At 70.3% G+C, this 56,089-nt stretch carries 49 protein-coding genes, 1 other RNA gene, 3 pseudogenes and 1 riboswitch (2 of these 54 cut by a window edge); of the genes and pseudogenes, 27 read left to right on the top strand and 26 right to left on the bottom strand.

The window, feature by feature from the left end; translation table 11 throughout:
- The 4 genes from ACFYO0_RS08870 to ACFYO0_RS08855 form a co-directional block, all read left to right on the top strand.
- A protein-coding gene (locus ACFYO0_RS08870; RefSeq protein WP_388672671.1) for an alpha/beta fold hydrolase crosses the window boundary here: on the top strand, window positions 1-231 show its 3' end. 615 nt of this gene lie to the left of the window's left edge; 231 of the gene's 846 nt are visible here — the last part of the coding sequence; its start codon lies beyond the left edge, outside the window; its stop codon occupies window positions 229-231.
- Between the two features lie 5 nt (window positions 232-236).
- Window positions 237-1,376 (top strand): beta-ketoacyl synthase N-terminal-like domain-containing protein, encoded by a 1,140-nt coding sequence (locus ACFYO0_RS08865; protein WP_388672669.1) that lies wholly within the window; start codon window positions 237-239, stop codon window positions 1,374-1,376.
- A gap of 74 nt (window positions 1,377-1,450) precedes the next feature.
- Entirely contained in the window at window positions 1,451-2,131 is a 681-nt protein-coding gene (locus ACFYO0_RS08860) for a 2-hydroxychromene-2-carboxylate isomerase (RefSeq protein WP_388672667.1), read from the top strand.
- Complete coding sequence (locus tag ACFYO0_RS08855) at window positions 2,131-3,117, top strand: oxidoreductase (RefSeq protein ID WP_388672665.1); 987 nt, start codon at window positions 2,131-2,133, stop codon at window positions 3,115-3,117. Before ACFYO0_RS08860 ends, ACFYO0_RS08855 begins: the two co-directional genes overlap by 1 nt.
- Window positions 3,118-3,387: 270 nt before the next feature.
- Here the strand turns inward: ACFYO0_RS08855 and ACFYO0_RS08850 are convergent, their stop codons facing one another.
- The 5 genes and pseudogenes from ACFYO0_RS08850 to ACFYO0_RS08830 form a co-directional block, all read right to left on the bottom strand.
- The gene (locus ACFYO0_RS08850; RefSeq protein ID WP_388672663.1) at window positions 3,388-3,831 is read right to left on the bottom strand and encodes a hypothetical protein; all 444 of its coding nucleotides are present in this window, start codon (window positions 3,829-3,831) and stop codon (window positions 3,388-3,390) included.
- A gap of 353 nt (window positions 3,832-4,184) precedes the next feature.
- Window positions 4,185-4,592: RNase P RNA component class A (gene rnpB, locus ACFYO0_RS08845), an RNA gene on the bottom strand.
- Window positions 4,593-4,776: 184 nt separating this feature from the next.
- A pseudogene (locus ACFYO0_RS08840) lies at window positions 4,777-5,496 on the bottom strand (DMT family transporter); the annotation flags it as partial.
- An 82-nt stretch (window positions 5,497-5,578) separates the two neighbouring features.
- Window positions 5,579-6,442 carry an AraC family ligand binding domain-containing protein gene (locus tag ACFYO0_RS08835; RefSeq protein ID WP_388672661.1) on the bottom strand — a complete coding sequence of 288 codons (864 nt, stop codon included), beginning with the start codon at window positions 6,440-6,442 and terminating at the stop codon, window positions 5,579-5,581.
- 55 nt (window positions 6,443-6,497) lie between these two features.
- Complete coding sequence (locus tag ACFYO0_RS08830; protein WP_388672659.1) at window positions 6,498-7,076, bottom strand: Uma2 family endonuclease; 579 nt, start codon at window positions 7,074-7,076, stop codon at window positions 6,498-6,500.
- Window positions 7,077-7,243: 167 nt separating this feature from the next.
- On the opposite strand from ACFYO0_RS08830, the gene ACFYO0_RS08825 reads away from it, so the two are divergent.
- The 4 genes from ACFYO0_RS08825 to ACFYO0_RS08810 all read left to right on the top strand — a co-directional run bounded on the left by ACFYO0_RS08825 (window position 7,244) and on the right by ACFYO0_RS08810 (window position 10,190).
- Window positions 7,244-8,035 (top strand): MerR family transcriptional regulator, encoded by a 792-nt coding sequence (locus tag ACFYO0_RS08825; RefSeq protein WP_388672657.1) that lies wholly within the window; start codon window positions 7,244-7,246, stop codon window positions 8,033-8,035.
- Entirely contained in the window at window positions 8,032-8,637 is a 606-nt protein-coding gene (locus ACFYO0_RS08820) for a hypothetical protein (protein WP_388672655.1), read from the top strand. The genes ACFYO0_RS08825 and ACFYO0_RS08820 overlap by 4 nt, the downstream gene beginning before the upstream one ends.
- Window positions 8,638-8,649: 12 nt before the next feature.
- Window positions 8,650-9,432, top strand: coding sequence for a peroxide stress protein YaaA (yaaA, locus tag ACFYO0_RS08815; RefSeq protein ID WP_388672653.1), 783 nt, complete (start codon window positions 8,650-8,652; stop codon window positions 9,430-9,432).
- Window positions 9,433-9,509: 77 nt separating this feature from the next.
- Complete coding sequence (locus ACFYO0_RS08810; RefSeq protein WP_388672788.1) at window positions 9,510-10,190, top strand: bifunctional 4-hydroxy-2-oxoglutarate aldolase/2-dehydro-3-deoxy-phosphogluconate aldolase; 681 nt, start codon at window positions 9,510-9,512, stop codon at window positions 10,188-10,190.
- Here ACFYO0_RS08810 and ACFYO0_RS08805 read toward each other — a convergent pair.
- From ACFYO0_RS08805 to ACFYO0_RS08790, 4 genes and pseudogenes are all read right to left on the bottom strand, one after another.
- A pseudogene (locus tag ACFYO0_RS08805) lies at window positions 10,165-10,833 on the bottom strand (histidine phosphatase family protein); the annotation flags it as partial. The gene ACFYO0_RS08810 and the pseudogene ACFYO0_RS08805 sit on opposite strands and share 26 nt — an antisense overlap.
- Before the next feature lie 22 nt (window positions 10,834-10,855).
- Entirely contained in the window at window positions 10,856-11,599 is a 744-nt protein-coding gene (locus tag ACFYO0_RS08800; RefSeq protein ID WP_388672786.1) for a zinc ribbon domain-containing protein, read from the bottom strand.
- Entirely contained in the window at window positions 11,596-12,519 is a 924-nt protein-coding gene (locus ACFYO0_RS08795) for a Nif3-like dinuclear metal center hexameric protein (protein ID WP_388672651.1), read from the bottom strand. The genes ACFYO0_RS08800 and ACFYO0_RS08795 overlap by 4 nt, the downstream gene beginning before the upstream one ends.
- 189 nt (window positions 12,520-12,708) lie before the next feature.
- A complete protein-coding gene (locus ACFYO0_RS08790) occupies window positions 12,709-13,746 on the bottom strand; it encodes an ABC transporter substrate-binding protein (RefSeq protein WP_388672649.1) in 1,038 nt (345 codons plus the stop codon).
- A 245-nt stretch (window positions 13,747-13,991) separates the two neighbouring features.
- Between ACFYO0_RS08790 and ACFYO0_RS08785 the strand changes: the two genes are divergently transcribed.
- Entirely contained in the window at window positions 13,992-15,284 is a 1,293-nt protein-coding gene (locus ACFYO0_RS08785; RefSeq protein ID WP_388672647.1) for a hypothetical protein, read from the top strand.
- A gap of 685 nt (window positions 15,285-15,969) precedes the next feature.
- Here ACFYO0_RS08785 and ACFYO0_RS08780 read toward each other — a convergent pair.
- From ACFYO0_RS08780 to ACFYO0_RS08770, 3 genes are all read right to left on the bottom strand, one after another.
- On the bottom strand, window positions 15,970-16,917 hold the full coding sequence (locus tag ACFYO0_RS08780) for a 3-oxoacyl-ACP reductase (RefSeq protein ID WP_388672645.1): 948 nt from the start codon (window positions 16,915-16,917) through the stop codon (window positions 15,970-15,972).
- 90 nt (window positions 16,918-17,007) lie between these two features.
- On the bottom strand, window positions 17,008-18,084 hold the full coding sequence (locus ACFYO0_RS08775; RefSeq protein WP_388672643.1) for a Zn-dependent alcohol dehydrogenase: 1,077 nt from the start codon (window positions 18,082-18,084) through the stop codon (window positions 17,008-17,010).
- Between the two features lie 21 nt (window positions 18,085-18,105).
- Entirely contained in the window at window positions 18,106-18,963 is an 858-nt protein-coding gene (locus tag ACFYO0_RS08770; RefSeq protein ID WP_388672641.1) for a MaoC/PaaZ C-terminal domain-containing protein, read from the bottom strand.
- A gap of 289 nt (window positions 18,964-19,252) precedes the next feature.
- Between ACFYO0_RS08770 and ACFYO0_RS08765 the strand changes: the two genes are divergently transcribed.
- The 4 genes from ACFYO0_RS08765 to ACFYO0_RS08750 are packed head-to-tail and all read left to right on the top strand — an operon-like array spanning window position 19,253 to window position 22,930.
- Complete coding sequence (locus ACFYO0_RS08765; RefSeq protein ID WP_388672639.1) at window positions 19,253-20,191, top strand: ATP-binding cassette domain-containing protein; 939 nt, start codon at window positions 19,253-19,255, stop codon at window positions 20,189-20,191.
- Window positions 20,191-20,928 carry an ABC transporter permease gene (locus tag ACFYO0_RS08760; protein WP_388672637.1) on the top strand — a complete coding sequence of 246 codons (738 nt, stop codon included), beginning with the start codon at window positions 20,191-20,193 and terminating at the stop codon, window positions 20,926-20,928. The genes ACFYO0_RS08765 and ACFYO0_RS08760 overlap by 1 nt, the downstream gene beginning before the upstream one ends.
- A 33-nt stretch (window positions 20,929-20,961) precedes the next feature.
- Window positions 20,962-22,245 carry a sensor histidine kinase gene (locus tag ACFYO0_RS08755; RefSeq protein WP_388672635.1) on the top strand — a complete coding sequence of 428 codons (1,284 nt, stop codon included), beginning with the start codon at window positions 20,962-20,964 and terminating at the stop codon, window positions 22,243-22,245.
- 52 nt (window positions 22,246-22,297) lie between these two features.
- Entirely contained in the window at window positions 22,298-22,930 is a 633-nt protein-coding gene (locus tag ACFYO0_RS08750; RefSeq protein ID WP_388672784.1) for a response regulator, read from the top strand.
- 87 nt (window positions 22,931-23,017) lie between these two features.
- Here the strand turns inward: ACFYO0_RS08750 and ACFYO0_RS08745 are convergent.
- The 7 genes and pseudogenes from ACFYO0_RS08745 to ACFYO0_RS08715 form a co-directional block, all read right to left on the bottom strand.
- Window positions 23,018-23,263: pseudogene (locus tag ACFYO0_RS08745) on the bottom strand (sigma factor); the annotation flags it as partial.
- A 95-nt stretch (window positions 23,264-23,358) separates the two neighbouring features.
- Window positions 23,359-24,798: an MFS transporter gene (locus tag ACFYO0_RS08740; protein ID WP_388672633.1), complete on the bottom strand. Its 1,440-nt coding sequence runs from the start codon at window positions 24,796-24,798 to the stop codon at window positions 23,359-23,361.
- A 153-nt stretch (window positions 24,799-24,951) separates the two neighbouring features.
- Complete coding sequence (locus ACFYO0_RS08735) at window positions 24,952-27,003, bottom strand: RICIN domain-containing protein (protein ID WP_388672631.1); 2,052 nt, start codon at window positions 27,001-27,003, stop codon at window positions 24,952-24,954.
- A gap of 110 nt (window positions 27,004-27,113) precedes the next feature.
- Window positions 27,114-29,156 carry a beta-galactosidase gene (locus ACFYO0_RS08730; protein ID WP_388672629.1) on the bottom strand — a complete coding sequence of 681 codons (2,043 nt, stop codon included), beginning with the start codon at window positions 29,154-29,156 and terminating at the stop codon, window positions 27,114-27,116.
- Window positions 29,157-29,215: 59 nt separating this feature from the next.
- Window positions 29,216-30,550, bottom strand: coding sequence for an ABC transporter substrate-binding protein (locus tag ACFYO0_RS08725; RefSeq protein WP_388672627.1), 1,335 nt, complete (start codon window positions 30,548-30,550; stop codon window positions 29,216-29,218).
- Window positions 30,551-30,630: 80 nt separating this feature from the next.
- Window positions 30,631-31,581 (bottom strand): carbohydrate ABC transporter permease, encoded by a 951-nt coding sequence (locus ACFYO0_RS08720; protein ID WP_388672625.1) that lies wholly within the window; start codon window positions 31,579-31,581, stop codon window positions 30,631-30,633.
- Window positions 31,582-31,585: 4 nt separating this feature from the next.
- Window positions 31,586-32,515 carry a carbohydrate ABC transporter permease gene (locus ACFYO0_RS08715; RefSeq protein WP_388672623.1) on the bottom strand — a complete coding sequence of 310 codons (930 nt, stop codon included), beginning with the start codon at window positions 32,513-32,515 and terminating at the stop codon, window positions 31,586-31,588.
- Window positions 32,516-32,792: 277 nt separating this feature from the next.
- On the opposite strand from ACFYO0_RS08715, the gene ACFYO0_RS08710 reads away from it, so the two are divergent.
- Window positions 32,793-33,791 carry a LacI family DNA-binding transcriptional regulator gene (locus ACFYO0_RS08710; protein WP_388672621.1) on the top strand — a complete coding sequence of 333 codons (999 nt, stop codon included), beginning with the start codon at window positions 32,793-32,795 and terminating at the stop codon, window positions 33,789-33,791.
- Between the two features lie 98 nt (window positions 33,792-33,889).
- On the opposite strand, the gene ACFYO0_RS08705 is transcribed toward ACFYO0_RS08710, so the two are convergent.
- Window positions 33,890-36,073, bottom strand: a complete 2,184-nt coding sequence (locus tag ACFYO0_RS08705; protein WP_388672619.1) for an acyl-CoA dehydrogenase — start codon at window positions 36,071-36,073, stop codon at window positions 33,890-33,892.
- A gap of 196 nt (window positions 36,074-36,269) precedes the next feature.
- Between ACFYO0_RS08705 and ACFYO0_RS08700 the strand changes: the two genes are divergently transcribed.
- From ACFYO0_RS08700 to ACFYO0_RS08675, 6 genes are all read left to right on the top strand, one after another.
- Window positions 36,270-37,781, top strand: coding sequence for an MFS transporter (locus ACFYO0_RS08700; RefSeq protein WP_388672617.1), 1,512 nt, complete (start codon window positions 36,270-36,272; stop codon window positions 37,779-37,781).
- Between the two features lie 117 nt (window positions 37,782-37,898).
- Entirely contained in the window at window positions 37,899-38,549 is a 651-nt protein-coding gene (locus ACFYO0_RS08695; protein ID WP_388672615.1) for a class I SAM-dependent methyltransferase, read from the top strand.
- A 34-nt stretch (window positions 38,550-38,583) separates the two neighbouring features.
- Window positions 38,584-39,564 (top strand): N-acetylmuramoyl-L-alanine amidase, encoded by a 981-nt coding sequence (locus ACFYO0_RS08690; protein ID WP_388672613.1) that lies wholly within the window; start codon window positions 38,584-38,586, stop codon window positions 39,562-39,564.
- A 161-nt stretch (window positions 39,565-39,725) separates the two neighbouring features.
- Window positions 39,726-40,619, top strand: a complete 894-nt coding sequence (locus ACFYO0_RS08685) for a hypothetical protein (RefSeq protein ID WP_388672611.1) — start codon at window positions 39,726-39,728, stop codon at window positions 40,617-40,619.
- 133 nt (window positions 40,620-40,752) lie between these two features.
- Window positions 40,753-41,772, top strand: coding sequence for an LLM class F420-dependent oxidoreductase (locus tag ACFYO0_RS08680; protein WP_388672609.1), 1,020 nt, complete (start codon window positions 40,753-40,755; stop codon window positions 41,770-41,772).
- 75 nt (window positions 41,773-41,847) lie between these two features.
- A complete protein-coding gene (locus ACFYO0_RS08675; protein ID WP_388672607.1) occupies window positions 41,848-42,138 on the top strand; it encodes a hypothetical protein in 291 nt (96 codons plus the stop codon).
- A gap of 46 nt (window positions 42,139-42,184) precedes the next feature.
- Here ACFYO0_RS08675 and ACFYO0_RS08670 read toward each other — a convergent pair whose 3' ends face one another.
- Genes ACFYO0_RS08670 through ACFYO0_RS08660 form a run of 3 tightly spaced genes read right to left on the bottom strand, consistent with a single transcriptional unit; the run spans window position 42,185 to window position 45,431 of the window.
- Window positions 42,185-43,255, bottom strand: coding sequence for a prenyltransferase (locus ACFYO0_RS08670; RefSeq protein WP_388672605.1), 1,071 nt, complete (start codon window positions 43,253-43,255; stop codon window positions 42,185-42,187).
- A complete protein-coding gene (locus ACFYO0_RS08665) occupies window positions 43,252-44,010 on the bottom strand; it encodes a methyltransferase domain-containing protein (protein ID WP_388672603.1) in 759 nt (252 codons plus the stop codon). Before ACFYO0_RS08665 ends, ACFYO0_RS08670 begins: the two co-directional genes overlap by 4 nt.
- Entirely contained in the window at window positions 44,004-45,431 is a 1,428-nt protein-coding gene (locus tag ACFYO0_RS08660) for a glycosyltransferase family 4 protein (RefSeq protein ID WP_388672601.1), read from the bottom strand. The genes ACFYO0_RS08665 and ACFYO0_RS08660 overlap by 7 nt, the downstream gene beginning before the upstream one ends.
- Window positions 45,432-45,827: 396 nt before the next feature.
- Here ACFYO0_RS08660 and ACFYO0_RS08655 point away from each other — a divergent pair, with 396 nt between their 5' ends.
- Complete coding sequence (locus ACFYO0_RS08655; RefSeq protein WP_388672782.1) at window positions 45,828-46,439, top strand: TetR family transcriptional regulator; 612 nt, start codon at window positions 45,828-45,830, stop codon at window positions 46,437-46,439.
- A 61-nt stretch (window positions 46,440-46,500) separates the two neighbouring features.
- Here ACFYO0_RS08655 and ACFYO0_RS08650 read toward each other — a convergent pair whose 3' ends face one another.
- On the bottom strand, window positions 46,501-46,734 hold the full coding sequence (locus tag ACFYO0_RS08650; protein ID WP_388672599.1) for a ferredoxin: 234 nt from the start codon (window positions 46,732-46,734) through the stop codon (window positions 46,501-46,503).
- Between the two features lie 3 nt (window positions 46,735-46,737).
- A complete protein-coding gene (locus tag ACFYO0_RS08645) occupies window positions 46,738-48,201 on the bottom strand; it encodes an aldehyde dehydrogenase (RefSeq protein WP_388672597.1) in 1,464 nt (487 codons plus the stop codon).
- A gap of 195 nt (window positions 48,202-48,396) precedes the next feature.
- Here ACFYO0_RS08645 and ACFYO0_RS08640 point away from each other — a divergent pair, with 195 nt between their 5' ends.
- Window positions 48,397-49,422, top strand: a complete 1,026-nt coding sequence (locus tag ACFYO0_RS08640) for an MBL fold metallo-hydrolase (RefSeq protein ID WP_388672595.1) — start codon at window positions 48,397-48,399, stop codon at window positions 49,420-49,422.
- An 8-nt stretch (window positions 49,423-49,430) separates the two neighbouring features.
- Here ACFYO0_RS08640 and ACFYO0_RS08635 read toward each other — a convergent pair whose 3' ends face one another.
- Window positions 49,431-50,123: a phosphotransferase gene (locus tag ACFYO0_RS08635; RefSeq protein WP_388672593.1), complete on the bottom strand. Its 693-nt coding sequence runs from the start codon at window positions 50,121-50,123 to the stop codon at window positions 49,431-49,433.
- Between the two features lie 88 nt (window positions 50,124-50,211).
- Window positions 50,212-50,294, top strand: a riboswitch (cobalamin riboswitch).
- Window positions 50,295-50,418: 124 nt separating this feature from the next.
- On the opposite strand from ACFYO0_RS08635, the gene ACFYO0_RS08630 reads away from it, so the two are divergent.
- From ACFYO0_RS08630 to ACFYO0_RS08610, 5 genes are all read left to right on the top strand, one after another.
- Window positions 50,419-51,666 (top strand): prenyltransferase/squalene oxidase repeat-containing protein, encoded by a 1,248-nt coding sequence (locus ACFYO0_RS08630; protein WP_388672591.1) that lies wholly within the window; start codon window positions 50,419-50,421, stop codon window positions 51,664-51,666.
- A complete protein-coding gene (locus ACFYO0_RS08625; protein WP_388672589.1) occupies window positions 51,663-52,370 on the top strand; it encodes an SCO2322 family protein in 708 nt (235 codons plus the stop codon). The genes ACFYO0_RS08630 and ACFYO0_RS08625 overlap by 4 nt, the downstream gene beginning before the upstream one ends.
- 287 nt (window positions 52,371-52,657) lie before the next feature.
- Window positions 52,658-53,842, top strand: coding sequence for an energy-coupling factor transporter transmembrane component T (locus tag ACFYO0_RS08620; protein WP_388672780.1), 1,185 nt, complete (start codon window positions 52,658-52,660; stop codon window positions 53,840-53,842).
- Window positions 53,839-55,581 carry an ABC transporter ATP-binding protein gene (locus ACFYO0_RS08615; protein ID WP_388672587.1) on the top strand — a complete coding sequence of 581 codons (1,743 nt, stop codon included), beginning with the start codon at window positions 53,839-53,841 and terminating at the stop codon, window positions 55,579-55,581. Before ACFYO0_RS08620 ends, ACFYO0_RS08615 begins: the two co-directional genes overlap by 4 nt.
- Window positions 55,578-56,089 carry the 5' portion of an ECF transporter S component gene (locus ACFYO0_RS08610; RefSeq protein WP_388672585.1) on the top strand. 325 nt of this gene lie beyond the right edge of the window, so 512 of the gene's 837 nt are visible here — the first part of the coding sequence; it begins with the start codon at window positions 55,578-55,580; the stop codon falls past the right edge of the window. The genes ACFYO0_RS08615 and ACFYO0_RS08610 overlap by 4 nt, the downstream gene beginning before the upstream one ends.

Raw genomic sequence — 56,089 nt, 5'->3', positions numbered from 1 at the left:
GCCGTCCCCTGCCTGGTCATCGGCGGTACGCACGACATCGCCACGCCAGCCGAACACGCCATCGCGCTGGCCGACGCGCTGCCCGACGCACGGCTGCGGGTGCTCGGGCGCAGCGGGCACTTCCCGATGGTGGACGAGCCGGCTGTCTTCGGCACCGAGCTGAGGGCCTTCCTCGGTTCCGTACTGACGCGTGCGCCCGTTCTGCAAGCAACCCTCACCACAGAAACGTGACGATCATGAGTGCTACCGCAACGGTCGGCCGCCGCCCGGTCATCACCGCCTGGTCCGCTGTCTCGCCATTCGGCGTCGGCCGCGCCGCGTTCACCGAGGGCATCCGGGAGCGCCGCGACACCACGGCGCCGCTCGGCCCTTCATACGACAAGACCCCGGAGCCGACCGCCTGTCTGGTACCCGGCTTCGACATCCGCACGGCACTCGGCCGCAAGGGCACCCGTTCCATGGACCGGGTCACTGGACTCACGGTCACCGCGGTCGGTGCGCTGCTCGGCGAGAGCGAGCGCAATCAGCGGGTGGGCACCGGAGAGGGCGCGGCCTTCGCACTGGGCACCACCACCGGCAGCGCGCAGAGCATGATGGATTTCACCCGCGACTCGCTCACCGGTGAGCAGCCGTTCTTCGTCGACCCCGCGCAGTTCCCGAACACGGTGATGAACTGCGCCAGTGGCCAGAGCGCGATCTGGTACCAGCTCAAGGGCCCGAACACCACGATTGCGGGCGGCCGGGCGGCGGGCCTGCACGCCCTCAACTACGCGCGCAGGCTGCTGGCATCGGGCCATGCGGAGAGTGTGCTGTGCGGCACGGCCGAGGAGTTCTCGCCGGCCCGCGCCTGGCTGGAGCACCACACCGCCTCGGCCGATTCCTCTGCCTCCCCCGATTCCGCCGGTTCCACCCCCCTCGGCGAAGGCAGCTCCATGCTGCTCATCGAACCCGCCGGGCCCGGCGACCAACCCGTGCTCGCCGAGATCCTCGCTGTCGAACTGGGCGTGACTCTGGGCGAGGACGTGCGCGCCGCCCTCTCCTCCTGTCTGCGCCGCGCCCTCGCCCAGGCCTCGATGGACCCGGGGCAGATCATGGCGATCGCCCGCTCCTCCAGCACCGGCCGGGCAAGGGCCGAGGAACTCCTCGCCATCGCGGACGTCCTGGGCGAGACCGGGGCCGTCGACCTCGCCCCCCACGAACTGATCGGCGACACCGGAGCGGCCGCCGCCGGCTTCCAGACGGCGTCCCTGCTCGCGTACGCCGAGACGCACCCGTCCGAGGAGCAGCACCGGTCCGAGGCCACCGGCCGGATCGGCCTGATCACCTCCGTGGACCGCACGGGCTCGGTCGGCTGCGCCCTGCTTCGCCTGCGCTGAAACCAACTCCGCGCCGAACCGGCTGCCCTGAACCGACTCTGTGCCGAACCACCTCTTCAAGGAGCCCGTGAACCATGGCCCGACGCCGCGCCCCGCGCTGGTACTTCTCCTTCCGCAGCCCATACTCCTGGATGGCCTACCGCGACCTGACGGACCGTTACCCCGACGTCGCCGACGCCATCGACTGGCTCCCCTTCTGGGAGCCCGACGAGCCCACGGCCCAGGACCTGACCGAGCGGGGCATACGTCTCCCCTACGTACCGATGTCGCGCGAGAAGCACCTCTACATCCTCCAGGACGTACGCAGGCTGGCCAGGGAACGCGATCTCGACATGGTCTGGCCGCAGGACCCCGCTCCGAACTGGGAGGTCTCGCACCTCGCCTACCTCGTCGCGAACCGCCTCGGCCACGGCCGCCCCTTCATCGACGCGGTCTACCGCGCCCGCTGGGAACAGGGCAAGGACATCTCCGACCCCGCCGTCATGGCCACCCTCGCCACCGGCCTCGGCCTCGACCCCGAACCCTTCTCGAGTGCGGCCACCGACCCGGCCGTACGGGCGGAAGGCCTCGCCTCCATCGAACTCCTGCACCGCGACGGCGTCTTCGGCGTCCCCTATTTCATCGACGGTTTCGACAAGTACTGGGGCGTCGACCGCCTCCCCGCCTTCGTCTCCCGCATCCGCGCCCAGCACCTGCCACCCGAACTCCTCACGACCGCCACCGTCGACCAGGGGCACGCGGGGGGCTGCGGCTGATGGGCGGCCACGGGACGGCAACCCGGCGGTGGACTTCGGCCGACGTTCCCGACCAGCGAGGACGAATCGTCGTGATCACCGGCGCCAACTCCGGCCTCGGCTTCGAGACCGCCCAGGTGTTCGCTCAGCGCGGCGCCACCGTCGTACTGGCCTGCCGGAATCCGGACCGGGCAGCGGACGCCGCGACCCGCATCACCGCCACGGCGCCGACCGCGAAGGTCAGCACCCTGCAACTGGACCTCGCCTCGCTCGCCTCGGTCCGCCGGGCCGCCGAGAGCCTGCGCGCCGACCATCCCCGTATCGACCTGCTCATCAACAACGCAGGAGGGATACGTCTGAGTCACAGCCTCACCGAGGACGGCTTCGAACTGACGCTGGCCACCAACCACCTGGGCCCGTTCGCGTTCACCGGACTGCTGCTGGACCGGCTGCTGAAGACTCCCGGCTCACGGATCGTGACCGTCAGCAGCATCGGCCACCGACACGGCACCATCAACTTCGACGATCTCACCTGCGAGCGCGGGTACCGCTCCTTCACCGCCTACTTCCAGGCGAAGCTCGCCAACCTGATGTTCACCTATGAACTGCAACGCCGGCTGGGGAGAGCCGGAGCGCCGGCCATCGCGGTCGCCGCCCACCCGGGCAACGCCCGCACCGAGTTCGGCCGGGACATGCCCGCGCCCGTCAGATTCCTCATGGGCCCGCAGTTGAGCCCGGTGAACTCGTGGATCGTGCAGTCCCCCCGGATGGGCGCCTTGTCGACGCTGCGCGCGGCCACCGACCCGGACGCACACGGCGGCGACTACTACGGACCTCCCGGCCTGGCCCAGTTCACCGGACATCCGACCCGCGTCGAGTCCAGCGCACGCTCCCACGACACCTGGGCGCAGCACCGCCTGTGGCAGGAGTCCGAACGACTGACCGGCGTCGCGTACCTCCTCCACCCCTTCGCAGACGGCCCCGTCAGCGGTCACCCCGACGCCTGACAACTCGCGTGCGCGCCCCCGCCGTCGTCCGTCGCCGACTTCCCGGCATGTACGGACCGGGTGCTTCAGCGCGCGGTCCAGGCGCGGGACACGGGCGGCCGGCAGGCCGACGACCTCCCGCACCCAGCGGGTGACGGTGGTGCGGTGTACCCCGTTTCCGCCGGCCAGATCGCCGGGCCACTGGTCACAGCGCAGCACCGCCAGCACGATCCCCGAGATCTTCCCCGCCGGCAGCGCCCGCCACCGAGAGTCCGCCGTGCGGATACGCCATCAGATCGCGGGGAGGGAGCGGGGGTGTCCGAGCTGGGGCGGATCACGGCTCGCCGGAGCGAGCTGGACGCGCTCGCCGAGGAGCTGGGCAAGCGGCTTCGGGAGGTCGAGGCGGAGCGGGAGGAGTTGGTGATTGCCGAGCGGGTGCTGCACCGTCTGGCCGAGCAGGACCGCCTGGAGGCGGAGGCTGCCGTTGCGGTGGCTCCGGTGAAGGCGCAGGTGGCGGGGCGTGCGGTGCTGCTGGTCCCGCACCGCGGCGATGATCCCGACGAGATGGCGCTGCCCGCCGACTACGGCCGGATCCTTCAGATCGTTCGGGCCACCGATGGTCCGGTGCAGGTCAGGGCGGTGGGCGAGGAGCTGGGACTTGAGGTGGCGGTGCGCGGGAAGCTGGAGCCGCTGCGGGCAAAGATGACCAAGCTCGCCGATCGTGGCTGGCTGCACAAACGCCGGCCTGACAGCGCGGCCGAAGCCGGGCGCCGCTCTGATCGCCGCGTGACGCCTCCCAGGCCTCCCGCATCGAACCTCTGGCACCCTCCACCAGCCTTCCGCTGGTGGAGGGTGCCTTGCGTTCGGGCAAGCCGGGCTGTAATGCGCGGAGAATCACCACAGCCCGGTGATCAGGACGAGTGCCCACAGTGGCCACGTGGGTGGCTACCTTCGTGGCTACCTTGGTGGCTACGTTCGTAGCCGTGAGGTCCGGTTTGAACCGGTACGGACCGGGGTCAGACTAGGCCCGCCAATCCTCGAAAAATGGCCCTTGACCTGCAATTACGCTGGTCATGAGCCCTTGGCGGCAGACGAGTCGGGCTGTACGCCGGGTTCTGTTCCGGGGGGTCCTCGCGAACCCCCCGGCGACGGCCATCCATCTAGGGCCGGCGTTGCCGCCGACCTCGTGCGGTCTACCCGCGGACTCGGGCGGGCAGCCCTCGGACGTCCGCGCAGAGCCGCCTGTCGCCAAGCGGCTCCTCTTGACCTTGCTCCGGGTGGGGTTTACCTAGCCGCCTGAGTCACCTCAGGCGCTGGTGGTCTCTTACACCACCGTTTCACCCTTACCCAGCACCAGAGTGCTGGGCGGTTTGCTTTCTGTGGCACTGTCCCGCGGGTCACCCCGGGTGGCCGTTAGCCACCACCCTGCCCTGTGGAGCCCGGACGTTCCTCGGGGAGGTCCACAGGGACCTCCACGCGACCGTCCGCCCGGCTCGTCTGCCGTGTCGACCATGGTACCGGGCGGGCGGCCCGCCCCGGACCGGATGCCGGTGCGGATGCGGGTCCGGAAGCCGATCCCGATCCCGATACCGGTCCCGGTCCCGCCTGTCCCGAAACCGTGGCCAGGACGGAGCCCAGCAGGATCAGGGTGAAGGACACCGCGACCCCGGCTGTCAGGTGTTCGTCCAGGAACAGCACGCCCGCCGCCACCGCCACCGCCGGATTGACGTATGTGAAGACCACTGCCCGTGTCGGGCCCGCCTCGCGGATCAGCTCCACGAAGACGACGAAGGCGAGTGCCGTGCAGATGACGCCGAGGCCGGTAAGCGAGGCCAGGACCGAGGGCGAGGGGAGCTCGGACGGCCGCGTCACCGCCGCCGCGGGGGCGTACACGACTGCCGCGAGCAGCAGGCACGGGGCGATCAGCTGGAGCGTGGGGACCTGCTTGAGGTGGCGGGCCATGATCAGCGGCGCGGTCGCGTAGCCGACGACCGTGACCCCCATTTCCGCGAGAGAGCGGGCGTTGCCGCCCGTCAAGTGCGGGGCCGTGAGCACCGCCACTCCGCCCAGGCCCAGCGCGAGGCCCGTCATCCGGCGGGCACCCAGCCTCTCCGTGTCGCCGAAGAAGCGTGCCAGTACGACGCCCACGATGGGTACACCCGCGATCAGCAGGCCTGCCGTCGAGCTGGACAGATGGCGTTCGGCGTCCGTCAGCGTCCACCAGGGGCCGATGATCTCGATGCACGCGAAGGCCAGCATGGGGCGCCAGTGGGCCCGGACGACGGTGGTCAGTCCGCCCTGCCGTACAGCGAAAGGCAGCAGGAGCGCGGCGCCCAGCGCACAGCGCGCGAACACCACCATGGACGGGGACATACCGCCGTCCACGGCCACTTTGATCATCAGGTAGGGGATGCCCCAGAACACTCCCATCAGGGAGAAGAGAAGCCAGCCGCGTGCAGTCATGCGCGCAGTCTCGGCCGGGTCAACGGCGTACGTCTTGAACGCTGTTGCGCTGAACGTTGTTGCGCTGAACGCTGTTGCGGTACGCCGCCGGGGTCACCCCCAGCACACGCCGGAACCAGCGCGTCAGATGCGCCTGGTCCGCGAAGCCGACGAGTGCGGCGGCCTCGGCGGGGCGGTGGCCCGACTCCAGCAGGCCCCGGGCCCGGGTCACCCGGTGCTGGGCGAGCCAGGCATACGGGGGCAGACCCATGGTCGTACGGAAGGCGCGGAGGAGTTGGTAGCGGGACAGGCCCAGGTCGGTGGCCAGGTCGGCGAGGGAGGGTGGGGCCAGGAGTTCGTCGGCGAGACGGTCGCGTACGGCGTGGGCTATGCGGCTCGCGCCAGGGATCCTGTCGCACACCGGGCGGGCCGTGGAGTGGCGGCGGGCGAGGGCGGTGAGCAGCCACGGGATGCGGGACTCGGCCTCCAACTGGTCGGGGCAGGCGCTGAGTTCTGTGTGCGCGAGGCGCAGGGCCGTGGCCAGTTCGGGGTCGTCGAGGAGAGGCTCGCGGAAGTGCGGGACGCTTCGCGTGCCTTCGGTGAGGAGGGTGGGGTCGGCGTACAGGGCCCGGTAGGCGTAGCCGTCGGACGCGGCGGGGCCGCCGGTGTGGGTCTCGCCGGGCGCGAGGACGACGATCGAGCCTGGGCCGGTCCGGATCCGGCCGCCTCGGTAGTCGATGACCTCCTCGCCGCCGACGCAGACGGTGAACTCCTCGTGGGCGTGGGGCGCGTAGCGGTGGCGGTCGAAGCGGGCGGTGAGGAGATCGAGTGGACGGCCGGTCCGGCCCAGGGTCGCCCTGGTCCAGACTGCCTGTTCACGGCTGATCGCTCTCTCGCCTCGCACACTCGGTGCAACACCCGTGCGGGCTGCCTCTATGCCCCGGTGCGCACTCGATGGCTCAGAGGAAGTCTGTGGTGTCCAGGTCGAAGGCGAAGGGCTCGGGGAGGGTGAGCGGTTTCCCGAAGGGGCGAGTGCAGTGTTCTCGGTAGTCGTCTTGCCTCGGATCGCTGAAGAGTGTGACCTGTGAGGTTTCGCGGTCGGCCAGCAGATAGAGCGGGATGCCACCGCGGGCGTAGCAGCGACGTTTGGCCTCGCGGTCTGCCTGCGGTTTCGTGGAGGTCACCTCCAGCACCATCGCGATGCCCTCGCAAGGCATCCAGGGTTCAGCGCCCCCGAAGAGGTCGGATTCGATGGGCGCGAAGGTGACGTCCGGGATCACGTGGTTCGTCGGGCAGGCTCCCCCGCTTTGCAGCCTCAATCCCTTGTTCCCGGATAGATCCATGTCGGTCCGGGACCGCTTGATCACTTGCCGCACGATCCGGCTGATGTACTTCTCGTGCTCCCCGTCCGGCGGCGGCGTCACGACGATCTCCCCCTCGATCAGCTCTGCCCGGAACCCCTCCGGGGTGTCGAGGGACAAAAAGATCTCCAGCAGTCCCTCAGCCGGCGTGGTGGGCTCATGAGCCACGGCAGTCATGTCACGCCCCTCCTTCGGTCGCTCGCCAGACTGGGACATCCGAAGATCACCTGTCCATGAGATCGGGAACTGTTCCCTCGATCGTGGCACACGCTCACCGACCTCGTCAGGCACCGCCGGAGCCCAACGCTTGACCCCGCCGCAACGTCAACGTTTCTACTGACCGCATGCGAATCGGAGAGCTGGCCGCGGCCGTCGGTGTCACCACGCGGACCCTGCGGCACTACCACCACCTCGGGCTGCTGCCCGAACCCGAGCGGCGGCCCAACGGGTACCGCGACTACGGGCTGCGGCACGCCGTCGTGCTGGCCCGGATCCGGCGGCTGACGGAGTTGGGGCTCGGGCTCGCCGAGGTGCGGGACGTGCTCGCGGACGATGCGGGGCGCGACCTCGTCGAGGTGCTTGCCGAGCTCGATGCCGACCTGGCGCGGCAGGAGGCGGCCATCCGGGAGCGGCGAGCTCGGCTGCGGGCGTTGCTGGCCGATGCCGAGGCGGGGCGGTTGCCCGTAGAGGGGCCAGTGTCCCCCGAACTGGCCGCGCTCTTCGGTGACTTGGACCAGGGCTCCAAGGGGCGGCCCGAGTCCCCGATGGCCGCCAAGGACCGCGAGATCATCGCCCTGCTGGACACCGCCGCGCCCCCGGAGGAGCGGGAGCGGCTGCTGTCCGCGCTGGGCAGCTTTGCCGGCGAGCCGGGTGCGGTGGACCGGGCGCACGAAGCGTACGCGTTGCTCGACGCACTCGTGGACGCCGACCCGGGCGACCCCCGCGTGGACGAGGCCGCCGAGCTGCTCGCCTCCTGCCTGCCGGACTCCGCCCTGGAAGGGTTCGACATTGGGGACGTGAGCGAGGACCACAGCTTCCTCCGCGCCCTCCTCGACGACTTCGCGCCCGCGCAGGCGGAGGCGATCCGGCGCACGATGCGGCTCCTGGTGCAGCGCCACGCAGGCGGTGCCCAGTGAAGGCCGTCGGGCTCGTGCGGCGTCTGACCGCGCACGAGCTGCGGCTCCTCGTGAGCATCGCCCTCTGGATGGCCCGGCGTTCGCACGGCACCCGGCACGGGCGGGCCTTCGGATACGCGCAGGGCCAGGGCGGGGTCATGTTCGCGTTCGGCTTCGTGTGCGTGCTCGAGACGATCGCCATGGCGGTGCTTCTGCGGCCCTGGCCCGCCATCGAGCGGCCCGTACTCGTCCTCGACCTCTACGGCGTGCTCCAAGTCGTCGGCATGCACGCGGCCTCCGTGAGCCGCCCGCACGTCCTGGACGACACGGCGCTGCGCATCCGGCGAGCCGCCCACATCGACCTCCGCGTCCCTCTGGACGTCATCGCGTCCGTACGCCGCGAGACGCGCTACACGCACGAGAAGCGCCCCGGCGAACTCGACCTGGCCATCGGCGCCCAGACCACGATCACCCTCGAACTTGCCGAGCCCATAGGGCACTTGACCTTCCTCGGCCGCCCCACGGACGTACGCCTGATCCGCTTCCATGCCGACGAACCGGACGTACTCGTTCAGGCGATACGCGAGATGCGTACGCTGGCGCCTGCCCCTCGTACGTACTGAAGGAGAACCACCGTGCTCGTGCTGTTGCCGCCGTCCGAAGGAAAGGCTCCCTCCGGGCGGGGTGCGCCGCTGAAGCCGGAGTCGTTGTCGCTGCCGGGGCTTGCCGAGGCGCGGCGGGCGGTCCTCGACGAGTTGGTCGAGCTGTGTGCGGGCGACGAGGAGAAGGCGCGTGAGGTGCTCGGGCTGAGCGAGGGGCTGCGTGGCGAGGTCGCCAAGAACGCGGCGTTGCGGACCGCGGGGGCGCGGCCCGCCGGGGAGATCTACACGGGGGTGCTGTACGACGCCCTTGACCTGGCCTCGCTCGACGCGGCGGCCAAGCGGCGGGCGGCGCGTTCGCTGCTCGTCTTCTCGGGGTTGTGGGGCGCGGTCCGCGTGACGGACCGGATTCCCTCGTACCGCTGCTCGATGGGCGTGAAGCTGCCGGGGCTCGGGGCGTTGGGCGCGCACTGGCGTACGCCGATGGCCGCCGTCCTTCCCGAGGCCGCCAGGAACGGGCTCGTGCTCGATCTGCGCTCCTCCGCGTACGCGGCCGCGTGGAAGCCGAAGGGGGAGGTGGCAGGGCGTACGGCGAGTGTGCGGGTGCTGCACGCGCCGACCCGGAAGGTGGTCAGCCACTTCAACAAGGCGACGAAGGGCCGGATCGTACGGAGCCTGCTGCTGGCCGGGGCCGCGCCGAAGGGGCCTGCGGAGCTGGTGGAGGCGCTGCGGGACCTCGGGTATGTGGTGGAGGCTCAGGCGCCGGGGCGGTCGGGGACGGCCTGGGCGCTGGATGTGCTGGTGGACGAGGTTCACTGACACCGTTGCGCCATTTCCCATTGCAGCATGCGCAACACCCTTTGCGCATGCTGCCTTCCGCGGGCAGCATGGAGAGCATGACCCCGCATGCGCCCTCGCACTCGGCATCGCCTTCCCTCCCCATGCCGTCGTCCCTGCTGGACCTCGCGCCCGTCATCCCCGTGGTCGTCGTCAGCGACGCCGCCGACGCCGTCCCCCTCGCGAGGGCGCTCGTCGCAGGCGGCCTGCCCGCGATCGAGGTGACACTGCGGACCCCGGCCGCGTTGGACGCGATCCGGGCGATCGCCGGTGAGGTGCCGGACGCGGTGGTCGGGGCGGGGACGATGCTCACGCCGGAGCAGGTGAAGGATTCGGTGGCGGCCGGAGCGCGGTTTCTGGTGAGCCCGGGCTGGACGGACGTACTGCTGGAGGCGATGCGGGGGTCGGGGGTGCCGTTCCTGCCGGGGGTGTCGACCACGTCGGAGGTGGTGGCGCTCCTTGAGCGCGGGGTGCGGGAGATGAAGTTCTTCCCGGCTCAGGCGGCGGGCGGAACGGCCTATCTGAAGTCCCTTGCCGGGCCGTTGCCGCAGGCACGGTTCTGCCCGACGGGCGGGATCGGGCTCGCGTCGGCTCCCGACTATCTGGCACTGCCCAACGTCGGTTGTGTGGGCGGGACTTGGATGCTCCCGGAGGATGCCATCGCCGCGAAGGACTGGGCGCGGATCGAAGCGCTGGCCGGCGAGGCCGCGGCGCTCAGCGCAGATGGGACGCCTCGTTGAGCAGGCGCAGGCTCGCGTTGCCGTCCGCGTAGTACGCCACCTCCGAGAGGGAGGCGGCCGACAGCTCCATGCGAAACAGGGACTCGGGCGGGGCGCCGAGGGCCAGCCGTACCAGGGTCTTGATGGGCGTGACGTGGGAGACGACGAGCACCTGACGGCCCGGGTGGGCGGCGAGCAGCTTGTCCCGGGCGGCGGCCACGCGTTCGGCCACTGCCGCGAAGCTCTCGCCGCCGCCGGTGGGTTCGGCGTCCGGCGAGCCCAGCCACGCGTTCAGGTCCTCCGGATAGCGCTCCCGCGCCTCCCCGAAGGTCAGTCCTTCCCACGCCCCGAAGTCGGTCTCACGGAGCCCGTCCTCGATACGCACGTCAAGGCCGAGCCGCGCTCCCACGATCCCCGCGGTCTCCCGACACCGAGCAAGGGGCGACGAAACGATCTCCCGTACGCTCCCCCGCCCGGCGAGCGCCTCCGCCACCCGCTCAGCCTGCCTCCGCCCCACATCCGACAGCCCCGGATCGCTCCCCCCGCTCCCGGAGAACCGCTTCTGAGGCGTCAGCGGCGTCTCCCCGTGCCGCAGCAGTACGAGGCTCATGGGCGCCCCGAAGTCAGGCGGCGCGGCGGAGGCGACGCTCTGCGCCGCCCGCACCGGCTCACTCAACGCGCAGCCCCTACAGCCCCGACTCGGACGTACGGACCAGAATGCGCCGGCAGTTCTCGCAGCGCAGTACCGCGTCCGGAGCAGCCGCCTTCACCTCGTTCACCTCGGTGATGTTGAGCTCCAGGCGGCAGCCCTCGCAGCGGCGCTGGTAGAGGCGGGCGGCGCCGATGCCGCCCTGCTGCTCGCGGAGCTTGTCGTAGAGCTTCAGCAGGTCGGCGGGGACCGAGCCCGCGATGACCTCGCGCTCCTTCGTCGCCGTGGCGATCTCGCTGTCCAGGGACTCCTGGGCCGCGCCCCGCCTGCTCATCGCGTCGTCGATCTTCGACTGGACGGAGGCCTCCCGCCCGGTCAGCTCGGTCACCCGCTCCTGCGCGGACTCGCGGCGCTCCATGACCTCCAGGACCACGTCCTCCAGGTCACCCTGCCGCTTGGCGAGGGAGGCGATCTCGTGCTGGAGGTTCTCCAGGTCCTTGGGGGACGTGACGGCGCCGGAGTCCAGGCGCTGCTGGTCGCGGGCGGCGCGCTGGCGCACCTGGTCGACGTCCTGCTCGGCCTTCGTCTGCTCGCGGGCGCAGTCGCTCTCCTCGGTCTGCGCGGCGACGAGCAGGTCACGCAGCTGGGTGAGGTCCTTGTTCAGCGACTCGATCTCGGCGTGCTCGGGCAGCGACTTCCGCTTGTGCGCCAGCTGCTGAAGGCGTACGTCGAGGGCCTGGACGTCGAGAAGTCGGATCTGGTCGGCGGGCGCGGCGTTCAGTTGGGGGCTCCAGGGGTGTTCGAATCGGAGGGGGCGCGCGAAGCGCTCCTTGGAAGGGCGGTGGTGGGCGACGGGTGGGCGGACGCCGCGTGGGCCGTCCAGGGGTCGGTGACCGTCTTCGAGACGTGGACGCGAAGTCCCCATCCGTTCCGGTCGGAAATCTCGTCGAGCTGGGAGGCGGCCAGCTCGCACCAGGGCCACTCGGTGGCCCAGTGCGCCGCGTCGAGCAGCGCGAGAGGACTGTGGGCGCGGGCCGCCATGAATTCTGCCGCCGGATGGTGGCGCAGGTCCGCGGTGAGGAAGGCGTCGACACCGGCGGCGCGTACATCGTCGAAGAGGCTGTCGCCGGATCCGCCGCTCACCGCCACGGTCCGTACGAGTGCATCCGCGTCGCCCGCGACCCGGATGCCCTGCGCCGTGGCGGGCAGCCGCTCGGCGGCGCGCGCGGCGAGTTCGCGGACGGTCAGCGGATGGTCCAGCTCGCAGACCCTGCCGAGGCCCCTTCGGCCCTCGGGGTCGGTCGGGTCCGGCACGAGGGGCCGTACGACCCGGACGTCCAGCGCCCCGGCGAGGGCGTCGCTGACTCCCGGATCCGCCCGGTCGGCGTTCGTGTGGGCGACGTGCAGCGCGATGTCGTTCTTGATGAGGGTGTGGACCACGCGGCCCTTGAAGTTCGAGGCGGCCACCGTCGTCGTACCGCGCAGGTAGAGCGGATGGTGGGTGACCAGCAGGTCGGCGTCCAGCTTCACCGCCTCGTCCACGATCTCCTGGACCGGGTCGACGGCGAACAGTACGCGCGTGACCTCGGCGGCCGGATTGTCGACGTCGCCGCAGACCGTGCCGACCGCGTCCCAGTCCTCTGCCCTCTCGGGGGGCCAGAGGGATTCGAGCGCGGCGATGACTTCAGACAGACGGGGCACGTAAGAAAGGCTACCCGCCTCTCCCGCGTGCCCCATCGGCGCCGGCACCCCTCCTTGCGCCTGAACCGGCGCCGCTCTCGCGGACCGGGTACTCGCCATCGTGGTTCTCAATTGATGACTGAGGGGCTCGTCGGCGGAAAAGAGAGTCTTCGCGCCGGTCGACACCGAGCGGGCTCCCGCACGACGGGCCTACTTGGCCAGGTAGCCCCGCAGGTCGTCCAGTACTTCGTCCGCGGCGGTGACCCCGAGCCCGAGGTACCAGGTCTCGTCCGGTACGTCCTTCGCCCGGCCGTTCTCGACCGCGCCGAGCTTCTTCCAGAGCGGGTTGTCCTCGGCGCTCGCGCGGTCGGTCTTCTTCGCGTCGCCGTAGACGCCGGTGAAGACCCAGTCGGCGTCCGCCTCGTCGATCTTCTCCGGGCTGATCTCCACGGCGAGGTCGTTGATCTGCTGGTTCTTGGGCCGCGGGATGCCGGTGTCGTCGAGGATCGTGCCGATGAAGGACGCCTTCGCGTAGAGGCGGATCATGCCCGGCATGTAACGCAGCATGGTGACGGTCGGCTTCTCGGCGCCCAGCTCGTCACCGAGGGCCTTCGCCTTCTTCTCGTACGCGTCGAGCTTGGCCTTCGCCTCGGCGGTCTTGTCGAGGGCGGCGGCGTTGAGGAGGTAGTTCTCCTTCCAGGTGAAGCCGGGACGGATGGAGAAGACGGTGGGCGCGATCTGGGAGAGCTGCGGGTAGAGCTTGGCGGCACGCAGCTCGCTGCCGAGGATCAGGTCCGGCTTGAGGTTCGCGATCGCTTCCAGGTTCAGGGAGTTGATCGTGCCGACGTCCTTGGGGCTGCCCGCGTCCTTCTTCAGGTACGAGGGGATGGCGACCGAGCCCTCGGTGGGCGCGTAGCCGACGGGCTTGACGCCCAGCGACACAACGTTGTCGAGCTCACCGACGTCCAGGACGACGACCCGCTTCGGCTCCGCCTTCAGCTCCGTCTCGCCCCTCGCGTGCTTGATCGTGCGCGGGAACTCGCCGGCCTTCGCCGTCGTGCCCATCTTCGCCGTGTCCTCGGCCGCCTTCGCGAAGTCCTCGCCGCCCTGGGCGACGGACTTGCTGCCACTGCCGTTGTCGGACTTTCCGGAGCCTGAACCGCCGTCACCGGAGCCGCAGGCCGCGAGGGAGAGCGCGGCGGCCATGGTCAGGGCGACGGCGGCAACACCGCGTCGTCGAAGGGACATCAGGCACACTCCACAGTTTCTGGCCCAAGGAGTCAGTCTCAGGACTCAGGGGATCGGTCTTTGGGCGACACACAGGCCGCACTTAGGTGAGCCTCACCTTAAACCGTCGAGTCCCGGCCAGCACACACGCCCTGATTTCCTCAGGCGAATCGCCAGTTGGCCACCCATTTGTGTGAAGCACCTGCCCGTCGATGCCCCGTCTGTGCGTACGAAAACTACCTTCGTGGCCGGAGGTGACCCAGACGATGACGGCCTGTGCCATCGAATCCGCCGCTGAGAACGGCACTCGGGCAGGATGCGTGATCACCGCCGACGGGTCCTACGCGGCCCGTCTCGCCCCGCACGGCGACTCCTGGTTCCCGGAGCGCTGGACCCTGGACGGCCCCGAACCGTACGCCGTGCCGCTGCCGGGCAAGCAGCCCGAGGAGCCCGGCACGGAGGTGCAGCCGATGGCGGACGGGCGGGTGCTCATCCACCGTGTGCCGGACGGGCGGCACACGTTCTCGCTGCTGTATCCCACGGGGCCGGGGACGGGTGAGGTACCGCTCGGCGCGGTGGAATGCCGGGACGGGACAACGGAGTTGCGGCTGTTGCCACCCGCGCCGGGCGGCCTTCGGGCGTACGCCGTGGCCGTGGGCCGGAGCTCCACCACCGTGTGGCTGGTGGCGGGCGGCCCCTTCGGGCCCGAGCGGCTCGCCGAGGTGCCGGGGCGCTGCTCGGGCGGGGTGTGGCTGTCCGGCGGGGACCGGCTGCTCGCCCTGGACCGGGAGTTGGGCGGCCGGACCAAGACGGTGGTGGTCGACCTGGAGCGCGACGGCGAGGTGTCGCCGCTCCTCCAGATCGCCGAGGGGAGCAACGACCGGCTGCTGCTCGCGGACGCCGACAGCGGGCTGCTGCTGATCCGCTCGGACGCGCCGTCACCGGGCCAGGACCGGCTCGGCTGGGGCGTGTTGGGGAGCACGCTGCCGGTGCGCTTTCCTGACTCGCTGCGGCTGGCGGACCACACGGTGACGCCGTTCGCGATCCAGCCGGGGCAGATGCTGACGCCGGAGTACTGCTTGGTGGCGCTGCGGATCGCCGGTGCGGGCGGGGGCAGCTGGCTGGGGATGTGGCGGCCCGTTGAGCGATGGATCCACCAACTGACCGCTCCAGAAGGCTGGTTGACGGACTCCGGACTGTGGACCAAGGACGGGGTTCTCCGACTGCCGTACGCGACGGAGACGTTGCCGTGTGGGGTTTCGCGGGTGGCGGCTCCCGTGGAGGCTGTGGAGGCTGTGGACGGAGCGTCGTTGATCAAGTATTCCGCGGAGTACGCCGAGTCCCCCGAGCCCTCGGATTTCCCGGACTCCTCAGATCCCGTGGCCTCCATGGAGGAACTCGCGGAACCTTACGACGAGCTTGCCTCGTCGTCCCGTCCCGTGCCCCTGCAACAGGCGCCGTTCACCGTGCGGAAGCTGTCGAGCGCCTTCGCCGGGCGGCGGTTGGCGCAGGCCGCGCGTGCCGGTCGGGCGACCGCCGAAGAAGTGACTGTCGAGTAGCCCCTACCACCCCTCACCGGCCAAAAGAGCGCCCACTAGACTCGCCCGCGCTACAAAGAAGGATCTTGTTGACGGGGTGAATTTCTACATGAGCGACGTAAGCAGCACGGCTACCGACCCGCGGCAGGCGGGCAGCGATCCGCATGACCCGCGGATGGCGATGTCCCAGCCGGACGATGGTGGCCGCGGGCGGCACCGGGGGCCCGTTTCCGCGTCGGACGACGAGGCTGCGCCTCGCGGCCGACACCGTAAGCCAGCCGGGCAGAGCGAGGCCTGAGCGCTCCGCTGGGGGGCGCGGTTCGTAAGCTGCGGGTTCGTTGTGGCTTGTCGCGCAGTTCCCCGCGCCCCTGGGTGGTCTGTGGGTCGGGGCCGTGGGCCGGTGCGTCAGCCCGTCGCAGGGTGGGCATACGGCCCTCCGGCTCACACAGGGCGCAGGTGACCTGAGACAGAACCTACGCGACGGGCATACGACGCACCGGCCCACGTCCCCTCCCGCCGGTGGGAGAGTGCGGGTAGTCGGGGGTGCGGGCTCTTTCTGGGCGCGAATCCTCTTGGGGCGCGGGGAGTCGCAGGCTTTGCTTTTCAGGGGCGCGGGGCTGTGACATCAGCGGCTCCGCCGCAGGGCGCGACCAGCCACGACGCGCCCGCAGCCGCTCGCGAACCGAACCCACCGCCCCGGTAGGCGTCAGGTGAGCGTTTCGCGCTTGAGGCCGAGCACCTCCACCGCTGCGAACGTCTCGCTCGGTGGGCGTTCCGCGTAGTGCGGGGTGAGGAGCGTGTCCAGTTCGTCGTAGCTGAAAGCGTCCTGCTTGGTGTCGAACTTGGCTGCCACCCTTGGGCGTTCGACGATGGCGACCATGCCCCCGTGGACGACCAGGAGTTGGCCGTTGATGCGTGAGGCGGCGGGTGAGGCCAAGTAACCGACGAGTGGGGCTACATGCTCGGGGGCCAGCGGGTCGAGACCGTCGGCTGAGTCCCCGGAACCGGCGAAGACGTCCGCGGTCATCCGGGTGCGGGCGCGCGGGCAGATCACGTTCGCTGTGACGCCGTACTTGGCGAGGGCCAGGGCCGTGGAGGTGGTGAGCCCGACGATTCCGCCTTTGGCCGCCGCGTAGTTGGGCTGGCCGGCGGAGCCCGCCAGGAAGGCCTCTGAGGAGGTGTTGACGATGCGCCCGTACACCGGGGCGCCCGTCGCCTTGGAGCGGTTGCGCCAGTGTGCGGCGGCGAAGTGGGTTGTGTTGAAGTGGCCCTTCAGGTGGACGCGGATGACGGAGTCCCACTCGTCCTCGGACATCGAGAAGACCATCTTGTCGCGCAGAATGCCCGCGTTGTTGACGAGGATGTCCAGCTGCCCGAACGTGGTCACCGCCAACTCGACGAGTTCCTGGGCCTGTTGGTGGTCGGCCACGTCACCGGTGTGGGCGACCGCGCGACCGCCGGCCTGACGGATCTCGTCCGCGACCTCCTCGGCGGGTCCGGCCGACGCGTCGCCGGAACCGTCCCGGCCCGGCCGGCCGAAGTCGTTGACGACGACGGCGGCGCCAAGGCGGGCGAGTTCCAGCGCCTCCGCCCGGCCGAGCCCGCGGCCCGCACCGGTGACGATCGCGGCCCGCCCTTCAAGTGGCAGTGACATCAAGGCCCCTTCAGTCATCGGTATCGGTGATCGGTTGGCGGAATGTGACACCTTGAATCCGATGTGTCACATTCCGCACATACACCTGAGTCAGATCTCGATGCACGTACGCAGCGCCACACCCGTACGCATCTGGTCCAGCGCCTCGTTGATCTCGCTCAGCGGCACCCGGTGGGTGATCAGCCCCTCCAGGTCGATGCGCCCGGCACGCCACAGCGCGATGGTCCGCTCGTACGAACGCATGACGTCCCCGCCGCCGTACATGCTCGGCAGGATCCGCTTCTCGTCGAAGAACAGCTCGAACATGCTGAGCTGCAGGAAGTCGTCCATGGCGCCGGCGCCGACGACGACCAGTGTGCCGCCGCGGCGGGTGTTCTCGTACGCGGTGCGGGCGGTGGCGGACTTGCCGACGACCTCGAAGACGTAGTCGAAGCCCTCGCCCGCGGTCAACGTCTGCTTGGTGTCGGGGAGTTCGTCCGGCGATACGGCCCTGGTGGCGCCGAACTTCAGCGCGGACTCGCGGCGTGAGGCCACCGGGTCGACGGCGACGATCTCGGCGGCGCCCTTGAGCCGCGCGCCCTGGATCGCGGAGATGCCGACGCCGCCGCAGCCGATGACGGCGACCGACGATCCGGCTTCCACATCGGCGGTGTTGAGGGCGGCGCCGAGTCCCGTGGTGACCCCGCAGCCGATGAGGGCCGCGATGTCGAAGGGCACGTCGTCCGGGATGGGCACCGCGCAGCCCGCGTCGACCACGACCTCCTCGGTGAACGTCCCGGTGCCGGCCATGCCGAAGACATCTCCTGCGGGCCGCTTGAAGTTGGGCGTGCCCGCGTTCATGAACCCGGCCAGGCACAGCTCCGTCTGGCCTCGCTTGCAGGCGGGGCAGGCGCCGCAGGCGGGCAGCCAGCAGACGACGACGCGGTCGCCGGGCTTGACGTTCGTGACGCCCTCGCCGACGTCCAGGATCTCGCCCGCGCCCTCGTGCCCGGGCACGAACGGCCCCGGCTGCGGCAGGACCCCGGACATCGCCGAGAGGTCCGAGTGACACAGTCCGGTGGCCCGTATCCGGATCTTCACCCGGCCGGGACCGAAGCCTGCCGCCTCGACGTCGTCGAGGACCTCCAGCTTGTCCTGGCCGATCTCGTGCAGTACGGCTGCCCGCATGGTGCGGCTCCCCTCAAGAGTTCAAGCGTGTTCGACGATGGTGTCGGCCAGCACCGGCGCGTCGTCCCGTTCGACCGCCGTCACCGTCCCCTGGACCCTGCCATCCTGCTGCCACATGTGGATGCGGAGGGTCTCACCGGGGAAGACGACCCCGGCGAAGCGCGTGCTGTAGGAGCGGACACGTGCCACATCGCCGCCGAGCAGCGTGTCGACGACGGCCTTGAGCGTGATCCCGTACGTGCACAGCCCGTGCAGGATCGGCCGGTCGAACCCGGCGCGCCCCGCGAACTCCGGGTCGGCGTGCAGCGGGTTCCAGTCGCCGGAGAGGCGGTAGAGCAGGGCCTGGTCCTCGCGGACGTGCCGCTCGACTTCCCTGCTCGGATCGTCTGTCGGCGGGTGGAGGCGGGTGGAGGGGCCGCGTTCGCCGCCGAAGCCGCCTTCGCCGCGTACGAAGATCTGCGCGTCGTTCGTCCACAACGGGCCCTCGTCGTCGGCGACTTCGGTGCGCATGACGAGGATGGCGGCCTTGCCCTTGTCGTACACGGCTGCGATCCGTGCGGTGGCAACAGCCTTGCCCTCGGCGGGAATCGGGCGGTGCAGCTCGATGCTCTGGCCGCCGTGCAGGACGTGTGCGAGGTCGACCTCGACGCCCGGCATGGACAGTCCGCCGATCACGCCCGGGGAGCCGGCGCCCGCGACGGTCGCGAAGCTCGGCAGGACGTGCAGCCTGGACTCGAGGGTGTAGCGCAGCTCGTCGGGGTCGGTCGCCGGGACGCCCGCGCCGATTCCCAGGTGGTAGAGCTGGACGTCCTTGTGGTTCCAGGTGATCTCGCCGGTCCGGGGCTCGGCGGCGAGGGCCTTGGCGGCGTCGATGGGCATGCGGCTCCTGACTGCTGGCGGATCTTCGGCGGAGAAGACCTCGGTGCGGCCGTCCGCACCGTCGGACGCACCGAGGTCGACCTTGGGCCGCGGAACCCGACTGTTCTAGAACGCGTTCCAGTCCGGCGACCCTCTGTATAGCCCAGCTCCCAGCACTTGTGAAGACTCTGACGCTATGTCAGATGAGCTGCCTCGTAGTGCCGTGGGAGCGGGCAGTGACATTTGTCCCGTCCGAGTCCGTACAAGCGCATCTGCCGCGCGCCACCCCCGGATTCGTAGCGTCGTACCCATGGCAGAGACGGCACAGACAGCACGGACAGGTGGGACACATCAGGCCGTGTCCTTCATGGGGGCGGTCAAGACCTTCGGCTCGGTACGAGCCGTGGACGAAATCGATCTGGAGATGGCGCGCGGTGAGACGGTCGCCCTGCTCGGCCGCAACGGCGCCGGCAAGTCCACCGCGATCTCGCTGCTCCTCGGCCTGAACGAGCCCGACGAGGGTGTCGTACGGCTCTTCGGCGCGGCGCCGGAAGTGGCCGCACGCGCGGGCCGAGTGGGCGCCATGCTGCAGGACGGCCGGCCGGTGCCGCGGGTGACGGTGGGCGAGCTCGTCGGATTCGTCGCACGTACGTATCCGGCGCCGATGCCCGTCGCCGAGGCACTGGAGCTCGCGGGCATCGCCGAGCTGGCCGGGCGGCGCGTCGACCGGCTCTCCGGGGGCCAGACGCAGCGGGTGCGGTTCGCGGTCGCGCTCATCGGGAACCCCGCGCTGATCGTGCTCGACGAGCCCACCGCCGCGCTGGACGTGGAGGCGCGGTACGCCTTCTGGGACTCGATGCGGGCCTACGCCCGGCGCGGCCACACCGTCCTCTTCTCCACCCACTACCTGGAGGAGGCCGACGCCAACGCCGACCGGATCGTCGTCATCGACCGGGGCCGCATCGTCGCCGACGGCAGCGGTGAGCAGCTCAGGCGGTCGGCGGGCGGCAACCTGGTCACCTTCGACCTGGCGGGCCGCTCCACCGAGGGCCTGACCCTGCTGCCCGGCGTGGTGTCGGTGGAAGTGCGCGGCGACCGGGCCCGGCTTCGTACGGAGGACTCGGACGCGACGGTGATCGCACTGGCCGAGATGGGTGCCATACGGGGCCTGGAGGTGGCGCCCGCGTCGCTGGACGACGCGTTCATGGCGCTGACGTCGGGTTCGTCGGGCGTGCTGGAGAGGGTGTGATGGTGGTGACTGGTGTGGTGTGGGAGTACCTGCGGCTCGAAGTGCGGCGGACGCTGCGCGACCCCGGCTTCGTGGTCGGCACCGTCGTGATGCCGGTGACGATGTACCTGCTGTTCACCAACCTCGGTGACGGCGACGACAGCGGCTGGAAGACCGCCTCGATGGTCGGCATGGCCGCTTACGGGGCGATGGGCTCGGCCTTGAACACCGGTGCCGGCGTCGCCGAGGACAAGTCGACCGGCTGGCTGCGGCAGCTGCGGATCACGCCGATGACTCCGCGCCAGGTCGTGATCGGCCGGGCGCTGACCGGGGCGGTGACGGTGCTGCCCGCGCTGGTCGCGGTGCTGGCGGCGGGCGGTCTCGTCAACGGCGTACGGCTGGATCTGTGGAAGTGGGCGGCGATCGCGCTGCTGCTGTGGCTGGGCTCGATCCCGTTCACGCTGCTCGGTCTGGGCAACGGCTACCGGCTGACCGCGCAGACGACGGGGGTCGCCAACATGGCCTGCAATCTGGTGCTGGCCGTGGTCGGCGGCCTGTGGTTCCCGCTCGCCCTCTTCCCGGAGTGGCTGCGCTCGCTGTCCGCGTACACACCGACGAACCGGTTCGCGCAGCTCGGCAGGGCGGTCGCCGACGGGCATGCGCCGACCATGGGGGCGGTACTGGTGCTGAGCCTCTGGCTGCTGGCCTTCGGCTCGTACGCTGTTACTTCGTACCGCAGGGCCGCGCGAACCGTCTGAATCTGTCTGGAACCGTTTGAGCGGGGGCAGGGCATGTCCTGGATGACCAGGGTCAACTACTGGCTGGCCTTGCGGCACGCCGAGGGCTGTGAGCGGGGCCGGGCCCGGAAGAAGACCGGTCGGCCGCCGGAGGAACTCGGCCCGCCGCCCAGCGGCTTCGCCCTCCTCCCCTGGCTTCTGATGGGCATGGGCGCCTTCTCCAATCTGTTCCAGGGCAAGACCCCGAACCCCTGGGTCGGCGCCATCGGCCTGGTGGCCTTCAACTCCCTCTACATCGCGGTAGTGTTCCGGGCCTTCTCGAAGGAGGCGCGCGAGGCCCGCTCCACCCGCGTGATGCTGATCGCGCTGGGTGTGGTGACCTGCACACTCGCCATCGTCTACGGCGGCAGCTGGCTGCTCTTCTTCCCGCTGCTCGGCCTGGCGACGGGCGCGATCGTACGGGGGCCATGGCTCGGCAGGGTCGCGGTCGGACTGACCCTGCTCTCGGGCGTCACGGCCGGGGTCCGCGACGGCTGGGGTGCGATAAACGTCGCGTACGGCACCTTCCTGTCCACCATGGTGACGGCGGCGATCCTCTCCCTGTCCGAAGCGGTACGTGAACTCCGCGCCGCCCGCGAGGAGTTGGCCCGCCGTGCCGTCGAGGAGGAACGGCTGCGCTTCTCCCGGGACCTGCACGATCTGCTGGGCCACACCCTTTCCGTGATCGTGGTGAAGTCGGAGGCGGTCCGCCGGCTGGCCCGCCGCGACCTGGACGCGGCGCTCGTCCAGGTCGGGGACATCGAGTCGGTGGGCCGCCAGGCGCTCACGGAGGTCCGCGAGGCGGTGACCGGCTACCGCGAGGGCAGCCTGGCCACCGAACTCGACCGCGCCCGCTCGGCGTTGCAGACCGTCGGCATCGAACCCGTCGTACGCCAGTCGGGCCCGGCCCTCGCCGCCCGGACGGAAGCACTGCTGGGCTGGGTGATCCGCGAGGCCGTCACCAACGCCGTACGCCACAGCGGCGCGACCCGCTGCGAGATCGTGGTCGAGGGCGGCCTGGAACGCGTCCGCTTACGCATCTCGGACGACGGCCGCGGTGCGCTTCCCGCGTCCGGCCCGCCCCCGTCGATCCCCGGCATCGGCGGCACCGGGCTCAAGGGCCTCACGGAACGCCTCGCGGCGGCGGGCGGCTCGCTGGAGGCGGGGCCCGTTCCACGGGGCGGCTTCGTGGTGACGGCGGAACTGCCGGTGGAAACAGCCGAGTTGAGCGAAGAGGGGGATCCGGCGGGCGCTTCGCAGGAGGCGAGCGTGCTGAACCTGCCGGGGACGGCGGCCTGAAAGGCCAGGTCCGGAGCGCAACTGCCCGGCCTACGCTTGGGCCGTGAACGAGATGCCCCAGGACCACCGGCCCGCCAAGTCCATCCGCGTGCTGCTCGCCGAGGACCAGGGGATGATGCGGGGCGCCCTCGCCCTGCTGCTCGGTCTTGAGGAGGACATCGAGGTGGTCGCGCAGGTGGCTGCCGGGGACGTGATCGTGGACGCGGCCCTCGAGTCCCGGCCCGATGTCGCCTTGTTGGACATCGAGTTGCCTGGGATCAGCGGGCTCGACGCCGCCGCGCGGTTGCGGGACGAGGTACCCGACTGCCGGGTGCTGATCCTCACCACCTTCGGCCGGCCGGGGTATCTGCGGCGGGCCATGGAGGCGGGCGCGGCGGGGTTTCTGGTGAAGGACGGGCCCGTGGAGGAACTGGCCGCCTCGATCCGACGGGTGCTGACCGGCGAGACGGTGATAGATCCGGCGCTCGCCGCGGCCGCGTTGAGCGCCGGGCCGAGTCCGCTGACGGCCCGCGAGTGCGATGTACTGAAGGCCTCCGCCGACGGGGCGACCGTCAGCGACATAGCGGCCAAGCTCCACCTCTCCGAGTCCACGGTCCGCAATTACCTGTCCTCCGCGATCGGCAAGACGGGCACCCGCAACCGCATGGAGGCGATGCGGGAGGCCCGCCAGCAGGGCTGGCTCTAGAGGGCGACTGATCAATGCTCGGACCGGCCCGAACCGGGCCGGCCGCTGCACGGCGAGCGGTCAGGGGGGCGCCGAAGGACAAGTCGCCTTGAGGCGCCTGCGGTGCTTTCTCGCATGTGCGTTGATCATCAGGCGCCACACATACGCGTCCGGGTCGTCGGCGGCACTGACCTTGCGCCACGCCACATACACCCGCTCCAGCGACGACTGCACCAGGTCCTCCGCCGCGTGTTGCTCCCCCGTGAGGAGAAATGCCGTACGCATCAGCCGCGGCCAGCGGCCGGTGACGAAGCTCTGGAACTCCTCGTCCAGAATCTGCTTCCGATCCCCCATGGGCACCTCCTAGATGACCAATAGAGTCCATGGGCCTCGGATTCCGTTGCCTGCCCTCACGATCTTTTCGTGACGTCCGCCGGTACGTCCGTGGCTCAGTCGCTCGCAGCCCGCGCCGGCACCCGCCGCGGCAGCCACAGCAGCATCAGTACGGCGCCTCCCAGCAGCACGCCCGTGCCCGTACGGAAGGCCAGTGCGTAGCCCTCCGTCAGTGCCGCGGCCGATGTGCCGCCCCCGGTCCGGGCCGCCGCGATCGTCGACATCACCGCGAGTCCGAGCGAACCGCCCATCGTGCGCGAGGTGTTGACCAGGCCCGAGACCAGCCCGGCGTCCCCCGGCGCCGCCCCCGACGTGGCCAGCGAGCCGAGCGGCGTCGCGGACAGTCCGGCGCCGAGCATCATCAGGATCCCTGGGAACATGATCGCGGTGAGATACGTACCGTCCGCGCTCATCGTCGACTGCCAGCCGAACCCGATGGCGGCCACCAGCGTCCCGAGCACCGCGACATGGCGCGCCCCGGCGACGCGCATGAGGCGCGGCGCCGCCTTCGAGCCCAGCACCACAGCGAGCGAGCTGGGCATGAGCGCGAGCCCGCCCTCCAGCGGCGTGTAGCCGAGCACGTTCTGGGTGTACAGGGTCATGAAGAACCACATGCAGATCATGGCCGCGCCGCACAGGAACATCGCCACGTTCGCCGACGACACGGACCGTATGCGGAACAGCTTCAGGGGCATCAGTGGTGCCTTGGCCCGCGCTTCGACCAGCAGGAAGAGCCCGATGAGCGCGGCTCCGGCGAGTAGCGGGGCGAGGGCCGCGGACGAGGTCCAGCCCTCGGCCTCCGTCTGCACGATCCCGTACGAGAGGGTCGCGAGGCCCGCCGTCACCAGCAGCGCGCCCGGCAGATCGAGCCGCCGCCCGTCACCGGCCCGGCTCTCGACGAGCCACCGCAGGGCGCCGGCCAGTACGACGGCGCCGACGGGCACATTGATCAGCAGCACCCATCGCCAGGACAGTCCCTCGACCAGGAGTCCGCCGACGAGGCCGCCCGCCGCGCCGCCGCCCGCGCCGAAGGCGGTCCAGGTCGCGATGGCTCGCGCGCGCGGCGCCCCTTCCGGCACGGCCGAGGTCAGAATCGTCAGCGTCGAGGGCGCGAGCACGGCCGCGCCCAGCCCCTGCACGGCCCGCGCGAGCAGCAGCTGCCACTCGGCCTGGGCGAGCCCGCCGCCGAGGGACGCGAGCGTGAAGACGGTGAGCCCGATCAGGAACATCCGCTTGCGCCCGTACAGGTCCCCGGCCCGACCGCCGAGCAGCATGAATCCGGCCAAGGCGATCGTGTACGCGTTGACGACCCACTGGAGCCCCGTCGCGCTCAGCGCCAGGTCGGCCCGCATCGAGGGCAGGGCCACATTGACCACGGAGATGTCGAGCACCACGAGGAACTGGCCCGCGCAGGCGAGCGCGACGACCGCCCAGGTGGACGGCGCGGAATTTCGGGACACGGGTCTCGCTGCGGCGGCTCTGAGCATGACAGTCATGCTCTCAACCGGCCCGCGGCCCGTACATGGGAATTTCGTCCCTGGGGCGCTCGGCCGTGGGACCTACCACCCGCGCACCAGTACTGGAGAAAAGCGTGAAGCCTCCGGCCGCCGGACCGGAGGCGTCACGCCCCACACACAGGTGCTCGTGGATCAGTCAGTCACGTCCGTGACCCTCCAGCGCTGGTTGGAGCCGGAGTTGGGCGTCCACAGCGTTACCGCCGCGCCCTCATTGGTGGCCTGGCCGCCGACCTCCAGGAGGCGGCCGGTGGCGGCGTTGACGAGGGTGAAGGTGCCGTCACCGGTCGTCGACATGATCCACTGGGTGGCCTTGTCGCGGCGGCCCTCGTCGGGCTCCACCACCGGGGCGCCGTCACGGACGGCGAGGCGCTTGCCCTCCACCGGGTTGGTGAACACGTACCGCTGCCGGTTGTCCGTGTCACCGCTGATCTGCCGCAGCTTCCACTGCTGGCCGGCAACAGCGGTACCCGTGGCGGCCGACTTGATGACCAGGTTGGTGCCGTTGTCGGCGACGGTCAGTGCCTTGCCGCTCTGCACGCCGGTCAGCTCGTAGGTGTGGCCCTTCTGGAGCAGCGCGGCGTCCTTGGCGACACCGGACACACCCTTGACGACGAAGGAGGTCACCGACTGGGCGGGCACGGTGAAGGTGGCCTTGCGCTCGCTGACCTTGATGGGCTTGTGCCGCTCGAGCTTGTTGTCGGCGCTGGTCACCACGGGGGTGACAGTGGCCTTGCGGCTGATCTTGCCGAACTTGGACAGGTCGACGGTGACCGTACGGGCGCCGGTGGTGCTGTTGACGTGGACGACGCTCGCCCCGTCGCCCTTCTTGGAGACGGCGGCGGCGCTGGAGGTGTCGTTCACCTGGATCAGCCGGTCGCCGGGCTTGATGTAGTGCGTGAAGTTCCGGGCGGTGTCGAACTTCGTGTTGGTGTAGATCGGGCAGGTCTCGAGGGTGTCCTCGGAGGTGCAGCTGAACGGGAGCTGGATGCTGCCCCAGTTGCCGCCCTTCGCGGACTCGCCGCCGGGCTTCATGTTGTCGTAGTCCTCGACGGGCTGCCAGAACACCCAGGCGCTGGGCTCCAGTTCGCGCAGGTCGTCGACGATGCGCTGGGCGAGGCCGAGGCCCGGCCGCATGTCCGTGAAGCTCTGGCCGTCGCCCCAGTCGCCCTCGACCTCGCTCATCCACAGCGGCTTGTCCTCGGCCTTGGCGAGGTCGCGCGCGCTGGTGCGGCCGCCGGTGCCGTAGGTGTGGACGTTCATCTGGTCGACGAGGTCGCGCACCTCCTGCGGGTAGCTGAGCCAGTTCTGCGTGAAGGTGCTCGGGTTGGTCTCGTCCATCGCGGAGATCTCCGCGTCGGTACGGGACTTGTCCAGGACCGGGGCCAGCGCGCGGAGCACCTTCTGCTGGAGCTCGGGGCCCATGTGGGCGCCTTCCTGACGGCCGCCGACGGGCTCGCCGTCGGGTCCCAGGCGGGTGCCCCAGTAGTCGGTGTTCGGCTCGTTGAACGGGTCGAGGGTGTCGACGTCGATCTTGTGGGCCTTCTCAAGGCGCTCGGTGGCGCCCACCAGGTACTTCGCGAAGTCCTCGACGGACTCCGTCTTCAGCTGGTCCTTGCTGGAGTCGAAGCCGCCGGAGACATAGCCGCTCTCGGTCATGAACCAGGGCGGCGAGTTGCTGAAGGTCTCCCAGTGGGTGATGTCCTTCTTGATCCGGTCCACCCACCAGCGCTGGGTCGCGTCGGCCTTGGGGTTCCAGTCGTTCTTGTCCTCGGCGCTCCACCAGTCGGTGTCCTCGCGGGTGGTGCCGGCCGGGGCCTTCCACCAGCCCTCGACGGCTCCTCCGGCGCGCAGGTAGTCCTTGACGTCCGGGGCGTTGCCGCCGCCGATGTTGTAGCGGGCGATGTTCAGGGCGAGACCGCTGTCGTCGAAGAGGAGCTTCGCCAGCTTCTCCCGTATCGCGGGCGGATAGTCGCCGGTGGCGTTCGCGAACCAGACCAGGCTGGTGCCCCAGCCCTCGAACTTGTCGTGCTTGTAGGAGGGATCGGGCCGGACGGTGACGGTGGGGGTGTCCGCTGCCGCGACCTGCGCCGTGGACGACGGGGCGGAGACCAGGGCGGCCCCGGTGGCCAGAGCGGTGAGGCCGGCGGCTCCGAGGAGCCGTCTGCTGCGGGTACGGCGTGCCATCAAGTGCTCCCAACTGCGGTGGTGGTCGCTGTGCTCGTCCTCCCGCCCGTCGGGCAGGAGGGATGGCCCTCGAACGGGTGCGGTGCTGTCCGAGGAGGTCGGGGTGGAGATCAGGTGGTGGGCTGACGGAGTACGGCGACGTCCCGGGGCGGCAGGACGAGTGCGTTGCCGTCGTCCGCCCGGCCCACCAGGAGTTCTCCGGCGATTCCGGGCAGGGGCACCGTCTCGTCGGTGCGGTTGACCAGGAACAGGTAGCGGCTGCCGGCGTCACGGCGTACGGCGAGTTCGACCAACCCGCTTGCTCCGGCGGGCAGTTCACTCTCGACGCCCGCCGGGGCGAGCAGCCCGGGGAGCAGTCCGGCCAGCCCGCCCGGTCCGAGCCGGGTCGAGACGTACGCGGCCGAACCCCGTCCGGTGGCACGGCGGGTGACGGCGGGGAGGCCGGCGTACGCACCGGTGCGGTAGCGGGCCAGGACCTCCGCCTCCGGGTCGGTGACGGTGATCCGGTCGGTCCACAGCGAGCCCGTACCAGCGCCGTCCAGCTCTACGGTCTCCCCGTCGAGCAGCGGTCCGAACTCCTCGATGCGGATGCCGAGCAGCTCGCGCAGGGCGCCCGGGTAGCCGCCGAGCCAGATGTGGTCGTTCTCGTCGACGACTCCGGAGAAGTACGTGGTGACCAGGTGGCCGCCGCTCTCGACGTACCGCGTGAGCGCCTTGGCGAGTTCGGCGGGGACGACGTGGAGGACGGGCGTGATCAGGACGCGGTAGCGGTCGAGGTCGGTGCGGGTGGTGACGAGGTCGGCGCGGATGCCGAGGGCGAGGAGCGCGGAGTACCAGTCGAGCGCTTCCTGGCGGTAGTCGAGCAGAGAGGTGGGGTGGGAGTCCTGCTCACTCGCCCACCAGGACTCCCAGTCGAAGACGATGCCCACGGGGGCGGGCTCGCGCTCGCTGCCCGCGACCGGGGCCAGGGTCTTGAGGGTGTCGCCGAGGGCCACCACCGCGCGGAAGAGGTCGCTGTCCTCGCCGGCGTGCGGCACCATCGCCGAGTGGTACTTCTCGGCACCGGCCGCCGACTGCCGCCACTGGAAGTAGCACACGGCGTCGGCGCCGTGCGCGACGTGCAGCAGCGAGTCACGGGCCAGCTCTCCGGGCCGTTTGGCCACGTTGACGGGCTGCCAGTTGACGGCGCTCGTGGAGTGCTCCATCAGGAACCAGGGCTGTCCGCCCGCGATGCCGCCGGTCAGGTTGGCGGAGAAGGACAGCTCGTCGCGGTCCTGGGGGCCGGGGTGGACGTAGTGGTCGTTGGAGACGAAGTCGATCTCGGGGGCCCAGTCGGCGTAGTTCATGCCCTTGGTGCCGCCCATCACCATGAAGTTGGTGGTGATGGGCACGTCGGGCGTGATCTCCCGCAGTACGTCCCGTTCGGCGCGCAGATACTCCTTGAGCGCGTCGGAGGAGAACCGCTTGAAGTCCAGCTGCTGTGTGGGGTTCGGGTGGGAGGCGGCCAGCCGGGGCGGCAGGATCTGCTCCCATTCGCTGTAGCGCTGGGACCAGAAGGCCGTGCCCCAGGCGTGGTTGAGCGCCTCCAGCGTCGTATAGCGGGCACGCAGCCAGTCGCGGAAGGCGCCGGCCGCGTCGTCGGAGTAGTCGTAGATGTTGTGGCAGCCCAGCTCGTTGGAGATGTGCCAGGCCACCAGGGCGGGATGACCGGCGTACCGCTCGGCCATCTTCCGCACCAGGCGGAGCGCGTACTTCCGGAACACCGGCGAGGTGGGCCGCCAGTGCTGCCGCGCCCCCGGCCACACCGTCTCACCGGAGACGGTCACCGGAAGGATCTCCGGGTGCGCCGTGGTGAGCCAGGGTGGCGGGGACGCGGTGGCGGTGGCGAGGTCGACCCCGATGCCGCCCGCGTGCAACAGGCCCATGATCTCGTCGAGCCACCCGAAGTCCCACTCGTTCCGGGCCGGCTGGATGCGGGCCCAGGAGAAGATCCCCACGGAGACCAGGTTGACGCCGGCCTCACGCATCAGCCTTACGTCTTCCTCCCACACCTCGCGCGGCCACTGCTCGGGGTTGTAGTCGGCGCCGTACACGAGGCGTGGGGTGGGGTCACCGTCCGGCCCGTGCAGCTGGGACAGGAGGGTGGAGATCATGGTGGTCCTTCCGGTGTGTCGCGCGGGCGGCGTGGGGCGTACCTCGGCTGCTCGCTCGACTACTCGACGGTGAAGCCCTGTTCCTTGCCGTACTTGACGGAGGCGTCCTGCCAGGACTTCAGACCCTCGGAGAGCTTGGTGTTCGAGACGTAGGCCTTGCCGACGGTGTCGTTGAAGATCGAGTTCGCGTACTGCTGGAAGGGCAGGTACGACCAGTCGTCGGACACGTTGGCCGCGGACTCGGCGAATATCTCGTTGGCCTTCTGCCCGCCCAAGTACTCGAACTCGGTGTTCTGGAACTCCTGGGACTCGAGCTCCGCCTTGGTCGCCGGGAAGGCGCCCTCCTTGATCCGGCTCTGCACACCGGCACCGGAGTTCGCGTACTCGACGAAGGCGTACGCGAGTTCCTCGTTCTCGCCCAGCTCGGGCAGGGCGAGGGAGCTGCCGCCGTTCTCCGCGCTGGCCTTGTCGCCCTTGGTCCAGGCCGGCATCGGCGCCGCGCGCCAGTCGCCGGCCGCCTGCGGCACGCCGGTGACGAAGTTGGCGGGCATCCAGGCGCCGGTGGTCAGGGTGGCGATGGTGCCGTCGCCCAGGCCCTTGTACCAGTCGTCGGTCCAGCCGGTGATGGGTGCGAGGAGCTTCTCGTCGATGAGCGGCTGCCAGGTGTCGGTGTACTTCTTGGCGCCCGCGTCGGAGAAGTCGACCTTCACGTTGGTGCCGTCGACCTTGTAGGGGCGGGAGCCGGCCTGCCACAGCATGCTGGTGGTGAAGCCCGCGTCGCCCGCGTCGTTGGCGATGAAGACCTTGGGGTCGGCCTTCTGCAGCTTGCGGGCCGCGTCCACGTACTCGTCCCAGGTGGTGGGCACCGCGATCTTGTGCTTGTCGAAGATCGTCTTGTTGTAGAACATGGCCATGGGACCGGAGTCCATCGGCAGGCCGTAGACGGCCTCGCCCTCGCTCACGGCGTTCCACGGGCCGGGGGTGTACTTGTCCTTGAGCTTGTCGGCGCCGAAGGGCGCCAGGTCGGCGAGGCCCTTGGTGAGGGCGTACTGGCTCAGCGCGAAGTACTCGACCTGCGCGACGTCGGGGACGCCCTTCTCGGCGGAGATGGCGTTCGTCAGGGCGGTGTAGTGCTTGTCACCGGACCGCTCGCCGACGAGCTCCACCTTGACCTTCGGGTACTTCTTCTGGAAGTCGGCGGCGACCGTCTTCAGCGTGGGCTCCCAGGCCCAGACCTTGATCGTGCCGCCCTTCTCCAGAGCCGCCTGGATGTCGTCGGCGGACACCGGCTCCGAGCCGGCGCTGTCTTCGGAGCCGCCGCAGGCGGTCGCCCCCAGGGCGAGGACGGAGAGGACTGCGATGCCGCGCATCAGGCGGCTTGTGGTTCTGCGCATGGAGGTGCTTCCACTTCTTCGTGGGTGGGACAGGGCGAGGGTTTTGACGTTGTGTGGGGGCGTGGGGCCTTCGGGGACGGTCACTCCTTGACGCTTCCGGCGGCGAGCCCGGACTGCCAGTACTTCTGCAGCAGCAGGAACGCGGCGATCAGCGGCACGATGGTGAGCAGCGAACCGGTGATCACCAAGTTGAAGATCACATCACCGCCGATCGTCTCGGCCTGGGAGTTCCAGGCGCTCAGCCCCAGGGTCAGCGGGTACCAGTCCGGATCCTTGAGCATGATCAACGGCAGGAAGTAGTTGTTCCATGTGGCGACCGTGGTGAACAGCAGGACCGTCACGATGCCGGGGGCGAGCAGCGGCAGGGCGACCTGGAAGAAGGTGCGCGCCTCACTAGCTCCGTCCACACGGGCCGCCTCCAGCAGTTCGGCGGGGATGGCCTCGGTGGCGAAGACCCACATCAGGTACAGGCCGAAGGGCGAGACGAGCGAGGGCAGGATCACCGCCCACGGGGTGTCGGTCAGCCCCATCTTGCTGAACATCAGGAAGGTCGGCACGGCGAGTGCGGTGCCCGGGACGGCGACGGCACCGATGACCGTGGCGAAGACGCCGCGCTTGCCGGGGAAGTCGAACTTCGCCAGCGCGTAGCCGCCCAGGATCGCCAGGAAGGTGGCCCCGCCGGCGCCGAGGACGACGTACAGCAGCGTGTTCAGCAGCCAGCGGGTGAAGATGCCGTCGTTGTACGTGAACGTGTCGCTGATGTTGGACCACAGGGCGAAGTCGTCTGCGAACCACAGCCCGGACGAGTCGGCCAGCCCCTCCTGGGTCTTGGTGGCGCTGATGACCAGCCAGATCAGCGGCACCACGGTGTAGAGCAGCATCAGGCCGGTGAGCACGGTCAGCAGCACACTGCGCTTGGGGCGCCCGGGGGTGTGCTTCTTTCCGGGTGTACGCAGCCGGGGTGTGCCCTTGCCGGAGCCTGCGGCCGGAGCGGTCGGAGACTTGGCGGCGGCGGTGAGAGGGGTGCTCATCGGGTCACGCTCCCTTGCGCATGCCGCGAAGCTGCACGATGTAGGCGATCACCATGGTGATCAGCCCCATGATGATGGCGACCGCCGCGGAGTAGTTCTGCTGCTGGCCGTTGAAGGACAGCGAGTACGTGTAGAAGTTCGGCGTGTAGTCCGTCGTGATGGCGTTGCGCGCCAGCTGCCGCAGGATGTTCGGCTCGTTGAAGAGCTGGAAGCTGCCGATGATCGAGAAGATCGTCGCGATGACGAGGGCACCGCGGATGGCGGGGAGCTTGATCGCGGTGATGACGCGGAACTGTCCGGCGCCGTCGATCTCCGCGGCCTCGTAGAGCGAGTGCGGGATGACCCGCAACGCGGAGTAGAAGATCAGCATGTTGTAGCCGACGAACTCCCAGGTGACGATGTTGCCGATCGACGCCAGGACCAGATCGGTCGAGAGCGGGTCGGGCAGGGTGACACCGAAGGCGTCGTTGATGTCGCCGACCAGGCCGTAGCGGGTGCCGTACATGAAGCCCCACATAAGAGTGGCGACCACTGCGGGCACCGCGTACGGCAGGAAGATCGCGATCCGGAAGAAGTCCTTGCCGTACAGCCGCCCGCTGTCCAGGGCGAGTGCGATGAGCAGGGCGATGCCCAGCATGATCGGCACCTGGACGAGGAGGAAGAGGGAGACCCGGATGAGGGAGTCCCAGAACCGGTCGTCCTCGAGGGCCTGGGTGTAGTTGTCCAGGCCGACGAACTGGTTGCCGCCGATCAACTGGTCACGGAACAGGCTGAGATAGATCGAGTACGCGATCGGCGCCAGGAAGACGAGGGCGAAGACCGCCACGAAGGGGCCGATGAACCCCCAGCCCGTCCAGGAGCGGCGGCTGCGTTTCGCCGAGGGCCGGGGGCCTGGAGGCCGGTCCGCGGCCACCGGCGGTTGTAGCGTCGTCATGTCGTTCCTCGTTCATCCATCCCGGAACCGGCGTTGTGCGCCGCCGAAGATGTTTGCGCAAACATTCCGCTTTGCGAGCGGCCATGGGCTGTTATGTTTACGTAAACATCTGATGGCGGAATGTCTACACTGCCCCGATCACGACGGTCAAGGGTCGGCAGCGGAAACTGCGCCCGAGCGACAAGGGAGACGGGTGGACACTGCGGACAACGCGTCCGTGCCGAGAGCACGAGTGCGTACCAGGACAAGGGCAGGTCGCCCCACCCAGAGCGCGTCCATGGCGGATGTCGCCCGGCTGGCCGGCGTCTCCTCACAGACGGTCTCCCGGGTTTCCAATGGTTATGAAGGCGTGACCGAGGAGACCCGCCGACAGGTGCTCGCGGCCATGGAAGAGCTGGGATACCGCCCCAACAGCGCCGCACGGGCCCTCAAACGCGGCGAGTTCCGCACCATTGGGGTCATCACCTTCGGCCTGGCGACCACGGGCAACGTGCGCACCCTGGAGGCGATCGCCACCTCCGCGGCCCACGAGGGCTACGCCGTCACACTCCTGCCCGTCGCCGTCCCCACCCAGAACGAGGTCCGCGGCGCCTTCTCCCGCCTCGGGGAACTGGCCGTTGACGCCGTCATCGTCATCCTGGAGGTGCACCTCCTCGACGCGGTGACCCTCTCCCTGCCACCGCACGTCCGCATCGTCGTGGCCGACTCGGACGCCGGAGACCGCTACACCGTGGTCGACACCGACCAGGCCGGCGGCAGCCGCACCGCCGTACGCCACCTCCTGGACCTCGGCCACCACACGGTCTGGCACCTGGCGGGCCCCGAGGAGTCCTACGCGGCAGAGCGCCGCGCCCAGGCCTGGCGCACCGAACTCACCGAGGCCGGACGCCCCACACCACCTCTCGTACGGGGCGACTGGTCGGCCGAGTCCGGCTACCTGGCCGGTCTCGAACTCGCCCGCCAGAAGGACTGCACAGCGATCTTCGCCGCCAACGACCAGATGGCACTCGGCCTGCTGCGCGCCCTGCACGAACAGGGCCGGAAAGTACCGGACGACGTCAGCGTCATCGGCTTCGACGACATCGCCGAGGCCGGCTCCTTCCTGCCTCCCTTGACCACGGTCCACCAGGACTTCGCCGAGGTGGGACGGCTCTGCGTGGAGGGCGTGCTGCGGCAGATGCGCCATGACGAGACGGAACACGGCACGACGCTGGTGCCTACGCGGCTCGTTGTACGCAGCAGCACGGGACCGGTGAGGGCTCGACGGGAACGGTGAGTGAGTAACCGGCGGGCCGGTGGGGGCTGGTCGCACCCACGCGGCGGAGCCACAGATGGACACAGCCCCGCGCCCTTACGGGGCCTGTCGGGCGCGCCTCAGTCCCTCGGCAGCCCGAGGATCCGCTCGGCGACCACGTTCAGCTGTACCTGTGTCGTGCCGCCGGCGATGGTCAGGCAGCGGGAGAGGAGGAAGCTGTGTACGGCCCGCTTCCCCGCTCCCTCGCACAACGCGCCCTGCGGGCCGAGGAGTTCGAGGGCGAGTTCGGCGATCTTCTGCTGGTGCAGGGTCTGGACGAGTTTGCGTATGGAGGCTCCGGCGCCCGGTTCCAGGCCCGATACCTGTTGCATGGTCGTACGGAGCCCGATGCAGGCCAGTGCGTGCGCCTCGGCGATGAGGGCGCCCAGCCGGACCCGTACGGCATCGTCCAGGTCTCTGGCAAGGAGCGCCTCGATACCGGTGCCGAAGGTCAACTGATCGGCCATATGGACGCGTTCGTTACCAAGCGTATTGCGGGCGACCTTCCACCCGTCGTCGACGGACCCGACCACCGCGTCCGCAGGCAGCACCACATCGTCGAAGTAGACCTCGTTGAACAGTGACTCCCCGGTGATCTCCTTCAACGGACGGACATCGATACCCTCCGTGTTCTTCATGTCGACGACGAAGTACGTGAGCCCCTTGTGCTTGGGCGCCTCCGGATTCGTACGGGCGAGCAGGATCCCGTAGTCCGCCCAGCGGGCCGAACTCGTCCACACCTTCTGCCCGTTGACCCGCCAGGACCCGTCGGCGGTCCGCTCGGCCCGCGTCCGTAGCGAGGCGAGGTCGGACCCGGCGCCGGGTTCCGAGAACAGCTGGCACCAGAGCACGTCCCCGCTGAGCGTCGGCAGCAGATACCGCTCCTGCTGCTCCCTCGTCCCGTACGCGATGAGCGACGGCACGACCCAGGTGGCGATCCCCAGATCGCTCAGCCGTACGCCCGCAGCGGCCAACTCCTGCTGAACGGCAAGCTGTTGGACGGGCCCGGCGCCGAGTCCGTACGGGGCGGGCAGATGCGGGGCGGCGTATCCGGTGGGCGCCAACTCCCGCCGTACGGCAGACGGTTCAAGACCACGCACACGCTCGACGACCTCACGGGCCTGAGCACGATGGGCCCCCGCCCCCTCCGGCAGATCCAGCCGCAGCTCCCTCCGCACACCACTCTCCGCGAGCCGCACGGCGCGCAGCCGGTGTACGTCGCCGGTGCCGAACAGCTGCCGCGCCACCACCGCCCGCCGCAGAAACAGATGGGCATCGTGCTCCCAGGTGAACCCGATCCCGCCGAGAACCTGAATGCAGTCCTTGGCGCAGGAGTACGCGGCGTCCAGGGCATCGGCGGCGGCGAGGGCCGAGACCAACTCTCGTACACCGTCCGGCTCTTGAAGCGCCCGCGCCGCGTCCCAGGTGAGCGCCCGGGCCCGTTCGACCCGTACCAGCATGTCGGCGCACAGATGCTTCACACCCTGGAAACGCCCGATGGGCTGCCCGAACTGCTCACGGACCTTGGCGTATTCGGAGGCGGTGTGCAACGCCCAGGCGGCGGTACCGCAGGCGTCCGCGGCGAGAACGACGGCGGCCAGGTCTCGCACCAGCGCGGAGTCGACGGCCTCGACGGGGAGCACGCGCTCGGCGGGTACGCGCACCCCGTCCGCCCGGACCTCGGCGGTCGCGCGCGTAGGGTCGGCGCTCTCGTGCGCCCGTACGACCAGGTCGGCGGCATCGACGGCCAACCACACCACCCCGCCCACCCCATCCGAGGCGGCCAGGATCAGCAGGTCGGCGTCGGCCCCGGACAGCACCGGCGGGGCGGTCCCGTCGAGGAGGTACCCGCCCTCCTCACCCGGGGCAACGGTCATCGACCCCGCCGCGAAAGCCACGGCCCCCACCCGCTCCCCCGACGCCAGCGCCCGCACCAACCGGCCCTCCCCTGCCTCGTCCGCCCCCGCACGGACGAGCACGAGCGAGGCGATCAGAGACGGGACGTACGGCCCCGGCAGCGCGGCCCGCGCGGCCTCCTCCACCACGACGGCCAGGTCGAGGAGATCGCCGCCACCACCGCCGTACGCCTCGGGCAGATGCACACCGAGCAGCCCCTGCGCGGCGAGCCCGTCCCAGTACGCGGGTCTGCCCTCACCGGGCGAATCGAGGAGTTTGCGCACCTCCTCGGGCGGCACCGCCCGCGCGATCCACCCACGCACGGCTTCCGCCAACTCCCGCTGTTCACGCGTGATCCCGATGCCCATACAGGTCTCGCCTCCCCAAGGTCGGCGAAAGACTAGAACACGTTCCAATCTGATGGAAGGTCAGAAACTGCCTGGATGCTGACGCCGGATCAGATGGTCAAGAATTCGTTAGGGACCCGAAGCAATGGAATAGTTGCCTTGGCGCACGGGGTTCACCGTGCACGTACCGCAAGCACGTCCCCGGAGGCCCCTCCCGATGCCCAAGCCCCAGACAACGACGGACCAAGACCCCCCGCGAAGGCCGATCGTGGATTCCGGCACCGGCGCCGGACTCGTCCCGGTACTGGCCTTCGCGGGCATCGTTGTCGCGGTGATGCAGACCCTGCTCGTGCCGGTCATCAAGGACCTGCCGGAGCTGCTGAACACCTCCCCCGGCAACGCCACCTGGGTCATGACCTCAACCCTGCTCGCCGGTGCCGTGGCCACACCGATCATGGGCCGCCTCGGTGACCTCTACGGCAAGCGGCGGATGCTGCTCACGAGTCTGGCCGTGATGGTGGTGGGTTCACTGATCGCCGCTTCCACCAGCGAACTGCTCGTGATGATCACCGGCCGCGCCCTCCAGGGCTTCGCGATGGGCGCCATCCCCCTGGGCATCGGCCTGCTGCGCGACGCGCTGCCGCGCGAGAAGCTCGGCTCGGCGATGGCCCTGATGAGCTCCTCGATCGGCGTCGGCGGCGGACTGGCGCTGCCGCTCGCAGCTCTGGTCGCGCAGAACACCGACTGGCACGCGCTGTTCTTCGGCTCGGCGGCCCTCGGTGTGGTCTCGATCGTGCTCACCCTCGTCTTCGTACCCGAGTCCCCCCTGCGCGCCAAGGGCACCTTCGACGTACTGGGCGCACTCGGCCTCTCCGCGGGCCTGGTCCTCTTCCTCCTGCCGATCACGAAGGGCAGCGACTGGGGCTGGGCCTCGGGCACGACGCTCGGACTGTTCGCAGCGGCGGCGATCGTCCTCTTCCTATGGGGCGTGATGGAACTCCGCGTCCAGGCTCCACTCGTGGACCTGCGCACCACAGCCCGCCGCCCCGTGCTCTTCACCAACCTCGCCTCGATCATGGTCGGCGTCGCCTTCTACGCCGTATCCCTGGTCCTGCCCCAACTGCTCCAGCTGCCGACGGCCACCGGCTACGGCCTCGGCCAGTCGATGGTCGTAGCGGGCCTGTGCGTGGCACCGCTCGGCCTGACGATGATGTTCACGGCTCCGGTGTACGGGCGCCTGTCCACCAGGTACGGCCCGAGGACCACGCTCATGATCGGCATGCTGATCATCGCGGTCGGATACGGCGCCGGCCTCGGCCTGATGAGTGCGGCCTGGCAGACGGTGGTCATCGCGGTGGTCCTGGGCGCGGGCATCGGCCTCGCATACTCCTCGCTGCCCGCACTGATCATCGGCGCCGTCGACCCGTCCGAGACGGGGGCGGCGAACGGGCTCAACACGTTGATGCGCTCGATCGGCACGTCGGTGTCGAGTGCCGTGATCGGAATGGTGCTGGCGAACACGGCGAACCAGGCGAACGGGGTCGCGGTTCCCACGATGCACGGCTTCAGGGTGTCGTTCTTGATCGCAGCCGGGGCTGTGGCGGTGGGACTGCTGTTCGCACTGCTGCTGCCTCGCCAGAGCAAGGGGCGCGCTCCGCGGGTGGAGCGGTTCGAAAGCCGCGGAACGGTTGTGGCTGAGCACGCCCATGCCGCACGCTCCGCTGGGTAGCGCCGTACGACAGTGTGGGTGATCTGTGGCTGAGCACGCCCCGCCGCGGAGCCGCACCCCAGAACACCCGCTTACGGCACCATGGGCGCCCACAGCCCCGTACAACCAGGAGAATCCATGCCCGCGGCCCCCAAGCCCGAGACCCTCGCCGCCTTCGAGCAGGCCAAGGGCTTCATGCCCACCCGCGAGGGCCTCGCCCTGCACGCCGCCGCAACCGAAGCGGCAGCGCTGGGCCTGCCCCTCCTCGAAGTGGGAACGTACTGCGGCCGCTCCACCATCCTCCTCGCCGACGCCGCCCGCGAGACCGGTGTCACCGCGATCACCGTCGACCACCACCGCGGCAGCGAGGAGCAGCAGCCCGGCTGGGACTACCACGACCCGGAGACGATCGACCCCGAGCTCGGCCGAATGGACACGCTCCCCACCTTCCGCCGCACCCTCCACAAGGCCGGCCTGGAGGACCACGTGGTCGCGATGGTCGGCCGCTCACCCCAGATCGCGGCCTTCTGGCGGGCACCCCTCGGCCTCGTCTTCATCGACGGCGGCCACACCGACGAGCACGCGACCGCAGACTACGAAGGCTGGGCCCCGCACCTCGCCGAGGGCGGCCTCCTCCTGATCCACGACGTCTTCCCCGACCCGGAGGACGAGTTCACCGGACAGGCCCCGTACCGCGTGTACCTCCGCGCCCTGAACTCCGGCGCGTTCACCGAGGTCTCGGCCACCGACTCGCTGCGTGTCCTGCGGCGGACGAGCACGGGGATCTGACGGCGCCCGGCGGCAGCCCCGTAAGGTGGCTGCCGTGTCGTACGTAGGCCCGGACTTCGATCCCCCACGCCCGCCGCGCCGCTTCCGGCGAGGACCCCTGACCGTGGCCGTCGCCGCGCTCGTACCGGGGGCACTGGTGGGTTGGCTGGTATGGCAGACAGTGGGCGACTCGAGTGGAGGCGGCTCAAACGGATCGGTGGCGCAGTCACCGAACACACCCACACCGGACGCCCCCGCTTCGGACAAACTCTCCTCCCCCACCCCCAGAACAGACGACCCCAAGAAGCCCGCCAAGTCGTCCTCCCCCTCGGAGTCCGCGACCTCCCGCCCCGCCCCCTCCGCCCCCCTCAAGGGCAAAGTCGTCGTAATCGACCCAGGCCACAACCCCGGCAACTTCCAGCACACCACCGAGATCAACCGCCAAGTCGACATCGGCACGAACTCCAAGGAGTGCGACACCACGGGCACGTCCACCAACGACGGCTACACAGAAGCCCGTTTCACCCTCGACGTCTCGCACCGCCTCCGCGCCCTGCTCGAAAAGCAGGGGGCGACGGTGAAGTTCACGCAGGACGGCGACCGCCCCTGGGGCCCGTGCGTCGACGAACGCGCCCGCATCGGCAACAAGGCGAAGGCGGACGCCGTGATTTCCCTCCACGCGGACGGCTCAGGGCCCGGCAACCGCGGCTTCCACGTGATCCTGCCGGGCGCCGTGAACGAGGGCGAAGCCGACACCCGCCCGATCGTCGCCCCGTCCCGCGAACTCGGCGAACGCATCGCCGGAAACCTCGTCAGCTCCACCGGCAGCGCGCCCTCCAACTACATCGGCGACGGCACCGGACTCGACGTACGCACGGACCTCGGCGGTCTCAATCTGTCAACGGTTCCCAAGGTGTTCATCGAGTGCGGCAACATGCGCGACAGCAAGGACGCGACGCTGCTGACCAGCGGCGCGTGGAGGCAGAAGGCGGCGCATGGAATCTCTGCGGGAATCGTGAGTTTCCTGCGCGGGTAATGATCGGCGCACGGATCCGGCCACACACCCTTCTCTGGCGGACGATAGTGTCGTCCCTACGATGAGGGGCCAGCCCCGCGCTTCACACCGCGGCAACAAGGCGACATGGTGACAGCGACGCCTCCACCGAAGACGAGACGACGACTGATGAAGGACCTGAAGTGAATATCCGCTCTCTCACTCGAGGCGACGGCGTGGTGATCGGAGCAGCGGTGTTGCTGTTCATCGCGTCGTTCCTCGCCATCTATTCCGACGAAGGCGCCGAGGGCCTCGAGATTCCGAGTGCCTGGAGCAGCGGGCCGGTCCTCATGGGCGTGGTCCTGGCGGGCATCTTCGCCGCGGCACTCATCGTGCTCGGCCGCGGTCTGCCGCAGGCCCCCAAGATCGCCGGTATCGAGCTCGGGCACTTCGGCGTCGCCCTCGCCGTGTTCTCCGCCTGGAGCGCTCTGGGGAACGTGTTCGACCCTGCGGGCGGCGCCGACAACTTCGGAGGCGGCGGCTCGGGCCCCGACGCCGGCATGGGCCTGATCCTCAGCCTGGTCGCCACCCTCGTCCTCGCCGCCGCCGCGATCGCCACGCCGCTCGTCCCGGCCCTGAAGGGTGCCCTGCTCCCCGCGCCCAAACCCGCCGCCCCCCAGCCCTACGGCGCCCAGCCGCAGGGTGGTTACGGCTACCCGGGCGCCCCGGGCGCCCAGCAGCAGCCGGGTCAGCCGTTCGGTGGCCAGCCCGGTCAGCCGCAGCCGGGTCAGCCGTTCGGCGCACAGGGCCCGCAGCCCGGTCAGCAGCAGCCTCAGCCGCAGCAGGCCCAGGCGCCGCAGGCTCAGGCGCCGCAGGCTCAGCAGCCGCCGCCCGCCGCGGAGTTCTCGCCGTTCTGGTTCGCGGTGCCGGTGCCGCGTCCGCTGTACGGGGAGGACGGCTCCCCGACGCCGATCGCCGAACTGGCGCCCGGTACCTGGTACTTGGCCGTCGAGCAGCGCGGCCCCGGTCTGGTGGCCCAGACGCAGGACGGCCGTCGAGGCGTACTGCAGGACACCAGCGGAATCCAGCGCGGCTGACCCGCCCCGCTTCCGCGGACGGCGTACGGCGTAAGCCCCATGCTCACGGCCCACGGCCCCTCGCTCTTCCGAGCGGGGGGCCGTTGTCGTACAGTCACCGTCTTGGCTGACGGATCGTCAGGAGGCGGCAGGCATGCGACTCGGTCTCGCACTCGGCTACTGGGGACGCGGCCCCAACGCGGACCACGTCCCGCTGGCACAGGAGGCCGAACGCCTCGGCTACGACTCCGTGTGGACCGCCGAGTCGTGGGGCTCCGACGTCTTCACGCCGCTGACGTGGATCGCGGCGCAGACGTCCCGTATCAAACTGGGCACGGCCGTGGCGCAGATGGCCGCCCGCTCCCCCACGACGACCGCCATGCACGCGCTGACCCTCGACCACCTCTCGGGCGGCCGCATGATGCTCGGCCTCGGCCTTTCGGGCCCGCAGGTCGTGGAGGGCTGGTACGGCCGCCCGTTCCCGAAGTCACCGCTCACGGCAACGAGGGAGTACGTCGATGTCATACGCCAAGTCCTCCGGCGCGAGGCCCCGGTTGAGCTGAACGGCCGCTTCCACACCCACCCGTACCAGGGCCCGGACGCCACAGGTCTGGGCAAACCCCTCAAGCCCATCACCCACCCCCTGCGCCCCGAACTCCCCATCCTCCTGGGCGCGGAGGGCCCGAAGAACATCGCGCAGACGACCCGGATCGCGGACGGCTGGCTCCCGTTGTACTGGTCTCCCCGGCGCCCCGACGTGTACGAGACGTCGCTGACGGACGTACGAGACGACTTCCTGATCGCCCCCATGGCCCAGGCCAGGGTCTGCGACGACATATCGGAAGGCCTCCTCCCCGTAAAGACGATGCTCGGCTTCTACATCGGCGGCATGGGCCACGCAAAGCGCAACTTCCACGCCGACCTCATGGCGCGCATGGGATACGAGGCGGAGGCGCGGCGGATCCAGCGCCTGTTCCTGGAGGGCCGCCGGGAGGAGGCGGTCCTGGCCGTCCCCGACGCCTTCGCCGACGAGATCTCCCTGGTCGGCCCCCGTGAACGGATCGCGGAACGCCTGGAGTTGTGGAGGAAGGGCCCGGTGACGGACCTGCTGGTCCTGTCACCCGACCGCCACACCCTCCAAGTCCTGGCGGAGCTCAACGAGACCTCGGCGTGAGGTGACGGGTTGACGGATTGACGGGTAACGGGGTCCCTGACGTTTCATCATGGATTCAAGGGCTACTCGGAGGACATGTCCCCTCGATATCGCACCAACCAAGCAGGCAGGGTTATCGCGATCGTCGCCGACATCATGGCCCTCATCCTCGGACTGTGGATCCTGATGTACTTGTTCGACGCGAACCGGGCGAACGACTTCGTGCAGTTCATCCAGGACGCGGCCCGCTGGCTCGCCGGCTGGTCCCACGACCTGTTCACGTTCGACGAGGCCTGGGCACGCGTCGTCGCGGGCTACGGGCTCGCCGCAGTCGTCTACCTGCTCGTCGGGCACACGGTCGCCAACCGCATGTACCGCCACCACTGAGGCGCACGGGGAGTGCGCTCACCTGGGACGCGGCGCTACTGAGGCGCTACGCACAGCAGTCGGCGTCCAGCCCCCAAGGCAACCGCTCCCCGCTGAACACCGCACACGTCGCCTCGTCCCCGCCCAGTGCGGCGACGGCGAGCAGCAGTGAGCCCGCCGTCCAGGCCGTCAACTCCTCGGGCCACACCGCCTCGTCCTCGAAGACGTAACCCGTCCAGTACAGGCCGGTCTTCGGGTCGCGCAGGTGCTGGATGGACTGGAGGATCTCCAGGGCGCGGTCGGACTCGCCCACGACCCAGAGCGCCAGGGCGAGTTCGGCGGACTCGCCGCCCGTCACCCACGGGTTGGGGACGACGCACCGTACGCCGACTCCCGGCACCACAAAGCGATCCCAGTCCCGCTCGATGCGTTCCTTCGCCTCGGCCCCGGTGAGCGCCCCGCCCAGCACGGGGTAGTACCAGTCCATGGAGTAACGGCTCTTGTCGAGGAACCGCTCCGGATGCCGCCGTATCGCATGCCGCAGTGCCCCCACCGCCAACTCCCAGTCCGGCTGCGCCTCTTCCCGCTCCTCGGCGATCGCGAGCGCGCAGCGCAGGGCATGGTGGACGGACGAACTCCCGGTCAGCAGCGCATCGTCGGCCCCGGTCCCGTCGTCCTCGCACCGCCAGCCGATCTGCCCACCCGCCAGCTGGAGCCGCAGCACGAACTCCACGGCCGCGTAGACGGTGGGCCACATCCGGTCCAGGAAGGTGTCGTCGCCGGTCGCCAGATAGTGGTGCCAGACCCCGACGGCGACGTACGCGCAGAAGTTGGTCTCCCGGCCGCGGTCGGTGACGTCGGCGGCGTCCCCGTCGGCATACGCCGCGTACCAGGATCCGTCCTCGTTCTGATGCCGCGCCAGCCAGTCGTACGCCCGCTCTGCCGCCTCGTGCTCGCCCGCCGCGTCCAGCGCCATCGCGGCCTCGGTGTGGTCCCACGGGTCGAGGTGGTGCCCGCGGAACCACGGTATGGCGCCGTCCGCCCGCTGCACGGCGAGGATGGCCCGCACCGTCTCGGCGGCCTGCTCCGCGGTGAGCACCCCGGCCAGGACGAGGTGCTCTGTACGGGGCGTCGTCACGAAGCGTCCACCGAGGCGTCGGTCGAAGCGGCCTCAACCGGCAGATGCGGCTTGGTCGCGTACGCCACGAAGGACTTGCCCATCAACGGGTTCAGCGCCTGCTCGGCGACCCGCGTGGCGAGCGGCTTCTTCATGATGTCCCAGACCAGAAGCTTGTGGTACGCCCGCACCGGCAGCGCCTTGTCGTTGTCGACGCCGAACGCGCACTTCAGCCACCAGTACGGGCTGTGCAGAGCGTGGGCGTGGTGCGTGCCGTACGGCTTCAGTCCCGCCTCCTGCATCCGGCCGAGCAGTTCATCGGCCTTGTAGATGCGAATGTGGCCGCCCTCGACCTCGTGATACGCGTCGGACAGCGCCCAGCACACCTTCTCGGGCCCGAAACGCGGGACCGTGACGGCGATCCGCCCGCCCGGCTTCAGCACGCGCACCATCTCCGCGAGCACGCCCTTGTCATCGGGTATGTGCTCCATGACCTCGGAGATGATCACGACGTCGAACGACTCGTCGGGGAACGGGAGTTGAAGCGCGTCACCCTCCATGGCGACGGCGCTCGCGCCTTCCGGCGCCTCCCCCGCCTCCTTCATCGCGGCGAACCAGGTGGCGACCTCGCGGATCTCCTCGGCGTTCTGGTCCAGCGCCACGACCTGCGCTCCGCGCCGGTAGCACTCGAAGGCGTGCCGGCCGGCTCCGCACCCGAGGTCCAGTACGCGGTCGCCCGGGGCGAGCGGGAACCGGGAGAAGTCGACGGTCAGCACGTGGCCCTGCTTTCGCGATCGGTTACGACTACTTCTGCGGCTGCTTGTTCGACAGCCTCGGCCTCAACAGCGCTGACGGCGGCGGGCCGACGGGCTCCCCCGGCGTCGGCGATCGCCTCGCGATACCGCGCCACCGTCCCCTCGGCCGCCCGCGCCCAGGTGAACCGCTCAAGGACCCGCGCACGCCCGGCGGTTCCGAGCCGCGCCCGCAGCGAGGGGTCTCCGAGAAGCCTGCTCAGGGCGCCGGCCAGCGCCCCGGAATCACCCGGCGGGACAGCCAGGCAAGTCTCACCGTCCCTTCCCGCCACCTCGGGAATCGCCCCGCCGGTGGTGGCGACGAGCGGCGTCCCCGTCGCCATCGCCTCGGCGGCGGGCAGCGAGAAGCCCTCGTACAGGGAGGGCACGCAGGCGACCTCGGCGGACCGTACGAGGTCGACCAGTTCCTCGTCCGAGATCCCCTTCACGAACTCGACGGCGCCTTCGAGCCCGTATCGCTCGATGGCCTGGGCGACCGGTCCGTCCTCGGCGCGTTTGCCGACGACGACAAGGTGGGCGGCGGGGTGCTCGGTGCGCACCTTGGCGAGCGCCTCGAGGAGGAAGACGAGCCCCTTCAGCGGCACGTCCGCGCTGGAGGTGGTGACGATGCGTCCCGGTGTCTGCGGCACGGACGGATCCGGCGAGAAGAGGTCGGTGTCGGCGCCGATGTGCACGACGTGGATGCGTTCGTCGCGTACGCCGAGGTGGTCGACGATCTCCTGACGGGATGTGCCGGAGACGGTGAGGACGGACGGGAGGCGTCGCGCGACGCGCTTCTGCATGCGCGTGAAGGCGTACCAGCGGCGTTTGGAGGCGCGCTCCCGCCAGCCGTTCGCCGCGTCCAGCTCCAACTTCCGGTCCACGGTGATGGGGTGATGGATCGTCGTGACGAGGGGGGCTCCGATGCCGCCCAACAGGCCGTAGCCAAGGGTCTGGTTGTCGTGCACGACGTCGAACTCGCCGCGACGGGCGCGGAGATGGCGCCGGGCGCGCAGGGAGAAGGTCAGCGGCTCGGGGAAACCGCCGGTCCACATCGTGCCGACCTCGAGGGCGTCGATCCAGTCACGGAACTCGCCGGGCTTCGGGGTGCGAAAGGGGTCCGAGGGGCGGTACAGGTCGAGGCTGGGCAGCTCGGTGAGGGAGAGCCCGCCCGGTGCCTCAGCGGCGTCGAGCACGTCCAAGTCGAGTACGGGGTACGGCTGGGCGCCGATGACCTCGATCCGGTGGCCGAGGCGGGCGAGTTCGCGCGAGAGGTGCCGTACGTAGACGCCCTGGCCGCCGCAGAACGGGTTCCCTTTGTAGGTGAGGAGCGCGATGCGCAACGGTCGGTCGCCGTCGGCGGCCGAGCCCTCCTCGGGACCCGCCTCCATGGCCTCAGCGGTCACTCCGGGCCCCCTTCTTCCAGCAGTTTCCCGCGAGATTACTTCGGGACGGTAATCTAGAACAAGTTTCAGACTTGATCGTTCAGGGAGCACTGAATCTACCGGCAGGTAGCCCTCCTGTGAGCGGTGGATCGGGTGATTCACGCCACGGCGAGGCCCTACTCTGCTGTCGCTCACCCCGCCCCCACCGACCCTCTGCACGAACGTCACGGAACGGGACACATGCCAGCGGAAGCCAAACCTTCGGCGAAGACGGCACAGCCGAAGACCGCGCAGCCGACGACGAAGGCCGAGCGTTCGGCCGCGGACGCCGGGCGCCAAGTCGCGGGTGCCGAGCGCTCGGCCACGAACGCCGAGAAGCCCGCCACCGCCACCGCCGCGCGGAGCGCGCACGCGGCACTGCGAACGGTCCAGCCGGACTCGCCGCCGCTCACCGAGCGTCAGGAGGCGCGGCGACGGCGCATCCTGCACGCGAGCGCGCAACTGGCCAGCCGGGGCGGCTTCGACGCGGTGCAGATGCGCGAGGTCGCGGAGTCCTCGCAGGTCGCGCTCGGCACGCTGTACCGCTACTTCCCGTCGAAGATCCACCTGCTCGTCGCCACGATGCAGGACCAACTCGCCCACATGCACGGCACCCTCCGCAAGAAGCCCCCGGCCGGCGACACGGCGGCAGAGCGCGTCGCCGAGACCCTGATGCGCGCCTTCCGCGCCCTCCAGCGCGAGCCGCACCTCGCCGACGCCATGGTCCGCGCCCTGACGTTCGCGGACCGCAGCGTCAGCCCGGAGGTGGATCAGGTGTCCCGCCAGACCACCATGATCATCCTGGACGCCATGGGCCTGGACGACCCCACCCCCGACCAGCTCTCCGCGGTCCGCGTCATCGGTCACACCTGGCACTCGGCCCTCATCACCTGGCTCTCGGGCCGCGCCTCCATCGCCCAGGTCAAAATCGACATCGAGACGGTGTGCCGCCTGATCGACCTGACGGAGCCAGGCGGCAGAACGACGTGACGGAGCCGGGTGGCGAACCGGCCTGACGGAGCGGGCGGCGAGGAGTGACTCAGAGCCTGCGTCACTCCTCCGGCGGAAACACCGGCTCCCCCGACCCCACCAGGCTGATCATGATCGCCTCCACCGGGCAGCCCTCCGCCGCTTCCAGGACCTTCTCGTTGGCGTCCGTGTCCGGGTCCTGGGGGTGGGACTGGCGGGCGGAGTCGAGGTGGAAGGCATGGGGAGCCTGGTTGACGCACTGGGCCGAGCCGATGCAGACCGAGCGGTCGACCTCGATGTGCCAGCGGTCCCCCATCTTCTAGGCCCCACCCTCATAGCCGTTGGGCAGGTGGATCATCTTGTGCTCGAAGTACTCGCCGTACCCCTCGGGCCCGAACTCCCGCCCCAGACCGGAGTTCTTGTAACCGCCGAAGGGGCCGAGCATGTCGAGGCTGAAGGTGTTGACCGAGTACGTGCCCGTACGGACCTGACGCGCGACCTCGATGCCGCGCTCGACGTCCGCGGTCCACACGCTGCCGCTCAGCCCGTAGTCGGAGTCGTTCGCGATCTTCACGGCCTCGCTCTCGTCGCCGTACGGAATGAGGCAGATGACCGGCCCGAAGATCTCTTCGCGGGCGATCCGCATGGAGTTGTCGACGTCGCCGAAGAGCGTCGGCTCGACGTACCAGCCCTTGTCGAAGCCGGCCGGGCGCCCGCCGCCCGTGAGGATCTTGGCGCCCTCCTCCTGGCCGATGCGGATGTAGTCGAGGGAGCGCTGCTGCTGGCGCCGGGCGACCAGCGGGCCCAGTTCGGTGGCCGGATCGAGCGGATCACCGATCTTCAACGCGCCCGCGACGGCGGCGAAGGCCTCGGCGAACTCGTCGTAGCGGGTGCGCGGCACGAGGATGCGGGTCTGGGCGACGCACGCCTGCCCGTTGATCATCCAGGCGAAGGGGGCGATGCCGCCCACCGCCGTCTGCGCGTCGGCGTCCGGCAGGATCACCGCGGCCGACTTGCCGCCCAGTTCGAGGGTGACGCGGGTGAGGTTGCGCGAGCAGACCTCCATGACGCGTTTTCCGGCGCCGACCGAGCCCGTGAAGGACACCTTGTCGACCCCCGGATGCCCGACCAGGTACTCACTCACCTCACGGTCGGCGGGCAGGATCGACAGCACGCCCTCCGGCAGCCCGGCCTCGGCGGCGATCTCCGCCAACAGGTAGGCGTCCAGGGGGGTTTCGGGCGACACCTTCAGGACCGCGGTGCAGCCGGCCAGCAGCGCGGGAGCGAGCTTGGCGGCGGCGGTGAACTGCGGCACGTTCCACGGCACGACGGCCGCGACCACGCCGACCGGTTCGCGCCGCACCAGGATCTTCCCGAGGACACCGTCACGCTGCTCCTCGTACGTGAAGCCGCGGGCGGTGGTGATCGCCGCGTCCCACACCATCATCGAGGCGAGCGCCTGCACCATCACGGAGGAGGTGTACGGGGTGCCGTTCTCGGAGGAGATGACGCGGGCGATCTCCTCGTGCCGTATGGCGAACGCGTCCTTGATCCGGCCGACTACCTCGATCCGCTCGTCGAGCGTCATACGCGGCCAGGGGCCCTCGTCGAACGCCGTACGCGCCGCCGCGACCGCCCGGTCCACATCGGCCGCCGAGGCGTGCGGCACCCTCCCGATGACCTCCTCCGTGTGCGGCGAGACCACCTCGATGACGTCCTGGCCCAGGGGGTCCGTCAACTCCCCGCCGATGAACAGCTTTCCGTGTTCCACGAGCTCGGTCATGAGCTACTGCCTCCTGCGGAGCCGGGCGATCCCAGTTGCTGATCCCAGTTGCCGATCTCAGTCACTGACTTCCTGACGTTGCTTCAGATACGCACGAGGAACTGATACCAGTTCTAGTTATAGTGAGCAATGGCCATGCCGAAGAGGCCGGAGCGGACCGCACAGGACCGGGCTGAGAACCAGAACGGGGAATCCATGACGCAAGTGACCGACCACGGCGGCGGCGTACGGTCCATCAGGGTCCCCATCCCTGACAACCCACTCGGCTACACACTGGTGTACGTCCTCGACACCGACCGGGGCCCGGTCCTGGTCGACACGGGCTGGGACGACCCGGAGTCCTGGGAGACACTGGTCAACGGCCTTGCGGAATGCGGCACTTCGGCATCCGAGATCCACGGGGTCGTCATCACCCACCACCACCCCGACCACCACGGACTGTCCGGCCAGGTACGGGAGGCCTCCGGCGCCTGGGTCGCGATGCACGAGGCGGACGCGTCGATCGTCCGGCGCACGCGCGGGACGCGGCCCGAGCGCTGGTTCACGTACATGACGGACAAGCTCACGGCTGCCGGGGCACCCGAGGAACACGTGGCGCCCCTGCGCACGGCCCACCCTCGCACCCTCCCGGGCCTGTCCCCCGCCCTCCCCGACCGCGAGATCGTCCCCGGCGAACTCCTCGACCTGGCGGGCCGCCACCTCCGCGCGATCTGGACGCCCGGCCACACTCCGGGCCACGTCTGCCTCCACCTGGAGGAGGATCACCCGGCCCAACTCCCCGGCAGGGGCCGCCTGTTCTCCGGCGACCACCTCCTCCCGGAGATCACCCCTCACATCGGCCTGTACGAGGACCCGGACGACGCCACGGTCATGGACCCCCTCGGCGACTACCTCGACTCACTCGAACGCATCGGCCGCCTGGCCCCCGCCGAGGTCCTCCCCGCCCACCAGCACGCCTTCACCGACGCCCCGTCCCGCGTACGGGAGTTGCTGGCCCACCACGAGTCCCGACTGACCGGCCTCCTCTCCCTCCTCACCACGCCCCTCACCCCCTGGCAGCTCGCCGAACGCATGGAGTGGAACCGCCCCTGGGACCAGATCCCGTACGCCTCAAGAAACATCGCGGTCTCCGAGGCGGAGGCCCATCTGCGCCGGCTGGTGAAGCTGGGGCGGGCGGAGGCGGTTACGGGGAGCGATCCGGTGACGTACGCAGCAGTGTGAGGGCGGGGCTAGCTCAGCAGCGTACGGATCGACTTGTCTGCCTCGGTGAGCAGTTCGAGTTCGTGTGAGCTCATCGTCGGTTGGGTCGCGCGGCGTTGGAGTGCCTGGGGCAGGGCTCGCAGGAGCGGTGGGGCGGGGCAGGGGGTGAGTAGGGCCGTCAGCATGGTGCGGGCCAGGAGGGCTCGCGGGTCGTCGTCGGCGACGGCCACCTGGGCCAGGATTACGGCGGACATGGCCCAGTCGAGGCCGGGTGGGCCCTCCTCGGTGTTGGCCCAGTCGATCACCATCGGGCCGGATGGGGTCACGATCACGTTTTCCGGGTGCAGGTCCAGGTGCAGGACGCGGGCCGTGGGATTGGGCGAGAGGCGGGGCGGGATCGTGTGCAGGTGGGTCAGGAGCTGGGCGATGGTCGTTCCAGCCGCACCGGCGGTGAGTTCGCCCGCCGCCACCGCTTCGAGCATGGTCGGGCCCGACAGGCGCTCCATCACCAAGTCGGTGCGCGCGTCGGCCGTCCGTACGCGCGGCACCGGATAGCCGTGCTCGCGTACGTGTTCGATGACGGCCGCCTCGGCGGGCGCGTCGCCGTAGCCCTCGCGGTAGCGGCGTAGCACCCACGCCCCGTCCTCCGGATCGTCGAGCGCGTACACATCCGCCGTGCGGCCGGAGCCGAGCAGGGGGCCGAGCTGTAAGCGGCTTCTCATGCGCCGAACCTACCGGCGGCCCGCAGCCGGGCCTCAGCGTCTTCTTACGTGCCGGTACAGTAAGCAGGTCGCCATCACACCCGTACGGGGGGAAGCCGGTGCAAAACCGGCGCTGACCCGCAACCGTGAGTCGTCCGCAGTCTCGACAGCGGGCGGTGAGCCGGAATGCCCCGCACGGAAGTGACCGGCTCGACGTCACCGGGAACCGCCGGTGACGGGCACCGTCGAGGCATACGGAGCCGAGCCGCCCGGGGCTCTGGGCTGCCCGGCTCCCCGTAGGGAGAACCCGCCGATCATGAATGTTCGCCGTAGCGCCGCCGTGCTGGCCGCCACCGCCATGATCGGTGCGGCCTGCGCGCCGGTCGCCATTGCCGCCGAGTCGCCCTCCCCGTCGCCGTCCAAGGCGCTGCCGTCCGGGCTGTTCGGCAGTACGGATCCGACGTACGACGGCGTCTGGCGGCAGTCGCTCGCGCTGCTCGCCCAGCACACCGTGGGCGTGAAGCCCGCGGAGACGGCCGTCGACTGGCTGGTCGGGCAGCAGTGCGAGAGCGGGGCGTTCGCGCCGTACCGCGCGAACGCGAGCGCGAAGTGTGACGCCAAGACGCTGGTCGACACGAACAGTACGGCCGCCGCGGTGCAGGCCCTGGAGGCGCTCGGCGGACACGGCGCGGCGGCGGACAAGGCCGTGGCCTGGCTGAAGTCCGTGCAGAACAAGGATGGTGGCTGGGGCTACGCGGCGGGCGGCGCGAGCGACACCAACTCGACGTCTGTCGTGACCGGCGCGCTGGTGGCCGCGGGCGAGAAGCCTCAGGACGTGCTGTCCAAGGGCGGCGAGTCCCCGTACCAGGCGCTGCGGGCGCTGTCCGTCCCCTGCGACGAGGACGGCGGGGGCGCGTTCGCCTTCCAGCCGGACAAGAAGGGGAAGCTCGCGGCGAACGCGGACGCGACGGCGGCGGGCGTGCTGGGAAGTCTGGGCAAGGGGTTCGTGACGGAATCCGGGAAGGCCGCGGCAGGGGACTCCGCGTGTGCCGACGGTGGCGACAAGTTCACGCCCGAGGACGGTGCGCGGGGCGGCTCGGCGTATCTTGCGAGCGCGGTCGCCAAGGACGGCTACCTGAAGTCCGCCCTCGCCGGCGCCGAGGACCAGCCGGACCACGGCAACACCGCCGACGCCGTTGTCGCGCTCGCCGCCGCGGGCCGCACCACCGACGCCGCGAAGCCGCTCGCCTGGCTGGAGAAGAACTCCCGTTCCTGGGCGGCGCAGAGCGGCCCGGCCGCGTACGCCCAGCTGATCTTCGCGGCGCACGCGACCGACACGAACCCGCGCGACTTCGGCGGCGTGGACCTGGTGACGCAGCTCGCCGCGACCGGCCCGGAGGGCTGGAACGGCACCGTTACCGACACCGCCGTCCCCAGCAAGGAGAAGGAGCAGGACGAGGACGGCGGCGTCAGCGTCTGGTGGATCATCGGCGTCGGCCTCGTCGGCGGCATGGGCGTCGGTTTCCTGATCAGCAGCCGCAACAAGAAGCAGCCGAAGCCGTGATTCGCCTCCACCGCCGTACGGTCCTGCTGATCCTGGCCCCACTGTTCGCCGCACTCACCATCCTCGGCTCCACGGGGCAGGCCCACGCGGCCGGTTACCGCTACTGGTCCTTCTGGGACCGCGACGGCGGCGCCTGGGTGTACGCGACCCAGGGCCCGTCGACCGCCCGCCCCTCCGACGGCGACGTCCAGGGCTTCCGCTTCTCGGTGAGCGAGGACTCCCGGGACGCGGCGAAGCCACGCGGAGCCGCGGAGTTCGCGACGATCTGCGCGAAGACGCCCGCGCGGGACGGCTCGAAACGGGTCGCCCTCGTACTCGACTTCGGCACGGACGCGGACGCGCCGTCCGGCGAGACGCCGCCCCGTGCGCGTACGGCCTGCGCCCGCGTCCCGGAGGACGCGACGACGGCGGACGCGCTCGCCGCGGTCGCCAAGCCTCTGCGCTACGACACGAACGCCCTGCTGTGCGCCATCGCGGGCTACCCGCGCGCGGAGTGCGGCGAACAGGTCTCGGCCACGCAGCCGACAGCGACGCCTTCGGACACGGCTCGCGATACCAGCGATACGAGCACCTCCGGCGAGAGCGAGTCCGGTGGCGACTCCGCCGATCAGGGCCCGTCGCTGGGCCTGCTCGCGGGCATCGGGGCCGTGGCGGTGCTCGGCGCGGCGGCGGTCTGGCAGACGCGTCGGCGGCAGCGCGGCTGACGGGCGGAGGGTGCGCGATGAGCGAAGCCAGTAGCGCTGCGGACAAGGCAGCAGCCCAGGATGCGCCAGCCGTACACCGGCCGTCGGACAACCTGCCGTCGGACAACCGGCCGTCCGGCAGGCTGCCAGCCGGCGAACGGCCATCCGGCAGCCCCCCAGCGGACAGTCAGCCACCGAGCCACCGGCCTGCCGGCCACCTGCAAGCCGGCAAACGGCCATCCGGTAACCCGCAATCCAGCGAACGACCCTCCGGCAGTCCGCGAGTCGGCAAACCGCCGTCCGGCAAGCTGCCGGCCAGGAACAGGCCCGCCGGTAACCCGACAGTCGGCAAACCGCCGTCCGGCAACCCCCGCCGCCGCCCACCGCTCAGCCCGCCGCAGGCGACCCGCTCCAACGCCCTCCCCCCAGGCGCCTGGTGGCTCTGGGCCCTCGGTCTCGGCACCGCCGCCTCACGTACCACGAACCCCCTCCTCCTCGCCCTCCTCATAGCAGTAGCGGGCTACGTAGTAGCCACCCACCGCAGCGAGTCGCCCTGGTCCCGCTCCTACACCGCCTTCGTCAAACTCGCCCTGGCCGTACTCGCCATCCGTCTCGCCTTCGCCGTCTTCCTCGGCTCCCCCATCCCCGGCACCCACACCCTCGTCACGCTCCCCGAACTCTCGCTCCCCGACTGGGCGCAGGGCATCCGCATCGGCGGCCGGGTCACCGCGGAGGGCCTGCTCTTCGCGCTGTACGACGGCCTGAAACTGGCCGCGCTCCTCATCTGCGTGGGCGCCGCCAACGCCCTCGCCAACCCGGCCCGCCTCCTCAAGTCCCTCCCGGGCGCCCTGTACGAGGCGGGAGTCGCGGTCGTCGTAGCGCTCACCTTCGCCCCGAACCTGATCGCGGACGTCCAGCGTCTGCGCGCCGCACGCCGTCTGCGCGGACGGCCCGACCACGGGATACGCGGCCTGCTCCAGGTCGGACTCCCGGTCCTGGAGGGCGCGTTGGAGCGTTCGGTCGCGCTCGCGGCGGCGATGGACGCCCGCGGTTACGGCCGTACCGCCGAGGTGGCGCCCGCCGTCCGCCGCTCCACCGCCGTACTCACCCTCGGCGGCCTGGTCGGCGTCTGCGCGGGAACGTACGGCCTGCTCACCGCCGAAGGCGGCACCTACGGCCTGCCCGTGCTGCTCGCCGGACTCGGCGCGGCCCTCGCCGGGCTCTGGCTCGGCGGTCGCCGCTCGCTGCGTACGCGGTACCGGCCGGACGTGTGGGGCGTACGGGCGTGGCTGGTCGCCGGGTCGGGTGCGGGGGTCGCGGCGCTGCTGATCCTGTACGCCGCGTACGACTCCGCCGCCCTGCACCCCGGCGTCGTACCCCTGACGTCCCCCACCCTCCCCCTCTGGCCGGCCGCCGCGATCCTGCTCGGCCTCACCCCGTCCTTCATCGCCCCCACGCCCCCCACTTCCTCTGCCGCCAAGGAGCCCTCATGATCCGCTTCGAGGATGTCTCCGTGACGTACGACGGGGCGACCGAGCCGACTGTCCGGGGTGTCGAACTCGCCGTTCCCGAGGGCGAGTTGGTGCTGCTGGTCGGGCCGTCCGGAGTCGGTAAGTCGACGATCCTGGGTGCGGTGAGCGGGCTGGTCCCGCATTTCACGGGCGGCACCCTGAGCGGACGCGTCACGGTGGCGGGCCGGGAAACCCGTACCCACAAGCCGCGCGAACTCGCCGATGTCGTCGGCACAGTGGGACAGGACCCGCTCGCACACTTCGTGACGGACACGGTCGAGGACGAACTCGCGTACGGCATGGAGTCGTTGGGCCTCGCGCCGGACGTGATGCGCCGCCGTGTCGAGGAGACCCTGGACCTGCTGGGCCTCGCGGACCTCCGAGACCGCCCGATCTCCACCCTCTCCGGCGGCCAGCAGCAGCGGGTCGCGATCGGCTCGGTCCTCACCCCGCACCCCAAGGTCCTGGTCCTCGACGAGCCGACGTCGGCGCTCGACCCGGCCGCCGCGGAGGAGGTGCTCGCCGTCCTCCAACGCCTCGTGCACGACCTCGGCACCACGGTCCTCATGGCCGAACACCGCCTCGAACGCGTCATCCAGTACGCCGACCAGGTCGCCCTCCTCCCGGCTCCGGGCGCCCCGCTCGTGCTGGGGCCTCCGTCCGAAGTCATGGCCGTCTCGCCGGTGTATCCGCCGGTCGTCGCGCTGGGGCGACTGGCCGGATGGTCGCCGCTGCCGCTGACGGTGCGCGACGCACGGCGGAGGGCGGGGGCGCTGCGGGAACGGCTGGAGGGGGTGGCGTACGAGGACGAGTCCTCGAGCGTGGCTCCGGCCGCGGCGCCCGTACCCCGTCCCGTACGACCCCGCTCCCGCCTCTTCCGCAGGCGTGACAGCACAACTCCCCTGCTGGGGACCTCAGTTGCGGCCGTGGTCGACAACCTCACCGTCCGCCGAGGCCGCACCGAAGTACTCCGCGACGTCTCCCTGACCGTCGCCCCCGGCGAGATCGTCGCCCTCATGGGCCGGAACGGTGCCGGAAAGTCCACCCTGCTCAGCGCACTGGTCGGGCTGGTCGAACCGGCGTCGGGTTCCGTACGGGTCGGTGGTGCCGTACCGCACCGGACGGCACCCCGTGCACTCGTCCGCCGCGTCGGCCTCGTACCGCAGGAGCCTCGCGATCTGCTGTACGCGGACACGGTGGCCGCCGAGTGCACGGCCGCGGACCGGGATGCGGGCGCGGAACCGGGCACCTGCCGCGTCCTGCTCTCCGAACTGCTCCCCGGAATCGCGGACGACACTCACCCCCGCGACCTCTCCGAGGGCCAACGCCTCACCCTCGCCCTGGCCCTCGTCCTGACGGCCCGCCCACCACTGCTCCTCCTGGACGAGCCGACCCGCGGACTCGACTACGCGGCGAAGTCCCGCCTGGTGACGGTCCTGCGGGACCTTTCGACGGCGGGCCACGCCATCATCCTGGCCACCCATGACGTGGAGCTGGCCGCCGAACTCTCCCGCCGGGTGGTGATCCTCGCCGACGGCGAACCGGTGGCCGACGGCCCCACCACGGAGGTCGTCCTCGCCTCACCCTCCTTCGCCCCGCAGGTCACGAAGATCCTGGCTCCGGAGAAATGGCTGACGGTCTCGCAGGTACGCGCGGCTCTGGGCGCAACGGAGCTGAAGACGGCAACCCCTCAGACGCCAGAGCGGGGGACGGACACGTGACTCCCCAGGCGCAGGCGAAGGCCCAGGCCCAGGCCCGCGCGATCCGTCTCGGCCCCCGTTCCATCGCCGCCCTCGCGCTCGTCAGCGCCATCGGCCTCGCGGCCTTCACCTGGCCCCTGTTCGCCGGGCCGACGTCCCAGGTCAGCGCCCATGCCCAGGACGCGCCCTGGCTGTTCGCGGGGCTGCTCGTGCTGCTGGTCGGGGTGGTGGGCGCGGCGGTCTCGGAGTCGGGGATCGGGGCGAAGGCCGTGGCCATGCTCGGGGTACTGGCGGCGACCGGGGCGGCGTTGCGGCCGATCGGTGCCGGGACGGCCGGAATCGAGCCGATGTTCTTCCTCATGGTGCTGAGCGGCAGGGTGCTGGGCCCCGGCTTCGGCTTCGTACTCGGGGCGGTCACGATGTTCGCGTCCGCGCTGCTCACGGGCGGGGTCGGCCCATGGATGCCGTTCCAGATGCTCAGCATGGGCTGGTTCGCGATGGGCGCGGGCCTCCTCCCGGGCCCCGACCG

Origin of the sequence: Streptomyces sp. NPDC006365 (assembly GCF_042870755.1) — a bacterium.
GTDB lineage: Bacteria > Actinomycetota > Actinomycetes > Streptomycetales > Streptomycetaceae > Streptomyces > Streptomyces xiangluensis.
Note: the sequence above shows the minus strand (reverse complement) of the source record. Positions and strands in the feature narration are given on the sequence as shown.

Bases quoted from the DNA above. Each gene is read 5' to 3' on its own strand.
- ACFYO0_RS08720 (WP_388672625.1), bottom strand. From the start codon at position 31,581: ATGAGCACCCCTCTCACCGCCGCCGCCAAGTCTCCGACCGCTCCGGCC.
- ACFYO0_RS08810 (WP_388672788.1), top strand. From the start codon at position 9,510: ATGACCCCGCATGCGCCCTCGCACTCGGCATCGCCTTCCCTCCCCATG.
- ACFYO0_RS08615 (WP_388672587.1), top strand. From the start codon at position 53,839: ATGATCCGCTTCGAGGATGTCTCCGTGACGTACGACGGGGCGACCGAG.
- ACFYO0_RS08680 (WP_388672609.1), top strand. From the start codon at position 40,753: ATGCGACTCGGTCTCGCACTCGGCTACTGGGGACGCGGCCCCAACGCG.
- ACFYO0_RS08860 (WP_388672667.1), top strand. From the start codon at position 1,451: ATGGCCCGACGCCGCGCCCCGCGCTGGTACTTCTCCTTCCGCAGCCCA.
- ACFYO0_RS08770 (WP_388672641.1), bottom strand. From the start codon at position 18,963: ATGCCCATCGACGCCGCCAAGGCCCTCGCCGCCGAGCCCCGGACCGGC.
- ACFYO0_RS08640 (WP_388672595.1), top strand. From the start codon at position 48,397: ATGACGCAAGTGACCGACCACGGCGGCGGCGTACGGTCCATCAGGGTC.
- ACFYO0_RS08650 (WP_388672599.1), bottom strand. From the start codon at position 46,734: ATGGGGGACCGCTGGCACATCGAGGTCGACCGCTCGGTCTGCATCGGC.
- ACFYO0_RS08765 (WP_388672639.1), top strand. From the start codon at position 19,253: ATGGCAGAGACGGCACAGACAGCACGGACAGGTGGGACACATCAGGCC.
- ACFYO0_RS08790 (WP_388672649.1), bottom strand. From the start codon at position 13,746: ATGTCCCTTCGACGACGCGGTGTTGCCGCCGTCGCCCTGACCATGGCC.
- ACFYO0_RS08730 (WP_388672629.1), bottom strand. From the start codon at position 29,156: ATGATCTCCACCCTCCTGTCCCAGCTGCACGGGCCGGACGGTGACCCC.
- ACFYO0_RS08735 (WP_388672631.1), bottom strand. From the start codon at position 27,003: ATGGCACGCCGTACCCGCAGCAGACGGCTCCTCGGAGCCGCCGGCCTC.
- ACFYO0_RS08645 (WP_388672597.1), bottom strand. From the start codon at position 48,201: ATGACCGAGCTCGTGGAACACGGAAAGCTGTTCATCGGCGGGGAGTTG.
- ACFYO0_RS08755 (WP_388672635.1), top strand. From the start codon at position 20,962: ATGTCCTGGATGACCAGGGTCAACTACTGGCTGGCCTTGCGGCACGCC.
- ACFYO0_RS08760 (WP_388672637.1), top strand. From the start codon at position 20,191: ATGGTGGTGACTGGTGTGGTGTGGGAGTACCTGCGGCTCGAAGTGCGG.
- ACFYO0_RS08740 (WP_388672633.1), bottom strand. From the start codon at position 24,798: ATGACTGTCATGCTCAGAGCCGCCGCAGCGAGACCCGTGTCCCGAAAT.
- ACFYO0_RS08725 (WP_388672627.1), bottom strand. From the start codon at position 30,550: ATGCGCAGAACCACAAGCCGCCTGATGCGCGGCATCGCAGTCCTCTCC.
- ACFYO0_RS08780 (WP_388672645.1), bottom strand. From the start codon at position 16,917: ATGTCACTGCCACTTGAAGGGCGGGCCGCGATCGTCACCGGTGCGGGC.
- ACFYO0_RS08865 (WP_388672669.1), top strand. From the start codon at position 237: ATGAGTGCTACCGCAACGGTCGGCCGCCGCCCGGTCATCACCGCCTGG.
- ACFYO0_RS08825 (WP_388672657.1), top strand. From the start codon at position 7,244: ATGCGAATCGGAGAGCTGGCCGCGGCCGTCGGTGTCACCACGCGGACC.
- ACFYO0_RS08855 (WP_388672665.1), top strand. From the start codon at position 2,131: ATGGGCGGCCACGGGACGGCAACCCGGCGGTGGACTTCGGCCGACGTT.
- ACFYO0_RS08675 (WP_388672607.1), top strand. From the start codon at position 41,848: ATGTCCCCTCGATATCGCACCAACCAAGCAGGCAGGGTTATCGCGATC.
- ACFYO0_RS08700 (WP_388672617.1), top strand. From the start codon at position 36,270: ATGCCCAAGCCCCAGACAACGACGGACCAAGACCCCCCGCGAAGGCCG.
- ACFYO0_RS08750 (WP_388672784.1), top strand. From the start codon at position 22,298: ATGCCCCAGGACCACCGGCCCGCCAAGTCCATCCGCGTGCTGCTCGCC.
- ACFYO0_RS08715 (WP_388672623.1), bottom strand. From the start codon at position 32,515: ATGACGACGCTACAACCGCCGGTGGCCGCGGACCGGCCTCCAGGCCCC.
- ACFYO0_RS08695 (WP_388672615.1), top strand. From the start codon at position 37,899: ATGCCCGCGGCCCCCAAGCCCGAGACCCTCGCCGCCTTCGAGCAGGCC.
- ACFYO0_RS08710 (WP_388672621.1), top strand. From the start codon at position 32,793: ATGGCGGATGTCGCCCGGCTGGCCGGCGTCTCCTCACAGACGGTCTCC.
- ACFYO0_RS08775 (WP_388672643.1), bottom strand. From the start codon at position 18,084: ATGCGGGCAGCCGTACTGCACGAGATCGGCCAGGACAAGCTGGAGGTC.
- ACFYO0_RS08705 (WP_388672619.1), bottom strand. From the start codon at position 36,073: ATGGGCATCGGGATCACGCGTGAACAGCGGGAGTTGGCGGAAGCCGTG.
- ACFYO0_RS08630 (WP_388672591.1), top strand. From the start codon at position 50,419: ATGAATGTTCGCCGTAGCGCCGCCGTGCTGGCCGCCACCGCCATGATC.
- ACFYO0_RS08635 (WP_388672593.1), bottom strand. From the start codon at position 50,123: ATGAGAAGCCGCTTACAGCTCGGCCCCCTGCTCGGCTCCGGCCGCACG.
- ACFYO0_RS08830 (WP_388672659.1), bottom strand. From the start codon at position 7,076: ATGACTGCCGTGGCTCATGAGCCCACCACGCCGGCTGAGGGACTGCTG.
- ACFYO0_RS08785 (WP_388672647.1), top strand. From the start codon at position 13,992: ATGACGGCCTGTGCCATCGAATCCGCCGCTGAGAACGGCACTCGGGCA.